The 56,959-nt window shown below is 70.7% G+C and carries 49 protein-coding genes; 30 read left to right on the plus strand and 19 right to left on the minus strand.

Annotation, left to right across the window (positions count from 1 at the left end):
• Positions 1 to 348: 348 nt before the first annotated feature.
• Entirely contained in the window at positions 349 to 1,296 is a 948-nt protein-coding gene (locus ACFYY8_RS30620; protein ID WP_390046895.1) for an AraC family transcriptional regulator, read from the plus strand.
• Positions 1,297 to 1,302: 6 nt separating this feature from the next.
• Here the strand turns inward: ACFYY8_RS30620 and ACFYY8_RS30625 are convergent, their stop codons facing one another.
• From ACFYY8_RS30625 to ACFYY8_RS30635, 3 genes are all read right to left on the minus strand, one after another.
• Positions 1,303 to 2,133, minus strand: coding sequence for an NAD(P)H-binding protein (locus ACFYY8_RS30625; RefSeq protein ID WP_390046897.1), 831 nt, complete (start codon positions 2,131 to 2,133; stop codon positions 1,303 to 1,305).
• A gap of 93 nt (positions 2,134 to 2,226) precedes the next feature.
• Positions 2,227 to 2,619, minus strand: a complete 393-nt coding sequence (locus ACFYY8_RS30630; protein WP_390046899.1) for a DUF3224 domain-containing protein — start codon at positions 2,617 to 2,619, stop codon at positions 2,227 to 2,229.
• 82 nt (positions 2,620 to 2,701) lie between these two features.
• A complete protein-coding gene (locus ACFYY8_RS30635; protein WP_390046901.1) occupies positions 2,702 to 4,429 on the minus strand; it encodes an ABC transporter family substrate-binding protein in 1,728 nt (575 codons plus the stop codon).
• A 202-nt stretch (positions 4,430 to 4,631) separates the two neighbouring features.
• Between ACFYY8_RS30635 and ACFYY8_RS30640 the strand changes: the two genes are divergently transcribed.
• Together ACFYY8_RS30640 and ACFYY8_RS30645 are read left to right on the plus strand one after the other, a co-directional pair.
• Positions 4,632 to 5,927, plus strand: a complete 1,296-nt coding sequence (locus tag ACFYY8_RS30640) for an MFS transporter (protein WP_390046903.1) — start codon at positions 4,632 to 4,634, stop codon at positions 5,925 to 5,927.
• A 25-nt stretch (positions 5,928 to 5,952) separates the two neighbouring features.
• On the plus strand, positions 5,953 to 6,666 hold the full coding sequence (locus tag ACFYY8_RS30645) for an aminoacyl-tRNA hydrolase (RefSeq protein WP_390046905.1): 714 nt from the start codon (positions 5,953 to 5,955) through the stop codon (positions 6,664 to 6,666).
• Here the strand turns inward: ACFYY8_RS30645 and ACFYY8_RS30650 are convergent.
• Entirely contained in the window at positions 6,653 to 7,660 is a 1,008-nt protein-coding gene (locus ACFYY8_RS30650) for a DUF3616 domain-containing protein (RefSeq protein ID WP_390046907.1), read from the minus strand. The two genes, ACFYY8_RS30645 and ACFYY8_RS30650, sit on opposite strands and share 14 nt — an antisense overlap.
• A gap of 151 nt (positions 7,661 to 7,811) precedes the next feature.
• Here ACFYY8_RS30650 and ACFYY8_RS30655 point away from each other — a divergent pair, with 151 nt between their 5' ends.
• The 4 genes from ACFYY8_RS30655 to ACFYY8_RS30670 all read left to right on the plus strand — a co-directional run bounded on the left by ACFYY8_RS30655 (position 7,812) and on the right by ACFYY8_RS30670 (position 11,599).
• Complete coding sequence (locus ACFYY8_RS30655) at positions 7,812 to 8,825, plus strand: hypothetical protein (protein ID WP_390046909.1); 1,014 nt, start codon at positions 7,812 to 7,814, stop codon at positions 8,823 to 8,825.
• Positions 8,826 to 8,858: 33 nt separating this feature from the next.
• Complete coding sequence (locus tag ACFYY8_RS30660) at positions 8,859 to 9,449, plus strand: Maf family protein (RefSeq protein ID WP_390046911.1); 591 nt, start codon at positions 8,859 to 8,861, stop codon at positions 9,447 to 9,449.
• 58 nt (positions 9,450 to 9,507) lie between these two features.
• On the plus strand, positions 9,508 to 10,296 hold the full coding sequence (locus tag ACFYY8_RS30665) for an EI24 domain-containing protein (RefSeq protein ID WP_390046913.1): 789 nt from the start codon (positions 9,508 to 9,510) through the stop codon (positions 10,294 to 10,296).
• Positions 10,297 to 10,459: 163 nt separating this feature from the next.
• Positions 10,460 to 11,599 (plus strand): DUF4192 domain-containing protein, encoded by a 1,140-nt coding sequence (locus tag ACFYY8_RS30670; protein ID WP_390046915.1) that lies wholly within the window; start codon positions 10,460 to 10,462, stop codon positions 11,597 to 11,599.
• A gap of 5 nt (positions 11,600 to 11,604) precedes the next feature.
• Here ACFYY8_RS30670 and ACFYY8_RS30675 read toward each other — a convergent pair whose 3' ends face one another.
• Positions 11,605 to 11,943 (minus strand): hypothetical protein, encoded by a 339-nt coding sequence (locus tag ACFYY8_RS30675; protein WP_352015928.1) that lies wholly within the window; start codon positions 11,941 to 11,943, stop codon positions 11,605 to 11,607.
• A gap of 146 nt (positions 11,944 to 12,089) precedes the next feature.
• Between ACFYY8_RS30675 and ACFYY8_RS30680 the strand changes: the two genes are divergently transcribed.
• Complete coding sequence (locus ACFYY8_RS30680) at positions 12,090 to 12,716, plus strand: DUF1707 and DUF4870 domain-containing protein (protein ID WP_390046917.1); 627 nt, start codon at positions 12,090 to 12,092, stop codon at positions 12,714 to 12,716.
• A 10-nt stretch (positions 12,717 to 12,726) separates the two neighbouring features.
• Here ACFYY8_RS30680 and ACFYY8_RS30685 read toward each other — a convergent pair whose 3' ends face one another.
• From ACFYY8_RS30685 to ACFYY8_RS30695, 3 genes are all read right to left on the minus strand, one after another.
• Positions 12,727 to 13,485, minus strand: coding sequence for a septal ring lytic transglycosylase RlpA family protein (locus ACFYY8_RS30685; protein WP_390046919.1), 759 nt, complete (start codon positions 13,483 to 13,485; stop codon positions 12,727 to 12,729).
• Positions 13,486 to 14,067: 582 nt separating this feature from the next.
• Positions 14,068 to 15,597: an ATP-dependent DNA ligase gene (locus ACFYY8_RS30690; RefSeq protein ID WP_390046921.1), complete on the minus strand. Its 1,530-nt coding sequence runs from the start codon at positions 15,595 to 15,597 to the stop codon at positions 14,068 to 14,070.
• Positions 15,598 to 15,749: 152 nt separating this feature from the next.
• A complete protein-coding gene (locus ACFYY8_RS30695; RefSeq protein ID WP_352015924.1) occupies positions 15,750 to 16,124 on the minus strand; it encodes an FKBP-type peptidyl-prolyl cis-trans isomerase in 375 nt (124 codons plus the stop codon).
• Positions 16,125 to 16,469: 345 nt separating this feature from the next.
• Between ACFYY8_RS30695 and ACFYY8_RS30700 the strand changes: the two genes are divergently transcribed.
• Positions 16,470 to 17,465 (plus strand): LacI family DNA-binding transcriptional regulator, encoded by a 996-nt coding sequence (locus tag ACFYY8_RS30700; RefSeq protein ID WP_390046924.1) that lies wholly within the window; start codon positions 16,470 to 16,472, stop codon positions 17,463 to 17,465.
• A gap of 5 nt (positions 17,466 to 17,470) precedes the next feature.
• Here the strand turns inward: ACFYY8_RS30700 and ACFYY8_RS30705 are convergent, their stop codons facing one another.
• Positions 17,471 to 18,049 (minus strand): general stress protein, encoded by a 579-nt coding sequence (locus tag ACFYY8_RS30705; protein ID WP_390046927.1) that lies wholly within the window; start codon positions 18,047 to 18,049, stop codon positions 17,471 to 17,473.
• Between the two features lie 252 nt (positions 18,050 to 18,301).
• Here ACFYY8_RS30705 and ACFYY8_RS30710 point away from each other — a divergent pair, with 252 nt between their 5' ends.
• The gene (locus ACFYY8_RS30710; RefSeq protein ID WP_390046930.1) at positions 18,302 to 18,445 is read left to right on the plus strand and encodes a hypothetical protein; all 144 of its coding nucleotides are present in this window, start codon (positions 18,302 to 18,304) and stop codon (positions 18,443 to 18,445) included.
• Between the two features lie 58 nt (positions 18,446 to 18,503).
• On the opposite strand, the gene ACFYY8_RS30715 is transcribed toward ACFYY8_RS30710, so the two are convergent.
• Complete coding sequence (locus ACFYY8_RS30715) at positions 18,504 to 19,943, minus strand: GuaB1 family IMP dehydrogenase-related protein (protein ID WP_390046932.1); 1,440 nt, start codon at positions 19,941 to 19,943, stop codon at positions 18,504 to 18,506.
• A 161-nt stretch (positions 19,944 to 20,104) separates the two neighbouring features.
• Here ACFYY8_RS30715 and ACFYY8_RS30720 point away from each other — a divergent pair, with 161 nt between their 5' ends.
• On the plus strand, positions 20,105 to 20,581 hold the full coding sequence (locus tag ACFYY8_RS30720) for a GyrI-like domain-containing protein (RefSeq protein ID WP_390046934.1): 477 nt from the start codon (positions 20,105 to 20,107) through the stop codon (positions 20,579 to 20,581).
• Here the strand turns inward: ACFYY8_RS30720 and ACFYY8_RS30725 are convergent.
• Entirely contained in the window at positions 20,578 to 21,711 is a 1,134-nt protein-coding gene (locus ACFYY8_RS30725; RefSeq protein ID WP_390046936.1) for a CaiB/BaiF CoA transferase family protein, read from the minus strand. The genes ACFYY8_RS30720 and ACFYY8_RS30725 overlap by 4 nt on opposite strands.
• A gap of 183 nt (positions 21,712 to 21,894) precedes the next feature.
• Between ACFYY8_RS30725 and ACFYY8_RS30730 the strand changes: the two genes are divergently transcribed.
• The 3 genes from ACFYY8_RS30730 to ACFYY8_RS30740 all read left to right on the plus strand — a co-directional run bounded on the left by ACFYY8_RS30730 (position 21,895) and on the right by ACFYY8_RS30740 (position 26,345).
• A complete protein-coding gene (locus ACFYY8_RS30730) occupies positions 21,895 to 23,553 on the plus strand; it encodes a protein kinase (protein ID WP_390046938.1) in 1,659 nt (552 codons plus the stop codon).
• Positions 23,554 to 23,714: 161 nt separating this feature from the next.
• Complete coding sequence (locus ACFYY8_RS30735) at positions 23,715 to 25,073, plus strand: FAD-dependent oxidoreductase (protein WP_390046940.1); 1,359 nt, start codon at positions 23,715 to 23,717, stop codon at positions 25,071 to 25,073.
• A 12-nt stretch (positions 25,074 to 25,085) separates the two neighbouring features.
• Positions 25,086 to 26,345, plus strand: a complete 1,260-nt coding sequence (locus ACFYY8_RS30740; protein WP_390046942.1) for a class I SAM-dependent methyltransferase — start codon at positions 25,086 to 25,088, stop codon at positions 26,343 to 26,345.
• Positions 26,346 to 26,476: 131 nt separating this feature from the next.
• On the opposite strand, the gene ACFYY8_RS30745 is transcribed toward ACFYY8_RS30740, so the two are convergent.
• On the minus strand, positions 26,477 to 28,012 hold the full coding sequence (locus ACFYY8_RS30745; protein ID WP_390046944.1) for a long-chain fatty acid--CoA ligase: 1,536 nt from the start codon (positions 28,010 to 28,012) through the stop codon (positions 26,477 to 26,479).
• A 177-nt stretch (positions 28,013 to 28,189) separates the two neighbouring features.
• Here ACFYY8_RS30745 and ACFYY8_RS30750 point away from each other — a divergent pair, with 177 nt between their 5' ends.
• Both ACFYY8_RS30750 and ACFYY8_RS30755 read left to right on the plus strand, forming a co-directional pair.
• Complete coding sequence (locus ACFYY8_RS30750) at positions 28,190 to 29,761, plus strand: GMC family oxidoreductase (RefSeq protein ID WP_390046946.1); 1,572 nt, start codon at positions 28,190 to 28,192, stop codon at positions 29,759 to 29,761.
• A gap of 222 nt (positions 29,762 to 29,983) precedes the next feature.
• The gene (locus ACFYY8_RS30755; RefSeq protein WP_390046948.1) at positions 29,984 to 31,216 is read left to right on the plus strand and encodes a cytochrome P450; all 1,233 of its coding nucleotides are present in this window, start codon (positions 29,984 to 29,986) and stop codon (positions 31,214 to 31,216) included.
• Positions 31,217 to 31,231: 15 nt separating this feature from the next.
• Here the strand turns inward: ACFYY8_RS30755 and ACFYY8_RS30760 are convergent, their stop codons facing one another.
• Positions 31,232 to 33,568, minus strand: coding sequence for a hypothetical protein (locus ACFYY8_RS30760; protein WP_390046950.1), 2,337 nt, complete (start codon positions 33,566 to 33,568; stop codon positions 31,232 to 31,234).
• Positions 33,569 to 34,107: 539 nt separating this feature from the next.
• On the opposite strand from ACFYY8_RS30760, the gene leuS reads away from it, so the two are divergent.
• A complete protein-coding gene (gene leuS / locus ACFYY8_RS30765; RefSeq protein ID WP_390046952.1) occupies positions 34,108 to 36,594 on the plus strand; it encodes a leucine--tRNA ligase in 2,487 nt (828 codons plus the stop codon).
• Positions 36,595 to 36,670: 76 nt separating this feature from the next.
• On the opposite strand, the gene lexA is transcribed toward leuS, so the two are convergent.
• Complete coding sequence (gene lexA / locus ACFYY8_RS30770) at positions 36,671 to 37,381, minus strand: transcriptional repressor LexA (RefSeq protein WP_390046954.1); 711 nt, start codon at positions 37,379 to 37,381, stop codon at positions 36,671 to 36,673.
• A 199-nt stretch (positions 37,382 to 37,580) separates the two neighbouring features.
• On the opposite strand from lexA, the gene ACFYY8_RS30775 reads away from it, so the two are divergent.
• The 5 genes from ACFYY8_RS30775 to ACFYY8_RS30795 all read left to right on the plus strand — a co-directional run bounded on the left by ACFYY8_RS30775 (position 37,581) and on the right by ACFYY8_RS30795 (position 43,355).
• Complete coding sequence (locus ACFYY8_RS30775; protein ID WP_390046956.1) at positions 37,581 to 38,000, plus strand: hypothetical protein; 420 nt, start codon at positions 37,581 to 37,583, stop codon at positions 37,998 to 38,000.
• Positions 38,001 to 38,414: 414 nt separating this feature from the next.
• Positions 38,415 to 38,876: a transcriptional regulator NrdR gene (gene nrdR, locus ACFYY8_RS30780; protein WP_184715543.1), complete on the plus strand. Its 462-nt coding sequence runs from the start codon at positions 38,415 to 38,417 to the stop codon at positions 38,874 to 38,876.
• An 84-nt stretch (positions 38,877 to 38,960) separates the two neighbouring features.
• Positions 38,961 to 41,801, plus strand: coding sequence for a vitamin B12-dependent ribonucleotide reductase (locus tag ACFYY8_RS30785; RefSeq protein WP_390046958.1), 2,841 nt, complete (start codon positions 38,961 to 38,963; stop codon positions 41,799 to 41,801).
• Between the two features lie 135 nt (positions 41,802 to 41,936).
• Complete coding sequence (locus ACFYY8_RS30790) at positions 41,937 to 42,854, plus strand: MerR family transcriptional regulator (RefSeq protein ID WP_390046960.1); 918 nt, start codon at positions 41,937 to 41,939, stop codon at positions 42,852 to 42,854.
• A gap of 108 nt (positions 42,855 to 42,962) precedes the next feature.
• Positions 42,963 to 43,355, plus strand: coding sequence for a VOC family protein (locus ACFYY8_RS30795; RefSeq protein WP_390046962.1), 393 nt, complete (start codon positions 42,963 to 42,965; stop codon positions 43,353 to 43,355).
• A 5-nt stretch (positions 43,356 to 43,360) separates the two neighbouring features.
• Here ACFYY8_RS30795 and ACFYY8_RS30800 read toward each other — a convergent pair whose 3' ends face one another.
• A complete protein-coding gene (locus ACFYY8_RS30800) occupies positions 43,361 to 43,831 on the minus strand; it encodes a rhodanese-like domain-containing protein (RefSeq protein ID WP_390046965.1) in 471 nt (156 codons plus the stop codon).
• A gap of 103 nt (positions 43,832 to 43,934) precedes the next feature.
• On the opposite strand from ACFYY8_RS30800, the gene ftrA reads away from it, so the two are divergent.
• The 4 genes from ftrA to ACFYY8_RS30820 all read left to right on the plus strand — a co-directional run bounded on the left by ftrA (position 43,935) and on the right by ACFYY8_RS30820 (position 48,181).
• Positions 43,935 to 44,915 (plus strand): transcriptional regulator FtrA, encoded by a 981-nt coding sequence (gene ftrA, locus ACFYY8_RS30805; protein ID WP_390046967.1) that lies wholly within the window; start codon positions 43,935 to 43,937, stop codon positions 44,913 to 44,915.
• Complete coding sequence (locus ACFYY8_RS30810) at positions 44,912 to 45,817, plus strand: RNA polymerase sigma-70 factor (RefSeq protein WP_390046969.1); 906 nt, start codon at positions 44,912 to 44,914, stop codon at positions 45,815 to 45,817. Before ftrA ends, ACFYY8_RS30810 begins: the two co-directional genes overlap by 4 nt.
• Before the next feature lie 24 nt (positions 45,818 to 45,841).
• Complete coding sequence (locus ACFYY8_RS30815; RefSeq protein ID WP_390046971.1) at positions 45,842 to 46,408, plus strand: TetR/AcrR family transcriptional regulator; 567 nt, start codon at positions 45,842 to 45,844, stop codon at positions 46,406 to 46,408.
• Positions 46,409 to 46,480: 72 nt separating this feature from the next.
• The gene (locus ACFYY8_RS30820) at positions 46,481 to 48,181 is read left to right on the plus strand and encodes an alpha/beta fold hydrolase (RefSeq protein ID WP_390046973.1); all 1,701 of its coding nucleotides are present in this window, start codon (positions 46,481 to 46,483) and stop codon (positions 48,179 to 48,181) included.
• Here ACFYY8_RS30820 and ACFYY8_RS30825 read toward each other — a convergent pair.
• Both ACFYY8_RS30825 and ACFYY8_RS30830 read right to left on the minus strand, forming a co-directional pair.
• Positions 48,111 to 48,689 (minus strand): TetR/AcrR family transcriptional regulator, encoded by a 579-nt coding sequence (locus ACFYY8_RS30825; protein WP_390046975.1) that lies wholly within the window; start codon positions 48,687 to 48,689, stop codon positions 48,111 to 48,113. The genes ACFYY8_RS30820 and ACFYY8_RS30825 overlap by 71 nt on opposite strands.
• Before the next feature lie 86 nt (positions 48,690 to 48,775).
• Positions 48,776 to 48,949, minus strand: coding sequence for a hypothetical protein (locus ACFYY8_RS30830; protein WP_390046977.1), 174 nt, complete (start codon positions 48,947 to 48,949; stop codon positions 48,776 to 48,778).
• Between the two features lie 408 nt (positions 48,950 to 49,357).
• Between ACFYY8_RS30830 and ACFYY8_RS30835 the strand changes: the two genes are divergently transcribed.
• Genes ACFYY8_RS30835 through ACFYY8_RS30850 form a run of 4 tightly spaced genes read left to right on the plus strand, consistent with a single transcriptional unit; the run spans position 49,358 to position 55,339 of the window.
• A complete protein-coding gene (locus ACFYY8_RS30835) occupies positions 49,358 to 52,921 on the plus strand; it encodes a WD40 repeat domain-containing serine/threonine protein kinase (protein ID WP_390046979.1) in 3,564 nt (1,187 codons plus the stop codon).
• A 38-nt stretch (positions 52,922 to 52,959) separates the two neighbouring features.
• On the plus strand, positions 52,960 to 54,402 hold the full coding sequence (locus ACFYY8_RS30840) for a serine/threonine-protein kinase (RefSeq protein WP_390046981.1): 1,443 nt from the start codon (positions 52,960 to 52,962) through the stop codon (positions 54,400 to 54,402).
• Positions 54,403 to 54,462: 60 nt separating this feature from the next.
• Positions 54,463 to 54,720, plus strand: coding sequence for a hypothetical protein (locus ACFYY8_RS30845; RefSeq protein WP_390046983.1), 258 nt, complete (start codon positions 54,463 to 54,465; stop codon positions 54,718 to 54,720).
• Positions 54,721 to 54,748: 28 nt separating this feature from the next.
• Positions 54,749 to 55,339 carry a phosphoribosylanthranilate isomerase gene (locus ACFYY8_RS30850; protein ID WP_390046985.1) on the plus strand — a complete coding sequence of 197 codons (591 nt, stop codon included), beginning with the start codon at positions 54,749 to 54,751 and terminating at the stop codon, positions 55,337 to 55,339.
• 8 nt (positions 55,340 to 55,347) lie between these two features.
• Here the strand turns inward: ACFYY8_RS30850 and ACFYY8_RS30855 are convergent, their stop codons facing one another.
• Both ACFYY8_RS30855 and ACFYY8_RS30860 read right to left on the minus strand, forming a co-directional pair.
• Positions 55,348 to 55,971, minus strand: a complete 624-nt coding sequence (locus ACFYY8_RS30855) for a VanZ family protein (protein WP_390046987.1) — start codon at positions 55,969 to 55,971, stop codon at positions 55,348 to 55,350.
• The gene (locus ACFYY8_RS30860) at positions 55,899 to 56,363 is read right to left on the minus strand and encodes a hypothetical protein (protein WP_390046989.1); all 465 of its coding nucleotides are present in this window, start codon (positions 56,361 to 56,363) and stop codon (positions 55,899 to 55,901) included. Before ACFYY8_RS30860 ends, ACFYY8_RS30855 begins: the two co-directional genes overlap by 73 nt.
• Positions 56,364 to 56,959: the final 596 nt, after the last annotated feature.

A 56,959-nucleotide genomic window follows, 5' to 3' on the forward strand; every position in this document is an offset into this window, starting at 1 on the left:
TTCGAGCGGCTCCTGAATACGTGCGAACGACACGCGACGGGGACCAGCGGGTACGGCGGAGGCGTTGCGCGAGGCTGCCAACAGATGTCCTTCCGGGAAGCACGGATGGAATCGACTGCGCGCATGCCAAACGCCCCGGAAGGATCCGGGGACGTGAGCGGACAGCGCGAGGGCAGCAGAATAGCGCAAATGACAAACGGGACGCCACATTTACTATGAGCGTCAACCTCTCTGCCGGGGTCAGTCTTTCACGGCGGAATCGGCCTCGTCAATTCACCGACGCGATGTCCATGGCGCTCTGGACGATTCGTGGTCATAGAACCGATCCGCATGTGAGATCGTCTCATCATGGACTTCCTTGACGACTATCTCGGGGGTGTGCGAGCGCGAGGGGCGGTGTTCTGCCGCTCGGTGGTCGAACCGCCGTGGAACGTCCGGTTCACCGGGCCGGTCCCGCTCGGCCTGGTCACCGTGCTCACCGGGGACGCCTGGATCCTCATGGACGGCTCGGCGCCGGAGCCGCTGCGCAGGGGAGACGTCGCGCTGATCCGGGGCGGCAGGCCGTTCTCCGTCGCCGACGACCCGGCCACCCCGCCCCGGATCGTCATCGAGGACGAGACCACCTGTTACACGGTCGGCGACGGGCCGGTGCTGGACGCCGACGACCTCGTCCTCGGTCCCCGGACCTGCGGGCTCAGCGGCGAGGCGGCCGGCACGTTCGTCGTCGCCGGATATCCGATCCGGGGCGACGTCGGCGACCGGCTGCTGCGCTCCCTGCCGGACCTGGCGATCGTCCAGGGCGGCCAGGACCTGGCGCCGCTGCTGGGCCTGCTGGCCGTCGAGATCCTCAGCGAGGAGCCGGGGCAGCAGATCGTCCTCGACCGGCTGCTCGACATGCTGCTGGTCAAGGCGTTGCGCTGCTGGTTCGCCCGCCCCGACGCCGAACCCCCCGCCGGATACCGCGCGCTGGCCGATCCGCGTGTCGGGCGTGTGCTGCGCGCCCTGCGCGACGATCCCGGCCGTCCCTGGACGGTCGCGAGCATGGCGGGGGAGGCCGGGTTGTCACGGGCCGCGTTCGCCCGGGTGTTCACCGAACTGGTCGGGGCGCCGCCCATGGCGTACGTGACCGAGTGGCGGATGACGCTGGCGGCGGACATGCTGCGCGAGAACGGCGCGAGCGTGGCGTCGGTCGCCCGTCGCGTCGGCTACTCCGACGGATTCGCGTTCAGCAACGCCTTCAAACGCGTCCGTGGCCGTTCGCCCGGCGCCCTCCTGGCCGAGGCGCGCCGTTCCTGACCTCGTTCAGGACTTCCACGCTCCGGCGGCGGCCGCCTCCTCGGCGAAGTCGCCGAAGGAACGCGGTGCCCGTCCCAGGGCGCGGTACACCCCGTCGGCGACGCGTTCGCCAACCCCGCGGGCCAGCTCCTCCATCAGGTCGGCGACGGCCTCGACGGTCCCCTCCGGGTATCCCTGCCCGGCCAGTGCGGCGGCGTAGGTCTCCCGGCTGACCGGGACATAGCGGACCCGGTGTCCCGACGCGCGGGAGACGGCGGCGGCGACGTCGCCGAAGGAGAGAGCCTCGGGGCCGGTCAGCTCGTAGATCTGACCGGCGTGCCCCTCACCGGTGAGTGCGGCGACGGCGACGTCGGCGATGTCGGCCACGTCGACGAACGCCTCACGGCCCTCACCGGCGGGCAGCGCGAGCTCGCCGGACATGACAGGTTCGAGCAGGAAGTCCTCGCTGAAGTTCTGCGCGAACCAGGCCGCCCGCAGGATCGTCCACTCCGGGACCGCGTCGCGCACCGATTTCTCGAACGCCTCCTGCTCCGGGTGCGCCCGGCCGTCCTCCCCGCGCGCCGACAGCAGGACGATCCGCCGGACGCCCGCCTCGGCCGCGCGGCGGGCGAAGGCGGTGACGGCGGCCGGGTCGACGAACTCGGCCATCGGGACGAGGTAGACGGCCCGCACGCCGTCCAGCGCGGGACCCCAGGTCTCCGGGGCGCCGTAGTCGAACAGGGTGCCGGTCGTGCGGGAGGCCACGCGAACGGGAACCTCCAGGTCGCGCAGGCGGGCGACCACGCGGCGGCCGGTCTTGCCGCGGCCGCCCAGGACGAGAATCGGTGCTTGGCTCATGACACCATCACACCGCCTTCGGCGAGACGATCACATGGTCATGCGGCTCGTACGCATGTGAGTTCGTCTCACCGGAGAGCTCGTTCGGAGGGCTCAGCCGAGCTCGTAGTCGAGGTGGTAGGAGTGGACGCCGTCGCTGTTGACGATGCCTCCCGTGCCGCGGATGCCCGTCAGCTCGCCGGTGCCCGAGTCGGGCAGGACGTTCCAGGTCAGGGCGGACTCTCCCGCGTGCGCCGTGGCGTTGTGATGCAGGACGAAGGTGCCCTTGCGGCCGTGCAGGGTTCCGCTGAAGCGTTCGAAGCCCGCGTAGGCCGCCGAGTCCTCGACCCGGGCCACCGCAGTGATGATGTCGGTGGTGCTGGTACCCACAAGGTCGCCGGAGAAGGTCTTGGTCACGTGGACGAGGGAGAGCGTCGCGCCCTCGGCCTCGTCGTAGGTCTCCGGCTCCCAGCTGTCCAGAGTGAATGTGCCGCCTGCGCGGGTCATGGGGATCTCCTTGCTCGTCCGAGGTGCGGTCCCCATCGTGCCGCCCGTACCTGTCATCTTCTGTCAGCTATGACGCCGTGGGTCAGGACAGGCTCCACCGGTCCATGTTCCAGGTGATGGTCGACTGGGCCGGGTTCGGCACGACGTTGCCGATCTTCTCGTCCCACGCGCTCAGGCTCGCGTGCTGGAAGAGCGGAATGGTGGCCACGTCCTCCCACAGCTGCTTCTCGATCTCTCCGATGATGGGGATCTGCGCGTTCAGGTCGACGGTGGCGTTCAGCTTCCTGATGAGCCGGTCGACCCTCCTGCTCGAATAACAGCCGTTGTTGTTGCCCTTGCTCTCCCCGTCGCACCTCACGGGCGTGGTGTAGGTGGAGGCCCAGCCGCTGACCAGGGCCGAAGCCGACCAGGCGAACAGCGCGACGTCGTAGCCGTTGGCCGGCATCACGGTGCCGAAGAAGTCGTCGGACCCCTTGTCGACGACCTTGAAGCCCGCCTTGGCGCAGGCGTTGATGATCAGCTGCACCTCGACCGTGCGCCGCGGGTTCGGGGTCTGGTAGCCGATCTTGACCTCCACCCCGGTCCTGCCCGCCTCGGCCACCAGGGCTCTGGCGCCTTCGATGTCCTGTTTCCCGTAGACGCCCGCACCGCCCGAGGCGGCGATGACCGCCGCGGCGTTGGCCTGGAACGGCGCCACGTTGCGGATCTCCAGGGGTTTGGCGTTCGGGATCACCGGCTTGATCAGGCTGTCGACGATGAGTTGCCTGGGCACGCACTTGGCGAAGGCCTGGCGCAGCCTCTTGTCCTTGAAGGGGCTGGAGTCGACGTTGAAGTCCAGGTGTTCGTAGGTGTACTGGTCGGCGACGTTGACCTTGACGCCCTTGATCTGTCTCAGCTCCTTGAGCACGCCGGGTCCCGGCTGCGGCTCGATGATCTGGACCTCCCGGTTGTGCAGGGCCTCGGCCTGCTCGTCGAGGGTGATGAAGCGCTCGATGACGGTCGGGGTCGCCGCCGGGGTGCCCCACCACCTGTCGTTGGCGACGAGGGTCAGGGACTGTCCCGTGTCCATCTTGGAGAGCTTGTAGGGGCCGGAGGACGGGATCAGCTCGGCGGGGGGAAGCGAGACCTCGGAGACCCAGCCGTCGTTGAAGAACTTGATGGCCTTTTCGAGCTTCTTCGCGTCACGCGCCTTGACGGCCGCGATGAACTCGTCCTCGGACAGGCCGCCCTGCCTCTCCACGACGTGGGCGGGCAGCAGTTCGGTCGCGCCGGGCCCGCCCGCGATCCAGTCGGCGAAGGGCTTGTCGTAGACGAGGGAGAAACTCCTGTCGCCCTTCTCGCACGCGGGCAGCCTGGTGTCCTCGACGCCGGTCGTGCCGGAGGTGGAGAAGCCCTTGATCCTCCCGGACTTGAACCCCCACCACAGCAGCACGTCGTCGCAGTCGATCGGGGTGCCGTCGGACCAGACGGCCTTGTCGTTGATCGTGTACTTGACCGTCAGTGGGTCGTCCGAGGTCTTGACGTAGCGGCCGAAGTCCCTGTCGGGGGTGATCTCGCCGTTCTCCCCGTAGAACCAGAAGCCGGTCAGGACACGTTGCAGCGGACCGGCGTTACGTGTGGCGTTCTCGGCGGCGGTGTTGTTGTTGTAGGAGTGGAACTCCTGCTCGTAGGCATAGGTGATGCTCCTGGCCCCCGACGAGACCGGCTCCGAGGTGGCCGGCCCGGAGCCGCCGACTCCGCAGGCGCTCAGCACGAGCACCCCCCCGACCAGCGCTGACAGGAACCTGCCAGACCTCCGCGCATGGAACACGCTAGAACTCCTTAGTAGCCCGGCGCGCCCGCTCGCCGACCCCGGTCGAGCAAAGCTGAACACCATCCCATATTTCCGACAAGTGGGACGAGCCGGGTGTTGTACATCTGAGACAGGCCATCTCCCTTATGGCCTGATTCTTGCGGATATTGGCTCTTGGGCCACTCGTGGGTCCGACAAACCACCCTCCATGATGGGCCACATGACAACCACCCCTCTTCGCACGCGCAGGCGTGGGGTGCATCGCGCCTGGATCGTGGCGGGAGTCGCGTTCGTGGCGATCCTCGGCGCCGCCGGGTTCCGAGCGACCCCCGGCGTGCTGATCACCCCCCTGCAGGAGGAGTTCGGCTGGTCACGCGGCACGATCTCGCTGGCCGTCTCGGTCAACCTCATGCTGTACGGCCTTACCGCCCCCTTCGCCGCCGCCCTCATGGACCGCTTCGGCATGCGCAGGGTCGTGTCGTGCGCGCTGCTGCTCGTCGCGGCGGGCAGCGGCCTGACCATCCTGATGAACGCCTCCTGGCAGCTCGTCCTGTGCTGGGGCGTGCTGGTCGGGCTGGGCACCGGCTCGATGGCCCTGGTCTTCGCCGCCACGCTCACCGACCGCTGGTTCGTCCGTCACCGCGGTCTCGTCACCGGCGTCCTCACCGCGGGCGGCGCGACCGGGCAGCTCGTCTTCCTGCCCGTCCTGGCCTCCCTGGCCCAGACCTCGGGATGGCGTACGGCCTCGGCCACGGTCGCCGGGGCGGCCCTGATCGTCGTCCCCCTCGTGTGGTTCCTGTTGCGCGACCACCCGGCGGAGGTGGGCACGACCGCCCTGGGCGCCGACCCGCGCGACCAGGCTCCGGTGCCCGGCCCCACCACCAGGGGCGGGGCCGCGGCACGGGCCCTCACCGTACTGGGACGAGCGGCCCGCACCCGGTCCTTCTGGCTGCTCGCCGGAGGGTTCGCCATCTGCGGGATGAGCACGAACGGCCTGGTCGGCACCCACTTCATCCCCGCCGCCCACGATCACGGCATGTCGGAACCGGTCGCGGCCGGGCTGCTCGCGGTCATCGGGATCTTCGACGTCGTCGGGACGATCGCCTCGGGCTGGCTGAGCGACCGGGTGGACTCCAGAATCCTGCTCGGCGTCTACTACGCGCTGCGCGGACTGTCGCTGATGGTGCTGCCCAGCCTGTTCTCGGCGACGGCCGAGCCCAGCATGCTCGTCTTCATCATCTTCTACGGCCTCGACTGGGTGGCGACCGTGCCGCCCACGGTCGCGCTGTGCCGCCAGGTCTACGGAGCCGACGCCCCGGTGGTCTTCGGCTGGGTCTTCGCCTCCCACCAGGTGGGAGCGGCCATCGCCGCGGTGGGCGCGGGACTCACCCGCGATCTGTCCGGCGCCTACGACCTCGCCTGGTACGTCGCGGGCGCCCTGTGCCTGGTCGCCGCCCTCATGTCGGTCTCCGTCACGGCCGCCAGGGCCGCAGAGCGGAACGCCGTCTCCGTCTAGGGAGCGGAGAGGGCATGCTTGGAGGGTGAGTGAGACGGAAGTGAGCGGTCAGAGGGTGCTCCCGCTGGTGGTGCGGATCGAGCGGGCGGCCCCGCCACGGCGCACCGACGCCCTTGAGGCGGCGGCGCTCGCCGTGCTCACGCTGCTCGACGACCCCCGCGCGGCGGACGGCGGCGAGTGGGCCGAAGAGGTCAAGGCGTGGGAGACCCTCGGGATCAGGAAGGTCGTACGGCGCGCCCGCGGCGCCGAGTGGCGCCGGGTGCTCGACCTGCCCGGCATCACTGTCACCTCGGGCACCGCGGAGGTCCGGGTCCACCCTCCGGTCCCGCTCGACGACTGGCCGAGAGACCTGTCCAGGCTCCAGGTCTCCGGCACCGACCTGACCGACCCCGAGGAACCGGGCCCCGCGCCGGACGGGGACGCGCTGCTCTGGGTCAATCCCACCCTGGAGATGTCGGCGGGCAAGACCATGGCCCAGGTGGGACACGCCGCCCAGCTCGCCTGGTGGGGGAGCGACGAGGCGGCCAGGCGGTCCTGGCGTGAGCGGGGCCTGGCCTGCGCGGTGCGCACCGCCGAGGCCGGGCGGTGGGCCGGGCTGACCGGTTCCGGCCTGCCCACGGTCAGGGACGCCGGGTTCACCGAGATCGCGCCCGGCTCGTGCACGGTCGTCGCGGACGCGCCGTGGCTGCGCGGGGGAGGCTTCCGCCCGGCCGCCTCCGGTCCCCTCAGGTCAGCCTGACGACGTCGGCGAGCACGCCTCCCTGGGGGGTCAGCCGCCAGGCCGTCGGGCTGTCGTAGACCACCAGCAGGTGCTCGTCGTCGAGCATGGTCATCCCCTCGGCGTGGTCGTCGCCGTCGCCGTAGGGCAGGTCCATCACCAGCCGGGGATCGTGCTCGACGGACGGCGTCTCCCCCGGGGTCCAGCGCAGCAGCCGTACCGGACCGTCGAGATCCATGGTCGGCCCCGCCAGGATCATCAGGTCCCCCTGGTACGGGCACAGGTCCCGGATGCCGAGACCGCCGAGGTTCAGGAAGTGCATCCGGTACGGTTCGCCGTCGATCGGGGCCGGCAGCAGCCGCTCGGGGCGGCGCGGGTCGCTCTCGGGACGGATCTCGACCAGTACGGCCCAGCCACGCAGCACGGGCCCGCGCAGGCCGACGAAGACGCGCTCGCCGAGCACCGCGATGCCCTCGATGTCCAGGCCGTTGTCCTTGCCGGGGATCTTCAGGAAGGGGGCGAGGTAAGGGTCGTCGGCCATCAGGTCGGCCAGGTTCCTGCCCCGTCCCGACAGGATCGCCGCGGTGCGGGCGCCGTCCGCGCGGACCGGCCGCGAACCGACGAGCGGCAGCCGCATGAGGACGTAGCGGTTCTCCTCGCGTACGAGGCTGCCGAGCCTGCGCAGGGACTTGTCGACGGGGTGGTCCCGCTTGACCCGCTTCCGCTTGAGGCTGTGCGAGCCGATCGCCCACAGCCAGCCGTCGGCCCTGGCCAGTCCCTCGATGTCGGCCTCGTCGTCGGGACCGGCGGGCAGGTCGACGAAGTCGGCCAGGGCGTAGGTGCGCTGGTCGTCGTAGCGGCCCTCACGGAGGGTCAGGTACTCCAGGGTCGCGGTCTCGTCGCCCGCGAGCCAGAGGCCCGTGCCGTCGGAGCGGACGGCGGACAGGTTCGTGTGGGTCCTCGCGTCACGGGAGGTGACATGGAAACGGAGCTCTACCCGGCGTTCTGCAAGCACGGTGGCATCATGACAGGAAGGTGCAGGAAGGGGCATACCGGACTGAAGAAGGGGAGGGTACTCGTTCCCTAAGTGTGATGGGGATCGCGCACGAGAAAACCGGATTTGTCGTACGCTCCCGATCGTGCTCGATGGGGTGGGTGGGACTCAGGTGACCCGGGAAACGGGTGCCGTACCGACGCGTGCGACCGACGGGACGGGCCCGTCCGAGCCGCAGAGGGCGTCCGTCCCCGGTCCGCCGAGGCCGCCGAAGCGCTCCCGCATCGGCGACCTGTCGATGCGCGTCGTCTACCGGATGCTGGCCGTGGTGGTGGTCGTCACCGTCGTGGCCGTCGTGGCGGCCCTGGTCCTCTCCGGCACCTCCGAACGACCGGGCGAGGAGCGGTCGGGGCAGGTCGCCGCGCCACCTGCCGCGACGCCCTCGCCCGGTTCCAGCTCCCCGCAGGCCTCCCCGGTCGCCTCCCCGGCGGTCCTGGCCGGTGAGGGGACCGTCGCCTCCGTCTCTCCTTCCGCCTCTCCTTCGGCTTCGGCGACCTCGACGGCGTCCTCCTCCCCTTCGCCCTCGTCCTCTCCGATGTCCTCGCCGACCGCGTTGGAGGAGGTCGCGCGTGACCGGAGCGCGGTCGTGGCGGCTCTCGCCGATCACCGCGTCCCCGGACTGCCGCGCAACAAGAAGCTCGCCCGGCTGCCCGGCAAGGCCCACAAGGGCAAGCGCCTGCTGAAGGACCGCAGGGCGGGCGTCTGGCTCGCCAGGCTGGGCAAGCCGTGGAAGATCTTCGGGGCCGCGCCGTTCTCGACCAAGCAGGTCCTGCCGAAGGCCAAGGGGGCGCCCGTCAGGGCGATGCTCGTCAGCTGCCCCGTGCCCATCCAGGCGCAGCGCCACGCCAAGGACACCGCGCTGCTGGCCGCCCGCTGGACGCTCAACCACCACCCCAAGGGCTCCAGGATCTCCTGGTTCGCCTCGCAGCCGATCAAGAAGGGGTGGCTGCTCGCCTACAAGGTGAAGTACAAGGTCAAGGGCAAGGCCCGCTTCTCGGTGGCCGCCGTCGCCGTGACGAGGGGCTCCGGCCCACGGCCCGCCATGGTCTTCGTGACCGTCCCCGACACCCAGCGCGCCTACTGGCGCGACATCAACACCGCGGTCTCCTCCATCAGGCCGAAGTAACGGACGTCCCGCGGGACGCTAGGCTCGGTCGGCGTGACCCGGATCGTTCTCGCCTCTGCCTCTCCCGCCCGCCTCGCCCTGCTCCGCAGCGCCGGGCTCGACCCCAAGGTGATCGTCAGCGGAGTGGACGAGGAGGCCGTGACCGCGGACAGCCCGGCCGAACTCTGCCTGGCCCTGGCCGTGGCCAAGGCGTCGGTCGTCGCGCGTGACCTCACCTCCGGCCTCGTCATCGGCTGCGACTCGGTGCTCGAACTGGACGGTCAGGCGTACGGCAAGCCGGCCTCGCCGCAGGAGGCCGTCGCCCGCTGGAAGTCCATGCGTGGCCGTCAGGGACGGCTGCTCACCGGCCACTGCGTGATCGACGCCTCCGGCGGCGGGCAGGCGGCGGAGGTGGGGGCGACCGTCGTGCGCTTCGGGAACCCCGGCGACGAGGAGATCGCCGCCTACGTGGCCACCGGCGAACCTTTGCGGGTGGCGGGCGCCTTCACGCTGGACGGCCCGGGAGGCTGGTTCGTCGAGGGCATCGACGGCGACCACGGCAACGTCCTGGGGATCTCCCTGCCTCTCCTGCGCCGCCTTCTCGGCGAGCTCGGCGTCTCCGTTCCCACCCTCTGGCAGCCCTGATCCTTCTCCGAGCCGGAAGCGTCGCGCGGCGATCCGCCGATGCCGCTAATCTTCCGGCATGGGTCATTTCCGCTCCTTCGTGGACGGTGCCGGGTTCTTCTTCCAGGGACTGCGCTGGGTCGCGAGGAACCCCCGCTGGTGGCTGTTCGGGCTGATCCCCGCTCTGATCGTCTTCATCCTCTACGCGGTGGGGCTCTACTGGCTCGGCACCCACGCCACCGACATCGCCGAATGGGCGACGCCGTTCGCCTCGGGATGGGCGCACGCGGCGCAGACGGCCCTGCGGACCCTGGTCGGGCTGGCGGTCTTCGGTGCCGGGCTGGTCCTGTTCGTGGTGACCTTCACCGCGGTGACGCTGATCGTCGGTGAGCCCTTCTACGAGAAGCTCTCCGAGCGGGTCGAACTGTCCTACGGCGACCTGCCCGCCGGGCCCGAGCTTCCGCTGTGGAAGACGATTCCCAGGTCGATCCGGGACAGCCTCATCACCCTGTGGTACGTGCTGCTGTTCACCGTTCCGCTGTTCTTCCTCGGCTTCGTCCCGGTGGTCGGGCAGACGGTCGTGCCGGTGCTCGGCGCCCTGGTCTCGGGCTTCTTCCTGACCGTCGAACTGACCGCGCTGGCCATGGAACGCAGGGGCATGGCGCGCAAGGAGCGCTTCGCGGTCCTGCGCCGGAACAAGATGCGCGCCCTCGGGTTCGGTGTGCTGATCTTCCTGATCTTCCTCGTCCCGCTGGCCTCCGTCGTGGCGATGCCCGCGGCGGTGGCGGGCGCGGCGGTCATGGTCAGGTCGCGGCTGGACGTGCCAGGGCCCGCCACGGGCGCGCCGGAGATCCGTGAGAGGACCTGAACCCGGGGTCTGAGCCCGCTCGGCAGGAGGACGCGGCGGCAAAACCCTGGCTTTCTTCTCAAACGGGATAGCAGTCTGTGGACAACCGGTGGTCGCCCTCTCGTTGTCCACAGAACCGCGTTCGGTCGCCTGGCGGGGCGGGAAGCGGACGATGCTTTCCGCCATGACAACCGACGTTCCCGCTCCGCCCACCCCCTCCTCCCCGACGCCCGGCCTCCTGCTCGCCTCCACGCAGGACGTTCTCGGCGCGGTGCCCTACCTCGTGGGCTTCCACCCCTCGGACAGCCTGGTCGTCATCGGGCTGAAGGGCAGGCCTCCCCGCTGCCGGCTGCATCTCACCGTCCGCTGGGACCTGCCCCTCGCCCCTCCCGGCCCCGGCAGGCTTCTGCCGCTGCTGGCGGAGGAGGGGATCACCCGGGTCATCGTCGTCGGGTACGGCCCCGGCACGCTGGTGACCCCGGCCGTGGACCTGACCGTCGGGCTGTTCCGCCGGTCGGGCGTCACGGTGGTCGACGCGCTGCGGGCCGAGGACGGCCGCTACTGGTCCTACACGTGCTCCCGCGCCGGCTGCTGCCCCGCCGACGGCACACCGTACGACCGCGAGACGGGTGTCGTCGCGACCAAGGCGATCGTGCACGGTCTGGTCGCGCTGCCCGACAGGCAGACCCTGGAGCGTTCCCTCGACCCCGTGGACGGGGCGGCGCGCCTGGCCGTGCGCCGCGCGACCTCGCGCGTCACGCGGGAGCTGAGGGCCGCGCTCACCGGGAGCGACGACCCCGGAGGGCTCGCCGCGGAGTTCGTCGCCGACGGGGTGGCGCGGGTGCGCTCGGCCATCGCCCTGCACGCCTCGGGCGGGCGGCTGTCCGACGAGGAGGCGGTCAGGCTGGGCTTCGCCCTCGCGGTGGTCCGGATCCGCGACGAGGCGTGGGCGCTGATCACCGACCATGCCGCGGCCGCCCCGATGAGCGTCCCCGACGCCTGTCTCGGGCTGTGGCGTGACCTCACCCGCAGGCTGGAGCCGAGGTTCGTGCCTCCGGTCGCGTCCCTGCTGGGCGCCGCGGCCTGGTGCCGGGGCGATTCCGCTCTGGCGGGCATCGCGCTCTCCCGCGCGTGTGAGATCGACCCGGGTTACTCGATGGCCAATCTGCTCATGTGCGCGTTACGGCACATGCTTCCACCACGGGTGCTCAGAGAGAGGATGCCCGGCCCACAGGAGCTCGACAGAGAGATGGGGGCTCCCCGCATGGCCTGGCTGCTGCCGATGATCGCGTTGCTGGGGGAGCCTGAGGCCTCCGCGGAGTGACCCGCTCAACCTTCGGCGCGCTTGCGCCGCTCGTTGTAGGCCCGCATCCGGGCGGGATAGCCGGTCAGCTGCACGTCGTAGACCGGGAGGGCGAGGTCGCGGGCCACCTTCTTGATCACCGCGGGCGAGCCGACCCGGCGGCGCGTCCACTCGCCGTCGTCCGCGATCGCCATCGCGGTGGTGTCGGTCGCGAATGTCTCGGGCTCGACATAGAACTCGACACCCTGGCGTGACTTCGCGAAGGCGATGAGCGCCTCGACGTCGGAGTCGGTTGCCTCTCGGTCGAACTTGGCGATCTTCGGCCCGCGCAGACGCCTTAAACCATAGCGATCACGCCATCTCATGCCTCCTTGTATACATCCCCTGGACCTTTCATGGTGAAAGCCCAGGGTGGACTCTAAGGGACATCCAAGGGTTCACCCGGATGGACCGGCCAAAAGTTGTCGCTGAATATTGGATCGACGGCTGAAACGAAAGGTATGTCGGTTCTATGACAGGCACAGCGACACCGGCGGCAGGCCCATGGCACGGCGGCGCACCCCTTTCCAGCCCCGGATTCGAGCACGCCGGGCTCCGGGTGAGCAACCAGGACCGGGAACAGGTGGTCGAGCACCTCAAGGCCGCCTACTCCGAGGGACGTCTTGACAAGATCGAGTTCGACGACAGGCTCGGGCGGGCGATGACGGCCCGCGTCCACGCCGACCTCATGCCGATCATGCACGAGCTGTACGGCTCACGCCCGCCCATGCCCGCGCCGTATCCGTTCGCGCAGGCGGCGCCCGTCCACCACCGGGCAGGGGAGCTCACGGGAGGAGACCGGTTGGGGGCGGCGGCCGCGCACCTGCTCCCGTTGACCGGCCTGCTCGCGATCGGCCCGTTGATCATGATGCTGACCGCGGGCAAGACCTCGCCCTATGTCCGCAGGCACGCGGTCGAGGCGCTCAACTTCCAGCTCACCCTGCTCGGCGCGACCGTGCTGCTGGCCATCACGGTCGTGGGCACGGTCCTGCTGCCGGTGGTCTGGCTCGGAGGCATGGCGCTCTCGGTGATCGGGGGCATGGCGGCGCTGGGTGAGGGCGGTTTCCACTATCCGTTCACGATGCGGCCGGTGAAGTAGACGGCCGGGCTCACCTGGCCAGCACCTCGTATCTGACGCGCATGACTCCGGCGTTGACGCTGCCGATCGCGGAGAAGGCGGCCCTTGACAGGTCGAGGCAGCGCCCGCCGATGTAGGGACCCCGATCGTTGATCCTGACCGTGACCGACTCGCCGTTGGCGGGGTTGGTCACCCGGACCCTGCTGCCCATGGGGAGGGTTTTGTGCGCGGCGGTCATCGCGTTCGGGTTGAACCGCTCACCGCTGGCGGTCATCTGCCCCTCCGCGTAGTAGGACGCGCCACAGGATCCGCTTGAGATCACACGAGCCCTGGGTTTCGCGGCCTTCTTGGTTCTTTTCGGGGCGCTGTCGGTCACCCGGGCGGCGGTGGGGGAGGGGGAGGGTGACGTGCTCGTCCCCTCGGCGGGGGAGCCGGGGGAGGGCGAGCCCTGAGGGGCGGTCGCTGTGCCGGAGGGGGATGCAGCGGGGCCCGAGGGGGACGCGCCGGGGCCGGGAGGGGAGACGGCGGGGACGCCGGAGGAGGGGACGGCGCCGGCGGGGGCGGCCCCAGGAGGCCGGGGGGTGTCCTGGGGTTGAGGGGCGCCCTGCCGGGCACCGGTGAGGGCGACGGTCGTCGCCAGGCGGGCGTCGTCTCCGCTGGAGACCGCCCATGCGGTCGCGGAGATCACGGCGACCACGGTGACGCCCGCCGCCAGGGCGGCGATCCGTCGTCTGTTGTGAGGAGGGCTCTTCGGGGGAGTGGGGGAGGGGGTGTGTGAGTGCAGGCCCAAGGGAAACCACGGTCCAAAGTAGGGGGCAGGGCAGGGGACCGTACGGGGGCGGAGGGGGCGGGGGAGCGCACCGGCCGGTCCCATCGGCGGGGCGCAGGGGTGCTTCCCGCCGTGACGTGGGCCGACCATATGCGACAAAGAGGAAGTAAAGCCACGTTAATGTGATATAAAGTGATTTATGTCACTTTCTATGCTAAACGATAATGAAAGCCCTGATGATCGCCGTTTCTGGCCGTGCGGGGGCGGGCCGGGGCGAAGTCGTGATCCACGACGGCCTCCGGGCCCGGTGATCTGTCAAATGACCTTCCCGGGCCGGGAAAAGAGAAATGATCATCGCGTCGGCCCTGGTGGGAGCCCATGCCGGGCGGTAGGAGAAGTGCGGGCGGAAAACCACGGGAAACGCGGCCGTTTCATCGGCCTCTCGCGCAACAAAGGTTTTCCGGTGTCACAGAGATCTCCACCGCACCGAACGGGCCCCGGATCGGATGACCCACGGGCCGTGGGCCGGAAACGGCACACGGCGACGACCCGTGAACACAACGATGGAAAGGCGCTGAAGACCGGAACGCGCCGGGTGTCGTCTCAGAACATGAGGGTGCGCACGGTCTCCACCGTGTCGGCCTGGGCGGCGCCCTTGTCCGGGCGGTAACGCAGGACACGGGCGAAACGCAGCGCCATCCCCCCGGGGTAGCGGCTGGACCGCTGGACGCCGTCGAAGGCGATCTCGACGACCAGTTCGGGACGGACCGGGACCACCCAGCCGTCCGCCGGGCCGTCGGCGAGGGAGAGGAGACGTTCGGTCTGCCAGGCGAGCAGCTCGTCGGTCAGCCCCTTGAAGGTCTTGCCGAGCATGACGAACCCGCCCGTCAGGGGATCACGGGCCCCCAGGTGCAGGTTGGACAGCCGCCCCTCACGCCGGCCGTGTCCCCACTCGGCGGCCAGGACGACCAGGTCGAGCGTGTGCCGGGGCTTCACCTTGACCCAGCCCGCCCCACGCCTGCCCGCCGCGTACGGCGCCAGCAGGGACTTGACCACCACCCCCTCGTGACCGCCCCTGACCACGTCCCGGTAGAACTCCTCGGCGCTTTCGACGTCCTCGGTGACCAGCCGGGGGGTCACCAGCTCCGGTGGGAGGGCCCCGGCCAGGGCCGCGTGCCTGACCTGGCCGGGCTGGTCGAGCAGGTCGGCGCCGTCGACCCGCAGCGCGTCGAAGAAGAACACGCTCAGCGGGGTCCTGCCGCGCACCGTGGCGACGTCGGTGCGGCTGGAGACGCGGCCCGAGGTGATCTGGAAGGGCTCGGGACGGCCGTCGGGGCGCAGCGCGATGACCTCGCCGTCCAGCACCAGGTCCTGGGAGGGCAGGGCGCCGACCGCCTCGGCCACCTCGGGAACCTGGGCGGTGATGTCGTCGAGCGTCCGGGTGAAGACGGACACCGTGTCGCCGGAACGGTGGGCCTGAATCCGTACGCCGTCCAGCTTCCACTCGACGGCGGCGGCGGGGGCGCCGACCCTGCCGAGGGCGGCGGCGACGGAGGTGGCGCTCTGCGCCAGCATCGGTGCGACCGGACGGCCGACCTCCAGACGGAAGGCGCGCAGCGCCTCGACCCCACCGCCGAGGGCGGCGGCCCCGACGGCGGGCAGCCAGCCGCGCAGCGTCAACGCCCGCCTGACCTCCGTGGCCGGGACCTCGGCCGCCTTGGCGATCGCCTCGACCATCACCCCGTCGAGTGCGCCCTGCCGCAGCTCGCCGCGGAGCAGCCGGGACAGGAACGCCTGCTCCTGGCGGGTGGCGGCGCCGAACAGCTCGGTGACCAGGGCCCTGCGCGCGGACTGGGAGCCGGGGCCCGCCTGGGCCTTGATGCGGTCGAGGAGGCCGTCCACCTGCCGCAGGGTCGCGGTCGCCGCCAGGCGTGGGTCGGGCGGGTCCTGCAGGCTCGCCCAGCCGACGCCGACGTTGCGCTGGGGCAGCTCTCCCGAGAGGTAGGCGATGGCGATCTCCGCCTCGCCGGGACCGGTCCTGCCGAGAAGCTCCGCCAGATGGCGGATCTTCACCAGCCTGGCCGGGTCGGCGGACACCGCCGCGGAGGTGCGGACAAGGTCGATCAGCAGCACGGGTTCAGCCTATGAGCCATCGGTGACATTTCACCGACGCGGGTCCGGCCTTTTCGGCGCGCCGCGGCCTCTCGGCACGCGACCGGGGTCCGGGCCGACATGGGAACGGGCCGTCCCGGGAGGGGACGGCCCGTTCGCGGGTTCGTGTGGGGTCAGCTGACGCCGAGCAGGTCCACGACGAAGATGAGCGTCTCGCCCGGCTTGATGCGGGCGCCCGCGCCGCGGTTGCCGTAGCCGAGGTGCGGCGGGATGGTGAGACGGCGGCGGCCGCCGACCTTCATGCCCGCGACGCCCTGGTCCCAGCCGGCGATGACCCGGCCGCCACCGAGCGGGAACTGGAAGGCTTCGCCACGGTTCCAGGAGGCGTCGAACTCCTCGCCGGTGGAGAAGGCGACGCCGACATAGTGCACGCTGACCTGGTGGCCCGACTTGGCCTCAGGACCGTCTCCTTCGATGAGATCGACGATCTGCAGTTCCGCGGGCGGCGCGCCCTCCGGGAAGTCGATCTCAGGCTTCTCCAGTGCCACGTTGGTCTCCTTGGTTGGGTGCGCGTCGGTTGATGCACGCCGGCCGCTTTCCGGTCGGCCGAACGACTCTACGGGGTTCGGCCGACATATGAGATGCGGGGGGACGGACACCTCGCGATCATCGCCGTGACCTCGGCGGGAGGTGCCGCGACGGCCAACGGTGTGCCGTGCGCGCCGCGATCGGCGTGGGGGCGGGCGCTCCGGGTCGTCCGTTCAGGCGGCTGACGCATAATGCCGGATAATGCCGAGCAGGCCGGGAGACCGGCGCGGACCCGCGCGACCTCGCGCGCCCGACTCGCCACCCGAGGGCATTACGCCGTGGTGTCGACAAGCGGGGGAAAACAGATGAGAAGACCCACCCTGGAGGCGGTCGCCGCCCGTGCCGGGGTGTCCCGTTCGACCGTCTCCCGCGTGGTCAACGGCCAGCCGACCGTCACCCCCGACATCCGTGACGTGGTGATGCGGGCGGTCGACGAACTGGGGTACGTCCCCAACGGCGCGGCCAGGAACCTCGTGACCCAGCGGACCAACTCCGTCGCGCTGGTCGTCTCGGAGCACCCGGACCGGGCCTTCTCCGACGACCCGATGTTCTCCACCGTCATCCGCGCGGCGAGCCTGGAACTGGAGACCGCGGGCAAACAGGTCGTGCTGCTGCCCGCCGGATCGCCGGAGAGCCACGCGAGGGTGGAGAAGTACGTCGCGGGCGGCCACGTCGACGGGGTCATGCTCGTGTCCGGCCGCGGGGCCGACCCGCTGCCCGGCGCGCTCACCCGGCTGCGCGTCCCGGTCGTCTCGTACGGCAGGCCCGCCGCGCCGGTCGCCGTGCCGTACGTGGACGGTGACAACGTGGGCGGTGCGAAGCAGGCGGTCGGGCACCTGCTGGAACGGGGCAGGCGGCGGATCGCGACCATCGCCGGGCCGCTGGACATGACCGCGGGGCAGGACCGGCTCACCGGCTACCGCGAGGTGCTGCGTGACTCCGACCGTCGTTCGATCATCGCGGTCGGCGACTTCACCAGGGAGTCGGGCGCGGTCGCCATGCGCCAGCTGCTGGCCGACGACCCGCTCCTGGACGCGGTGTTCGCCGCCAACGACCTGATGGCCATCGGCGCGATGCGGGCCCTGCGCGAGGCGGGCAGGGGCGTTCCCGACGACGTCGCGGTGGTCGGCTACGACGACGTGGAGGCGGCGCGCTACACCGACCCACCGCTGACGAGCGTCCACAGCCCGCACGCCGAGCAGGCGGCCGCCATGGTCCGGCTGCTGCTCGGCCTGATCCAGGGGGATCCGGCCGAGCCGCTGGTCATGCCGACGAGGCTCGTCGTGAGGTCGTCCTCGTAACGGGCTCAGGTCCGCTGCCGGGAGGAGGGGCCCTCCTGCCGGGGCAGGCCGGGCTCGTACGGCCCGGCCGACGGAGCGGGTTCGACGACGACCGTGTCCGCGGGCCGCGGGCCGCCGTCGAGGACGGCGCGGGCGTGGTCGAGATGGGAGGCGGCGACCAGCACGTCGTAGCGGCCCGCCACGATCGCGCTGCGTGAGGCGAAGTCCCTCCTGCCGCCGGTGAAGAAGTGGTTGACGAAGCCGAAGGCCGCCCCCGTCACCGTGCCCCAGAGCGCCGCCCAGAGCACCAGGACCACGAACGACATCGTCGTCGAGGTGAAGACGCCGAGGAACATCCCCACGACGGCGCCGAAGACCGCGCCGCCGCCGGCCCCGGTGAGGGCGGCCTTGCCGTTCGTCACCCTGCCGGTGACGGTCTCCTCAAGACGGAGGTCGCTGCCGAAGATCGTCACGTACTCGACGGGGAACCCGGCGTCGGAGAGCCCGTCCACGGCTCGCTGGGCCGCTGGATAGTTGTCGTAGCCGACGAGAACCCTGCGGTCGACGACGACGGGGGTGTCCGGGGTGGTCGATAACCGTGCCATGTCCGTTCGCCTTCCCTTGTGTGGTCGGGGATTCGGGCCGTCGGCTACCCCGTGGGGAGGGGGACATGCGTTCGCCCTGGTCGTGGCTTGTCAGCCCCTGGTAGTCTGCGAGAAAGCTTCCAAGTGAAAACTTTTCCCACGAAAGTGGACATCGAGGGACAAATCACCCGATCCACTGTTAAGGTTCTTGCGAGTGGCGCAGACGGCGGGTGGGCAGGGATCGTCGGCGCCAGGTCCGCGAAGGAACCCGAAATGATCGCATTCATCATGATGATCGAAGCAGTGCTGGCCCTGGCGGGGCTGATGGCGCTGTGCAGGCTCACTCGTTATCCGGCCAGGCGGATTCAGCTGGAGGACCGGGCGGAGCGCGTTTTGCAGCCGCGTTACCGCAGGTGACGTTCTTTCGCGCCGGGGCGAGCGCGCCCCGGCGCGAAAGCGGCACGCGGTGGCCGGATCACCAGCTCTGGTGCAGGGGCATGCCCTCGGTGTAGCCCGAAGAACTCTGGACTCCGATCACCGCGCGCTCGTGGAACTCCTCCAAGGTCGAGGCGCCCGCGTAGGTGCACGAAGACCGCAACCCCGCCACGATGGCGTCGATCTGGTCCTCGACGCTGGGTCTGGCCGGATCGAGATACATCCGCGAAGTGGAGATCCCCTCCTCGAAGAGCGCCTTGCGGGCCCGCTCGAACGGGGAGTCCTCCGCGGTTCGCAGTTTCACGGCGCGGGCGGAGGCCATGCCGAAGTTCTCCTTGTACCTGCGTCCCTCGGCGTCGGTCCTCGCGTCGCCGGGAGACTCGTAGGTGCCGGCGAACCAGGAGCCGATCATCACGTTCGCCGCCCCCGCGGCCAGGGCCAGGGCGACGTCCCTGGGGTGCCGGACACCGCCGTCGGCCCAGACGTGCCGGCCGAGACGGCGGGCCTCGGCGGCGCATTCGAGCACGGCGGAGAACTGCGGGCGCCCGACCCCGGTCATCATCCGGGTCGTGCACATGGCCCCCGGCCCGACCCCGACCTTGAGGATGTCCGCCCCGGCCTCGACGAGGTCGCGCACCCCCTCCGCGGTGACGACGTTGCCCGCCGCGACCGGCACGCCGGGGCCGAGTGAGCGGACCGCCCGCAGGGCGCCGATCATCTTCTCCTGATGCCCGTGGGCGGTGTCCACGACCAGGCAGTCGATCCCGGCTTCGAGCAGCTCCTTGGCCTTGGCCGCGACGTCCCCGTTGACGCCGACCGCCGCGGCGACGCGCAACCTGCCCGCGGCGTCGGTCGCCGGTCGGTACAGCGTGGCCCGCAGCGCGCCGGTCCTGGTCAGGATGCCGACCAGGCGGCCCTCCTCGTCCACGATCGGGGCGAGCCTGTGCCGTCCGTCGTGGAGGCGGTCGAAGGCCTCGCGCGGGTCGAGACCGGCGGGCAGGGTGAGCAGGTGGTCCGACATCACCTGGGACAGCTGGGTGTACATGTCCACGCCCGCGCAATCGCCCTCGGTGACCACGCCGACGGGGCGGTTGTCCCAGTTGACGATGATGATCGCGCCGTGCGCCCGCTTGGGCAGCAGGCCCAGGGCCTTGCCGACGGTGTCGTGCGGGGTGAGGGTGAGCGGGGTGTCGTGCACCAGATCGCGCTTCTTGACCCAGTCGACCACATCGGCGACGACCTCGCCGGGGATGTCCTGGGGGATCACCGCGATCCCGCCGCGCCGGGCGACGGTCTCGGCCATCCTGCGTCCCGCGACGGCCGTCATGTTGGCCACCACGACCGGAATCGTCGTTCCCGTGCCGTCGTGGGTCGAGAGGTCGACGGCCAGCCGGGAGCCGACGGAGGAGCGTGACGGCACCATGAACACATCGCTGTAGGTCAGCTCATGAGCAGGCACCATCTCGTTGAGAAATTTCACGTTCTTCCATCCTGTTCCGGTGAATGATCCGGTAAATACTCCGATGAATGGTTACGAATAGGCCTTCCCGCTTTTGAAGATCTCAAAGAGGAGCCGGCACTCCGAGGGGGCACTAAGATCCGGTTTGAGTGGAGTTCACTGGATGGCCGTAAGGAGGCGCTGTGATCGTTGTCGATCGGTCCGAAATGCTTGTCGTCGGCCATGCCGTACGGACCTCCAACGCGGAGGAGCTGGAGCAGGGGCGGGGACGGCTTGGCGCGTTGTGGGCGCGGGCGAGTGCTCCCGGGGCCTTCGCGCACGTGCCGGGACGGATCGACGAGAACCTCTACGCCGTGCTGACCGACTACGAGAGCGACCACCACGGCTCCTACACGCAGGTCGTCGGGGTGGCCGTGCGCAGCGCCGCCGCGCTGCCCGAGGGCATGGTCGCGGTACGGGTGCCCGGCGTCCAGGCGCTGAAGGTCGAGGCGCGCGGTCCCATGCCGGGGGCGCTCCTTGAGGCCTGGCAGCAGGTGTGGAAGCACACCGAGTCCGGTGGCTCGCCCACCCGCGCCTTCACCACCGACCTGGAGATCCACCACGCCGAGGGCGCCGACCTCTACGTCGCGGTCTTCCCCTCGATGCGCCCCGGGGGTTAGGAGAGCACCCCGGCCTCGCGCAGCCTGGCCTGCTCGGCCGGGGACAGGCCCCAGGACGACAGGTCGGTGAGCCGGGTCGCGGGCGAGAGATCCTGCTCGGGGACGCCGAGCAGGCGCGGCGCAGGAGCGGGCTGGAGGACGCCTCCGGCCTCGACGAAGGTGCCGCGGGCCCTGTTGTGCGGGTGCCGGGCCGCCTCGGCCGTGTCGAGCACCGGGAAGACACACGCGTCCGAGCCCTCGAACACCTCCTGCCACTGCGCGCGCGTCCTGGACAGGAACGCCTCGGTCAGCCTGCGCCGCAGCTCGGGCCAGTTCGCCCTGTCGTTCCGGTCGGGCAGGCCGGTCAGGCCCATCAGGGAGACCAGCTCCGCCCAGAACCGCGGTTCGAGCGCGCCGACCGCGACGAACCCGCCGTCGGCGGTCTCGTAGGTGTCGTACATGGGGGCGCCGGTGTCGAGCAGATTGGTGCCGCGCGGCCCCCACGAGCCGTCCTGGACCCGGTCGTAGAACATCGCGAACAGCGCCGCCGCCCCGTCGACCATGGCGGCGTCGACCACCCGCCCCCGCCCCGTGCGCTCGCGTTCGAGGAGCGCGAGCAGTACGCCGTAGGCGAGCATGAGGCCCCCGCCCGCGAAGTCGCCGAGCAGGTTGACCGGTGGCAGGGGGCGTTCTCCCTCGCGGCCGAGCGCCGAGAGCACGCCGGAGGCCGCGAGATAGTCGATGTCGTGCCCGGCGGTCCGCGCCAGCGGCCCCTCCTGGCCCCAGCCGGTCATCCGCCCGTAGACGAGGCGCGGGTTGACCGCGTGCAGGTCGGCCGGGCCGATGCCGAGCCGCTCGGCGACCCCCGGCCGGTAGACCTCGATGACCACGTCCGCCTCCCGGGCCAGGCGCCTGAAGGCGGCCACGCCCTCGGGGGACTTCAGGTCGAGGCCGATCGTCCGCTTGCCCCGGTCCATGACCTGGCGCCGGGGGGAGTCCGCCTCGGCGGCGACCACGGCGACGCGCTCGATCCGCAGCACCCGCGCGCCGTGGTCGGCCAGCATCATCCCCGCGAACGGCCCAGGGGCCAGCCCGGCCAGCTCCAGCACGCGCACTCCGGCCAACGGCCCGGTCCTGGTGACGTGCTCCACCGGGGCGTCCTCCTCATGATCGGTCCGTCACGACCGGTGGTCCCTTGGTAAGGTCCCAGAGTCTCCTTCCGGCAAGTAGAACAACGTTCGGCTTTCTCTGGCAAGACATCTCTCGGTGACCCACGCGGTGTCCGAGTGATATGGGAAACTTGCGCCCTATCTGGATGGGACAGGGGTCGTGCGATGACATATCCGCACAGTGAACGGGTGGTCGCTGGGCGTTATCGGCTGCTTCGAGAGCTCGGCCGCGGGGGCATGGGGGTGGTGTGGGAGGGGCACGACATCCTCCTGGACCGCCCGGTCGCGGTCAAGGAGGTTCTCCTGCCGCCCAATCTCGCCCCCGCGGAACACCAACGCCAGCTCGCCCGCACCTCTCGCGAGGCCAGGACCGCCGCCAGGCTCAACCACCGCAACATCGTGGCGGTCTACGACGTCGCCGAGCAGGACGGGCGTCCCTGGATCGTCATGGAACTCGTCAGGGCGCGGGGGCTCGACGAGGCGGGCATCCTGCCGGTCCGGCAGGTCGCCGAGGTCGGTCGTCAGGTGCTGTCCGCCCTCAGGGCGGCCCACGAGGCGGGCATCCTGCACCGTGACGTCAAGCCGAGCAACATCCTGCTGGACGCCGAAGGCCGGGCCGTGCTCACCGACTTCGGGATCGCCACCGTCGAGGGTGACACCTCCCTCACCCAGACCGGCATGGTGACCGGCTCGCCGAGCTTCCTGCCCCCGGAACGCGCCGCGAACCGTGACGTCGGACCCTGGTCGGACCTGTGGGCACTGGGCGCCACCCTGTACGCCGCGCTGATCGGCCACGGCCCCTTCGAACGCCGTGACGCCATCGCCACCCTCGGTGCGCTCCTCACCGAGGAACCCGACTTCGACCGGGTGCCCCGGGCGATGCGCGAGGTGCTGACCGGGCTGCTCCAGCGTGACCCGGCGCGCAGGCTGAGCGCCGAGCAGGCCGACCTGCTGCTGACCGAGGCGATCAACGACCCCTCGGGGACCATGCCGCGCCGCGTCATGCGCGCGGAGCACACGACCTCGGCGACCACCGAGATCCCCGAGGCCCCTGAGGCCGCCGAGGCCTCCGGGTCCTCCGCGAGGCGGCGACGCAGGCGGCAGGCCGGCGTGGGCGGCGGTAAGACCGCGCTGATCACCGCCGCGGTGGTTCTCGTCGTCGGCGGCAGCGCCGTGGCGGTGGCGATGGCGAACTCGAACACCGTCACGGTCTCACCGGTGAGGGCGCAGTTCCCGGAGACGGCGGGCTCCGGCGACCCCTCGCCGGTCGCCGAGGTGAGCTCCGAGACGACCTCGCCCTCCGCAACCCCCGCCCCGGTCCCCGTCAAGACCAGGACCGCCGCCCCGGCCTCCCGGCTGCGCACCTGGCGGGCCAGGTCCCCGGAGAACTGGTCCATCGGCTACCCGGCGGGCTGGAAGGGGGACTACGCCCCGGAGACCGGCTACACCCAGTGGCTGCGCTCGGACGGCCGGGCCCACATGGCGGTCGAGGTGCTTCCCGGACAATTGGGAAGCCTGGAGACGCTCCAGCGGACCGTCAAGGAGAACACGGCGCAGTGGAGCGACATCGGCACCGACCGCACGGAGCGCATCCCCCTGAAGTACGGCGCGGGCCTGCAGTGGGAGTTCACCTGGACGGCCAGGGACGTCGGCGGTGTGCCGTGGGCGACCCCCGGGACCACCTACCACGAGATCAGCCGGTTCATCGGGGTCGGCGACACGGTCATGGTGGTGAGCTGGACCACCGTGGCCTCCGAGTGGAAGGCCGGAACCGGCCTGATGAACCAGGTCATGGACAGCTTCCACCCGCGCGGAGGCGAGTGACGGCGGAGCAGGTCGGTGGCCGGAGAGACGCAGGGGACGGGACCCCCGTAGAGTTTCCACGCGTTTAACGTGTCCCGCATGGCTCCCGGGACATCAGAGATATAACGTGCTAGAGGCGATCTTTACTGTGGGAGCCCTGGGGGTGAGGACCTGTGGAACAGATGACACAGATGTCGGCACATCGGCGTGCCGTTGAGCAGATCAGGGACTCCTACGCCGCGATTCCCGGCGGCTCCGCGCCACGGCTGGCGAAGGCGACCACGAACCTGTTCCGCTTCAGGGAGGGCTCGCAGGGGGCGCGCCTGTCCGCGCGTGACCTCGACCGGGTCATCGAGGTCGATCCGGTGGCGATGACCGCCGAGGTGCAGGGCATGACCACCTACGAGAACCTGGTGGACGCCACCCTCCCGCACGGGCTCATGCCGTACGTCGTGCCGCAGCTCAAGACGATCACGCTGGGCGGGGCGGTGACGGGGCTGGGCATCGAGTCGACCAGCTTCCGCGACGGGCTCCCGCACGAGTCGGTCGAGGAGCTGGAGATCCTCACGGGCGACGGCCGTGTCGTCGTCGCGCGTGCCGACAACGAGCACAGCGACCTGTTCCACGCCTTCCCCAACTCCTACGGCACGCTGGGCTACGCGCTGCGGATCCGGATCAAGCTCAAGCGTGTGCAGCCGTACGTCCGGCTGACCCACATCCCCTTCACCGACGCCGACAAGTGCATGATCGCCATGAAGGAGATCTGCGAGCGCGGCGAGCACGACGGCGAGCCGGTCGACTTCGTGGACGGCACGTTCTTCGGCCCCGGCGAGCTCTACGTCACCGTCGGGCGCTTCGCGGAGAAGGCGCCTTATCTGTCCGACTACACGGGCATGCGCATCTACTACCGGTCGATCCAGACCAGGACCCGTGACTGGCTGACCGTCCGCGACTACATCTGGCGCTGGGACACCGACTGGTTCTGGTGCTCGCGGGCCTTCGGCGTGCAGGAGCCGCTGGTGCGCTCGCTGATGCCGCGCAAGTGGATGCGCTCGGACGTCTATCGCAGGCTCGTGGGCCTCGACCGCAAGTACGGCCTGATCGCCAGGGTCGACCGCTGGCGTGGCCGTCCGCTGCAGGAGTCGGTCATCCAGGACATCGAGGTGCCCGTCGAGCGCGGCGCCGAGTTCCTTGAGTTCTTCCACGACAAGGTCGGCATGGAGCCGGTGTGGATGTGCCCCCTGAAGGCGACCGGGCAGTGGCCGCTCTACCCCCTTGAGCCGGGGCGGCTGTACGTCAACTTCGGCTTCTGGGGTACGGTGCCGTTGCCCAGAGGGCAGTTCGACGGCTACTACAACCGTCTCATCGAACGCAGGGTGCACGAGCTGGAGGGGCACAAGTCGCTGTACTCGACGTCGTTCTACGGGGAGGACGAGTTCTGGCAGTTCTATAACGGAACGGCCTACTGGCCAGTAAAGCGGGCATACGACGCGGGTGGCCGGTTGCTCGACCTCTACGACAAGTGTGTGCGGGGGCGTTAGGAGGTTGAATCTGTGAAACTCGCAGAAATCTTCGAGATGGTCGTCGGCTCGGAGGCGGGGATTCGTTTCAGAGCGTACGACGGCAGCAAGGCGGGTCCGGACAGCGCCGACATCGGTGTCGAGGTCAAGTCTCCGATCGCTGTGGCCTATCTAGCCCAGGCTCCGGGTGAGCTGGGTCTGGCCAGGGCGTATGTCTCGGGACACCTCGACGTCGACGGGGACATGTACTCCCTGCTGGCGCGCATGTGGTCACTCACCATCAACGACATCACCACGGCGCAGAAGATCGCCGCGATCCGCGCGCTCGGCGTCAAGCCCCTGATGATGCGGGTGCCGCCTCCCCCCCAGGAGGTACGGCGCAGCATGCTCGCGAAGATGGGCAGCAGGCACGCCAAGCAGCGGGACGCCGAGGCGATCCACCACCACTACGACGTCTCCAACAAGTTCTACTCCTGGGTGCTCGGCCCCTCCATGGCCTACACCTGCGCGGTCTACCCGACCGAGGAGTCCTCACTTGAGGAGGCGCAGTACGCCAAGTTCGACCTGGTGGCCAAGAAGCTCGGCCTGAAGCCGGGCATGCGGCTGCTGGACGTGGGCTGCGGCTGGGGCGGCATGGTCATGCACGCCGCCCGTGAGTACGGCGTGAAGGCGCTGGGGGTCACCCTCTCGCGTCAGCAGGCCGAATGGGCGCAGAAGGCCATCGCAGAGGCGGGGCTCAGCGAGCTGGCCGAGGTCCGGCACATGGACTACCGGGACGTCCAGGAGAGCGGCTTCGACGCCGTGAGCTCGATCGGCCTGACCGAGCACATCGGCAAGGACCAGCTGCCGTTCTACTTCAAGTTCCTGTACGGCAAGCTGGTGCCCGGCGGGCGCATCCTCAACCACTGCATCACCAGGCCCACCGGCGTGGAGAAGACCATCAACGCGGGCGGCTTCATCAACCGTTACGTCTTCCCCGACGGTGAGCTCGAGTCGGTCGGCCACCTCGTTCGGCAGATGGAGGACCTCGGCTTCGAGATCCGCCATGAGGAGAACCTGCGTGAGCACTACGCGCAGACCCTGCGTCACTGGTGCGCCAACCTCGACGACCACTGGGACGAGGCGGTCGAGGAGGTCGGACAGGGGACGGCCAGGGTGTGGCGGCTCTACATGGCCGGGTGCGTGGTCGGCTTCGAGCGCAACAAGGTCCAGCTCCACCAGGTCCTGGGTGTGAAGCTCGACGACAAGGGCGTGGCCGGTGTGCCGCTGCGTCCGGCTCTCGACTGGCCCTGACCCTAACCGGTCTCTTCGCGGGGGCTTCGTACCGGACTCCTCACCAGGGGCCACGGCCCGCATCCATCGGGGTGCGGGCCGCGGCCTTCCGGGTTCGGGCCGGCCCCGGAGGCGACGGGGGGCCGGGCTCCCTACCTCAGCTCACGCTTGAGGATCTTGCCGGTCGCGGTCATCGGGAGGGTCTCACGGAACTCGATGAAACGGGGATACTTGTAGGCCGCCATGTTCTCCCTGGCCCAGGCGGCCAGCTCGTCCTCGGTGAGCGTCGCCCCCTGGGCGCGGATGACATAGGCCTTGACCTCCTCGCCGTGCGAGTCGTGGGGGACTCCGACCACCGCGGCGAGGGAGACGCCGGGGTGGGTCATCAGGACCTCCTCGACCTCACGCGGGTAGACGTTGAAGCCACCCCGGATGATCATGTCCTTGGCCCGGTCGATGATCGAGTAGTAGCCGTCGGCGTCACGCACGGCGATGTCGCCGGTGCGGAACCAGCCGTCGTTCATGACCTCCGCGGTGGCCTCGGGGCGGTTGTAGTAGCCCTTCATCACGTTGTGGCCGCGGACGGCGATCTCCCCGGGACCCTCGCCCTCGACCGTCTTCCAGTCGCCGTCGATCAGCCTCATCTCCACGCCCCAGACCGGCGTGCCGATCGTGCCGGGCTTGGTCGGCCTGCCGAGCTGGTTGAAGCTGGCCACCGGGGAGGTCTCCGACAGGCCGTAGCCCTCCAGGATGCCGATCCCGAAGGTGGCCTCGAAGTCCCTGAGCACCTCACCGGGCAGGGAGGCGCCGCCGGAGACCGCGACCTTCAGCGAGGAGGGGACCGTGTCGCCGTCGCCGTGAACCCTGGTCAGCATGGCCCAGTACATCGTCGGCACGCCCGCGAACAGCGTGACGTTCTCCGCGCGCATCAGTTCGAGCGCGGGACCCGGCTCGAAACGCGGCATGAGCACGATGGTCGCCCGGCGCCGGAACCCCAGGTTGAGCACCGTGGTCTGGCCGAAGGAGTGGAACAGCGGCAGCGCGGCCAGGAAGGCGTCACCGCCCTCGGAGCGCGGGAACATCTCGTCCGAGACCATGGCGTTGAGCAGCATGTTCTGGTGGCTCAGCTCCGCGCCCTTCGGCTGCCCCGTGGTGCCGCTGGTGTAGAGGATCACCGCGGTGTCGTCCGGTGCGGTCTGCACGGTCTGGAACTGTCCGGGAACGCCGTCGAGCGCCGCCCACAGGGTCTCACCGTGCTCGGACTCGGTGGCGAAGGCGGTGGCGGGCAGGACGATGAAGTGCTCGGTCGGCTCGGACTCCTCGAAGCCCGCCCTGCCCCGCTCGCCCAGCGGCAGTTCGGGTGTGCCCTCGAAGCAGAAGAAGGCCTTGGCCTCGGCGTCCCGCAGGTGATAGGCGATCTCCCTGGGCTGCAGGAGCACGTTGAGCGGCACGACCGTGGCGCCCGTCTTGAGGATGCCGTAGTACACGAAGGGGAAGTAGGGCAGATTCGGACAGGCCAGCGCGACCCGGTCCCCTCTGCCGACGCCTCTGGAGACCAGCAGGTTGGCGACCTGGTTGGCGATGGTGTCGACCAGCGAGTACGGCAGCCGCAGGTCGCCGAAGACGATCGCGGTGCGGTCGGGCTGCTGGCGGGCACTGTCCTCCAGGACGATCGACAGATTGAGCATGGGCGTCCTCCTCCAGGGCGGGATCTGTCCCGTGCCATCTTTTCAGGGCGGAGATACCTACCGGTAGGTAACAATGGTTACGAATTGACGCGTAAAGCACCTCAGGGTAAGCAGATGTGAGCCCGCTTACCGACGGTAGGCGGGCCGTCCGTTCGTGCGACGAAGGGGCAGTGCGCAGTGGAGTACGACTATGTGATCGTGGGGGCGGGGTCGGCGGGTTGTGTGCTGGCGAACCGGCTGTCCGCCGACCCGGCGACGACGGTGGTGCTGATCGAGGCGGGCGGGCCGGCCGACAAGCTGGAGGTCAGGATGCCCGCCGGGTTCGCCCGGCTCTTCAAGACCGGTTGCGACTGGAACTTCACCACCGTCGAGCAGCCAGGCCTGTCGGGCAGGCGGCTCTACTGGCCACGCGGCCGGATGCTCGGCGGCTCCTCCTCGATGAACGCCCAGATGTGGGTGCGCGGGCATCAGGCGGACTACGACGGCTGGGACGTGCCCGGCTGGTCCTATGAGGAGGTCCTGCCGTACTTCCGCCGGGCTGAGGGTCGGGTGGGTTCCAACCGCGGTGACGTGTACGGCACCGCGGGCCCGGTCCGCATCTCTGAGCTGCGCAGTCCCAATCCGCTGACCCCGGTGTTCCTGAAGGCCTGCGAGGAGGCCGGGCTCGCCCGCCTCGACGAACTGAACGGCCCCTCGAACGAGGGCTGCTCCCCGACCCCCGTCACCCAGGACAGGGGCCGCCGTTGCAGCTCCGCCGACGCCTACCTGAGGCCGGCCGTCAGGAGGCCCAACCTCACCGTGCTGACCTCCCGCGAGGTGCGCAGGGTGCTGGTCGAGGGGGGCCGTGCGACGGGCGTCGAGTGCGCCCCCGCGAACGACGGAGGCGGCAGGGACGGCGGCACGGTCGTGCGGGCCCGCAGGGAGGTCGTCCTGTCGGCGGGGGCGATCGGCTCGCCGCACCTGCTGATGCTGTCGGGCGTCGGAGCCGCCGACGACCTGCTCGCCCAGGGCATCGAACCGCTTGTCGACCTTCCCCAGGTCGGCGCCAACCTCCAGGACCACCTCGCCTCCGGGGTCATCCTGCACTGCCCGGAACCGGTCACGCTCGCCAAGGCCGAGTCGGTCGGTAACCTGCTTCGCTTCCTGGTCGGCAGGAACGGCATGCTCACCTCGAACGTCGGTGAGGCGGTGGCCTTCATCAAGACCTCGCCGGACGAACCGGCCCCCGACATCGAGCTGATCTTCGCCCCCGTGCCCTTCATCGACCATGGGCTCACCCGGCCACTCGCGCACGGTCTGACCATCGCCTCCATCCTCCTGCGGCCGGAGAGCAGGGGGCGGATCTTCCTCCAGGGGCGTGACGTGGCCATCGACCCCGCCTATCTCACCGCGGAGGCCGACCTCAGGAGACAGGTCGCCGGACTGAGAAAGGCCAAGGAGCTGTTCGCGACCTCGGCGCTCCTGCCGTTCGCGGGGGCGCCCATGAACCCGTACCGGGGCGCCGACAGCGAGGAGGAGCTCATCGGCTGGATCCGTGAACGCAGCGAGACCCTCTACCACCCGGTCGGGACCTGCCGCATGGGCGAGGACGCGGACGCGGTGGTCGACCCGAGCCTGCGGGTCCGCGGGGTCGAGGGGCTGCGCGTGGCCGACGCGTCGGTCATGCCGGTGATCAACCGGGGCCACACCCACGCCCCCACCGTCATGATCGCGGAAAAGGCCGCCGAACTGATCGCCGGAGGTTCGTAGCCTCCCAAGGGTCCTTTTCGATTCACGGGGGATTCTGCGGGGAATCCCGGCCCGCGGCATGGGGCAGGTGTTAGGTTCCGCCATGGGATCGAGTCGTGACTCCCGGTGCGCGCGCGTGTGTTCTCCGTGATCGAAGCATCCGGCCTTCACGGTCCGTACGGTCCCGTTCAGCACTCTTCGAACGGAAAGTCACATGACAGGATCGGCAAATGGGGAGCTGGGGTGACCGTCTCACTGTCGGACATCGACCTCTCGAAAATCTCCTTCTGGGAGCGTCCGATGGCCGAGCGGGAGGAGGCCTTCGCATTGCTGCGCGCCCAGCCCGCCCCGATGAGGTTCACCGAACCCGACATCAGCTTCGCCCTGCCGGGGACGGGCTACTACGCGCTGGTGAGACACGCCGACATCGTCGAGGCCAGCCGCAACCCCGAGATCTTCTCCTCGGCGCGTGGGGCGACGGCCATCCACGACCTGAGCCCCGAGTTCGGCGAGTACTTCGGATCGATGATCAACATGGACGATCCCCGGCACGCCAGGCTCCGCCGGATCGTCTCACGGGCCTTCACCCCCAGGATGATCGGTGGCTTCGAGGCCGACGTGCGCGCCGAGGCCACCAGGATCGTGGACGACCTGATCGCCAAGGGGCCGGGCTGTGACTTCGTCACCGAGGTCGCGACGAGGCTTCCCCTGAAGATCATCTGCGACATGATGGGCATCGGCGCCGAGCACTACCAGACGGTGTTCGACGCCTCGAACGTCATCCTGTCCGGCGGCGACCCCGAGTTCATCGAGGACGTCAGCCGTGCCGCCGAGCTGCTCCTCAGCGCCGGACAGTGTCTGCAGGACCTCGTCGTCTCCCTGGCGGCCGAGGGCGGCGGCCCGCTGATCACCTCGCTGACCAGCGCCGACATCGACGGCGAGAAGCTCACCGTGCGTGAGCTCGGCTCGTTCTTCATCCTGCTGGTCGTGGCGGGCAACGAGACCACCCGCAACGCCATCTCCCACGGCCTGAAGCTGTTCACCGACAACCCCGAGCAGCGCGCGCTGCTCCTCGACGACCTCGAAGGCCGTCTGCCCGGCGCGGTCGAGGAGGTCCTCCGGCTGGCCTCGCCGGTGGCCTGGATGCGCCGCACCCTCACCCGCGACCACGAGATGAACGGCCACCTCTACCGCGAGGGCGACAAGGTGCTGCTCTACTACTGGGCGGCCAACCGTGACGAGGCCGTCTTCACCGACCCCCTGCGCTTCGACATCCGGCGCGCGGGCGGCCCCCACGTGGCCTTCGGCGGCCCGGGACCGCACTTCTGCCTGGGCGCGCACCTGGCCCGCAGGGAGATCTCCGTGATGTTCCGTGAGCTGTTCACCCGGCTTCCGCACATTCGCTCCGTCGGCGAACCGGTCCGGCTGCGCTCCAGCTTCATCAACGGCATCAAGCACCTTGAGTGCGACTTCTGAGACCGGACGCAGACCCTACGAGGAGAGCGCCTTGATCGAGGTGAAGACGGTGTTGATGTCCGGCAGCAGCTCCTTCTTGCTGTCGGGCACCGACATGTAGACGATCGACGGAAGGTCGGCACCGGTGCTCACGGCCGCCACGACCATGGTGGTCTTCGTGTCGCCCGTGGTGATCTCGTAGGCGGACAGCTGTCCGGGCAGGCCGTTGACGGTCAGGGACTGCTGGGCGGTCTTGCGGGCGGTGTTGTCCTCGGGGAAGAACTTCTTGCGCGCCGAGGCGGCGACCGCGTTGGTCACGGGGGAGAGATTCTCCGGCGAGGTGTACTTGTCCTTCAGCCGGGGCGGGAGAACCCCCGACATCAGCTGGGCGAACTGTGTCCTACCGGCCGAGTCGGTGCCCGCGGCGACGTACTGACGGGTGGTGAAACCGTAGACCGTGGGCACGGTCCTGCGCTGGTCCTCCCGCCACTCTCCGCCCAGCCGCGCCACACTGATCGCCGCAGCCTGGTCGGCCAGGGTGCCCGAGACCGGGGACGCCTTGCCGGGGAAACGCGGCAGGCGGCCGACCGTCTGGGACTTCGGCGGCTTCTTGGACGTGGCGGAGGGCTTGGCGCTGGGAGCGGGGTCCGCCTCGTTCGTCGCGGCGAGCGGACCGGCCATGAACGCCCACAGCAACGCGCCGACCAGCGCGATCACCACCGACCCGACCAGCGCGAAGACCCAGACCGGCCTGCCCTGCTCGTCGAAGTCGTCCTCGTTCCCCATGGCCTGGTAGTTGTCGCCGAAGACCGTGTCCCACAGCTCCTGCTGACGTTCGGGCGGAGGGGTCTTCGGGCCGCTGATCTGGCCCGCCGTGACGAAACGCCTGTTGGGGTCGGACGGGTCCTGGCTCAGGTGGTGGCCGGGCTGCCCGGGGTGGCCGAACTCATGCTGCCCGGGCTGTCCCGGGTGAGCCGGCTGCCCGGGCAGCCCCGGTTGTCCAGGATGCCCCGGGTGAGCCGGTTGTCCAGGCTGCCCGAAGGGCTGAGCCTGCGGCGGGAATGGAAGGTCGGCCGGATGCCGTGTCGCGGACGCGTCGTAGGCGGGAGCCGTCAGCGGGTCGTTCAGTGGGTCGTTCAGAGGGTTGTTCAGCGGGCCGCTCAACGGGTCGACCGGCGGGGCGTTGCGGGGGGAGCTGAGCGGGTCGGTCAGCGGGTCGGCACGCGGGGTGGGCTCGGGCGCGGTCGTCGCGGCGAGGGCCCAGACGGCGGGGTTGTTCGGCACACCGAAGCTGCCCCGGGCGGCGCCCTCGTCGAAGGGCGCGCCGTCACGGGCCGGCTCCTCCTGAGGAGGGGTCGACCACGTGTGCGACAGCGGGTCCCGCACGGTTCCCTCGGCCGCGGAGGGCGGCCACACGGGATTGTCCCCGGGTACGGCCGACGGCCACGCGGTGGCCCCGGGCGCCGGGTCTCCCGTGGGCACGGTGAGCCCCGCGGCCGGAGCGGAGGCCTGCGCGGCGGGCGGCCATCCGGTGTTCTCGGCCGAGGCGGACGGCCAGGCGGAACCGTTCGCCTGGGCCGTTGGCGGCCACACGGCGTTGTCCTGCGGCGCGGCGGACGGCCAGGAGGCGTTTCCAGCGGCGGGCGGCCGTACGGCGTCGTCCTGCGGGGTGGTGGACGGCCACCCGGTGTTCTCGGCGGTGGCGGGCGGCCACACCGGGTTGTCGGCGGGCGCCGTCTCCGCCGGGGGCTGCGGGTCCCATCGGGGCTCGGCACTCACGGGAACGGCCTCGGGGAGCTGACCTTCGTATCCGCCGGTCAGGTCGGGGTCCGGCCTGAGGGCGTCCTTCGGCTGCGGGGTGAACGCGTCGCTCCAGCTGGTCGTGGCACTGGAGGCGGGGCGGTCCCGGGGGTCGGCGGGCGCCGTACGGGCTGCCTGGTCCCAACCGGTCCCCACCGGGGAGTTCCAGCCGGACGCCGGATCGGTGACGGGAGGCTGGGCGGGGACGCCCTGCCGGGGAGTCTCCATGTCGTCGGGCGCGCCCCCCGAAGGGGAGGCCAGCGCCTGGTCCCAGCCGCCGCCGAGGGCCGCGGAGCCGTTGGAGGACCCGCTGGGAGTTCCGTTGGGGACCCCGTTGGGGACCTGGGACGGCGTCGACTGGCTCCAGCCGTATTCGGGCGTGCTCGCCCCCGCCTGCTCCCAGCCGGCGCCCGGTTGCCCCTGACCGTCGGCGGGGGAGGCCGGCTCCTCATGGGGGAGGGGAAGTCGTGGCGACGAGGTGCCGAAGGAGCCGTTCGCCCAGCCGGACGTCGTCTCCGCCGCCTCCGGCCATGCCGGAGGCAGGTGGGGCTGGCTGGGCTGCTCCGGGGCCATGGCTTCCTTACCTTCCGCACGGGTGCCCGAATTATGGGTATTCGGCATGGTCTCACGGGAGGCAGGGATGTTCGCAGGGAAACCGGAGAACGCCCCCCTGAACTGGAGTCCTGTGGGGTCGGTCGGTGGATCCTGCATCGGCAGGCCGGCCTCCAAGGGATCCGGGCCCTGCCCCGGCTCGACTGAGTGTGCCACGGTGAGAAGAGTAAACTGACGGGACATGCGAGGTCACAACGGATGTGTCCCCATCAGGTCTCGGCCCGCTCCAGGCACGTGATTGCTCTTATTGTGCTGGATCGCCGGACGGGCGTCCTCCGTTTACCGTGATCCAATTCGTTTCCCCAGGCCACGAATACGGCTTGCGGACTGCGATAGTCTTGCCGTATGCGTGCCGCGACCCTGCTGCTTACCGGGCCGCATCGGCCTTCTCGGCGTTAAACGCCCGCCGGTGCGGCTGCCCTTCGCATGAGCGGAGGGTTTTTCTATTGGGCCGGACGGGTCAGATCATCGCAGCAGACGTATACCGAGGGAAGATTGACGTGAGCGAGCGAGCCGACGTGAACAGCGACGAGCAGCACTACGATCCGCAGGCACTGCAGGTCAAGTGGCAGCGGCGGTGGGAGGAACTGGACCCGTTCCACGCCTCCGACGACCCCGCGGACCCGCGTGAGCGTCGCTACATGCTCGACATGTTCTCCTACCCCTCGGGCGACCTGCACATGGGGCACGCCGAGGCCTTCGCCATCGGCGACATCGTGTCGCGCTACTGGTTCCAGCGCGGCTACAACGTGCTGCACCCGATCGGCTGGGACTCCTTCGGCCTGCCCGCGGAGAACGCCGCCATCAAGCGTGACGCGCACCCGGCCGAGTGGACCTACGCCAACATCGAGACCCAGGCGGCCTCCTACAAGCGTTACGCGGTCTCCTTCGACTGGTCCCGCCGCCTGCACACCAGCGACGCCACCTACTACCGGTGGACGCAGTGGCTGTTCCTGCGCTTCTTCGAACGCGGCCTGGCCTACCGCAAGGGCGGCCTGGTCAACTGGTGCCCCAACGACCAGACCGTGCTGGCCAACGAGCAGGTCGTCGGAGGCAGGTGCGAGCGCTGCGGCGCCGAGGTCGTCCGCAGGGAGCTGACCCAGTGGTACTTCAAGATCACTGACTACGCCGACCGGCTGCTGGACGACATGGTCCAGCTGGAGGGCGGCTGGCCCGAGCGCGTGCTGACCATGCAGCGCAACTGGATCGGCAGGTCCGAGGGCGCGGACGTCAACTTCGTGATCGAGGGTCGTGACGAGCCGGTCACGGTCTACACCACCCGCCCCGACACGCTGTACGGCGCGACCTTCTTCGTCGTCGCCCCGGACGCCCCGCTGGCCGAGGAGATCGTCTCCGACGAGCAGCGGAAGGCCTTCGAGACCTACCGGGCCGAGGTCGCGAAGCTGTCCGACATCGACCGGCTGTCCACCGAGAAGGAGAAGACCGGCGTCTTCCTGGGCCGCTACGCGATCAACCCGGTCAACGGCGAGCGCATGCCGGTCTGGGCGGCCGACTACGTGCTGTCCGACTACGGCCACGGCGCCATCATGGCGGTTCCCGCCCACGACCAGCGCGACCTCGACTTCGCCCGCGCCTTCGACCTGCCGGTACGGGTCGTCGTCCACACCGGCATGGCCGACCCGGGGGAGACCGGGATCGCCACCGCGGGTGAGGGCACCCTGGTCAACTCGGGGCCGCTGGACGGCCTGTCCAAGGCCGAGGCCATCCACAGGATCACCGAGGTGCTGGCCGGGCGTGGGACCGGCAGGGCGGCGGTCAACTTCCGCCTGCGTGACTGGCTGCTGTCCCGCCAGCGTTTCTGGGGCTGCCCGATCCCGATCATCCACTGCGCGGACTGCGGCGAGGTCCCGGTCCCCGACGACCAGCTGCCCGTCACCCTGCCCGACATGCGTGGTGAGGCGCTGGCGCCCAAGGGCGTCTCCCCGCTGGCCTCGGCCGAGGACTGGGTCAACGTCTCCTGTCCCAAGTGCGGCGGAGCGGCCAAGCGTGACACCGACACGATGGACACCTTCGTCGACTCCTCGTGGTACTACCTGCGTTACGTGGACCCGACCTACCTGGACGGTCCCTTCGACGTGGAGAAGGTCCGCAAGTGGGGGCCGATCGACCAGTACGTCGGCGGCGTCGAGCACGCGGTGCTGCACCTGCTGTACTCACGTTTCTTCACCAAGGTCCTGCACGACATGGGCATGCTCGACTTCACCGAGCCCTTCCTGCGCCTGCTGAACCAGGGGCAGGTCATCAACCAGGGCAAGGCGATGTCGAAGTCGCTGGGCAACGGGGTCGACCTGGGCCAGCAGATCGACACCTACGGCGTCGACGCGGTCAGGCTGACCGTGCTGTTCGCCGGCCCGCCCGAGGACGACATCGACTGGGCCGACGTCTCCCCGGCCGCGTCGCAGAAGTTCCTGGCCAGGGCCTTCCGCGTCATGGCCGAGGCCGGTGCGGGCTCCGCGCCCGGCGCCGACTTCTCCACCGGTGACCTGGAGCTGCGCAAGGTCGTCCACCGGACCGTGGACGAGGTCACCAAGCTGCTCGACTCGCACCGCTTCAACGTCGCGATCGCCAGGATGATGGAGCTGACGACCGCCGCCAGGAGGGCCATCGACTCGGGCCCCGGTGCCGCAGACCCGGCGGTGCGCGAGGCCGCGGAGACCCTGGCGGTCATGCTGTCCCTGGTCGCGCCGTACGCGGCGGAGGAGGGCTGGGAGCGGCTGGGGCACTCCGCCTCCGTCGCCACCGCCGGCTGGCCGGTCGCGGAGGCGGCACTGCTGGTGCAGGAGACCGTCACCTGCGTCGTACAGGTCGCGGGCAAGGTCCGTGACCGCCTGGAGGTCTCCCCGGAGATCTCCGAGGCCGACCTGGAGGCCCTGGCGCTGGCGTCGGAGAAGGTGCAGACCTTCCTGTCCGGTGCGCCCCGCAAGGTCATCATCAGGGCCCCCAAGCTGGTCAACATCGTTCCCTGACCGTGAACGCAGAAAGGAGTGACCCTCGGTTTGAGGGTCACTCCTCGCGTTCCGGGAGAGATGCCGTCGAGGCGCCTCAGAGCTTGCGCAGCACCGCCACGACCTTGCCCAGGACGGTGGCCTCGTCGCCGGGGATCGGGTCGTAGTTCGCGTTGTGCGGAACCAGCCAGACGTGGCCGTCCTTGCGCTTGAAGGTCTTGACCGTGGCCTCGCCGTCGATCATCGCGGCGACCACGTCGCCGTTGTCGGCGACGGGCTGCTGGCGGACGACCACCCAGTCGCCGTTGGCGATCGCGGCGTCGATCATGGAGTCGCCCGTGACCTGGAGCAGGAAGAGGGTGCCCTCGCCGACGAGCTGCTTGGGCAGGGCGAAGACGTCCTCCACGCTCTCCTCGGCGAGGATCGGGCCACCGGCGGCGATCCGGCCGACGAGCGGCACGTAGGCCGCGGTCGGGCGGTTGACCGAGGTCTCATCGGCGTTCGCGTCGGGGTCGACCCACAGCACCGGCTCGCCGGGCAGGCGCACCTCCAGGGCACGCGGGCGGTGCGGGTCGCGGCGCAGGTAGCCCTTGCGCTGCAGGGCCGTCAGCTGGTGCGACACGCTGGAGGTGCTGGTCAGCTGCACCGCCTCGCCGATCTCGCGCATCGACGGCGGGTAGCCGCGCTGCTGCACCGAGTCGCGGATCACCTCAAGGATCTTGCGCTGTCTGGGGGTGAGGCCGAGGGAGTCACGCCTGCGCACCGCCAGGTCACTGACGGCCGCGCCGCTCTCGTCGCGCTCACTCATATGATCTCCTCGCTCCCGGTCTGTATTGGTTGCGTCGCACACAGCGACCGTACCTCCGCCGAAGATCATACTCAAACATTTGTTCGAATGGTCCTCGAAATCGGTGGCGGCGTGGTGTACAACATCGTACGGGAGTTCGATCGACATCGTGTTCGATTCGCCGATCTTTCTTCGACATGTGTTCGGCCAGGTCGAAGAGATGGGGGGCACCGTGAAGGCGGCCACGAGGACAACCAGGCCCACGTTGACGCTGGTCAGGGGCACCGGGGAGACGGCCGCCAGGGACGCGGGCCGTGGGGCGGCCGGGGGCGGGCGGCCCGTCGCGCGCCCCCGTGGGACGGCCGCGGGACGTGCGGGCCGTACGGTTCCGGCGGCTCCGCGGAGGCGGGCCGTCGCCGGGGGGAGGGCGGCGCGCGCGACCGTCCGGCGGGGGCGCGCCCCGGTCAGGCTGACCCGCAGGGGAAGGGTCGTGGCGGTCCTGGCGCTCACGCTCCTCGTGCTGGCGGCCTTCTGGGCGGGTGCCCTCCTGGACGCGGCCTTCGCCTCCCAGGGGGCTTTCCAGGGGGTCTCCACGGGCCTCTGTGAGTCTTGTGGCGAGTGGGGGTCCCGGGCGCTCTGAGGAGGGCCGGGCGGGGGTGCCGGCGACGGAGCGTGACGACGCGCCCCGGGCTCACCCGATAATGGATCCCGGTGATCGGCCCGTTCGCGTGCCCCGGGGAGGGGCGCCCGCACGTCGGGACGGCGCCCGCGGGCCGTACCGGAAGGGCGACACGCCCGGCTGACGCCCTTGAGCTGCGCTGATCGGCGACTTCGCTCGGGAGGGCCTTCCTAACTTGCGTTCATGGTCCGACACTCCTACGGTTGGACCACAACATCTAGTGGCTTCATCATTCCGCTCCACCATAGATTGTGTTTCTATTACCGCATCTCGACCATTCGAGGGCGTGCGTGAGCGTCTCCGCACGGAGATCGCAGAGCAGGCGGAGCAACGCGAGGAAGGTGAGCCGCTAGGCAAGTCAGGGAGGCGACACGCGTGCACTGTCCGTTCTGTCGTCATCCTGACACGCGGGTCATCGACAGCCGGTCGACCGAGGACGGCAGCGCCATCCGGCGCAGGCGCACCTGCCCGGAGTGCGGGCGCAGGTTCACCACGCAGGAGACGGTGTTGCTCATGGTGAGCAAACGCAGCGGGGTGACCGAGCCGTTCTTCAGGGACAAGGTGATCGCCGGTGTCCGGCGTGCGTGTCAGGGGCGCCCGGTGAGCGAGGACTCGCTGGCCCAGCTCGGCCAGCGGGTCGAGGAGAGCATCCGGGCGACCGGGGCCGCGGAGATCGCGGCCCACGAGGTGGGGCTGGCGATCCTGGGCCCGCTCCGCGAGCTCGACGAGGTGGCATACCTGCGTTTCGCCTCCGTCTACCGGGGCTTCGAGACCCTGGCCGACTTCGAGGCTGAGATCGAACAGCTGCGCGCCGAGCGTTCCGCACGGCGCGACTGAGTCAGTCCCCGGGCGCCGGGGGAGTACGCGGCGCGTTGAACTGGTCCGACTGGGGGCTCTGTGGAGCCCCGGAAGGGGGAAGTCATGACGGAGACGGTCAACGGCGCGGTCGCGCGCGGGGGTAAGCGGCCACGCAAGGGACTGAAGATGAAGCGCATCTTCACCACGCCCGGAGTGCACCCGTACGACCAGGTGACCTGGGAGCGCCGTGACGTCGTCATGACCAACTGGCGGGACGGCTCGGTCAACTTCGAGCAGCGGGGCGTCGAGTTCCCCGACTCCTGGTCGGTCAACGCCGCCAACATCGTGACCACCAAGTACTTCCGGGGCGCCGTCGGCACCCCGCAGCGCGAGTGGAGCCTGAAGCAGCTCGTCGACCGGGTGGTCGGCGTCTACACCAGGACCGCGGTCGAGGAGGGCTACTTCGCGACCGAGGAGGACGCCGAGATCTTCGACCACGAGCTCAAGCACGCCCTGGTCAACCAGGTCTTCAGCTTCAACTCGCCGGTCTGGTTCAACGTCGGAACCGCCTCGCCGCAGCAGGTCAGCGCCTGTTTCATCCTGGCCGTCGACGACCAGATGGAGTCCATCCTCGACTGGTACAAGGAAGAGGGTGTGATCTTCAAGGGCGGTTCGGGCTCGGGGGTGAACCTCTCCCGGATCCGTTCCTCCAAGGAACTGCTCTCCAGCGGCGGTACGGCCAGCGGCCCCGTCTCCTTCATGCGCGGCGCCGACGCCTCGGCGGGCACCATCAAGTCCGGCGGCGCCACCCGCCGCGCGGCCAAGATGGTCGTCCTGGACGTCGACCACCCCGACATCGAGGAGTTCATCGAGACCAAGGCGCGCGAGGAGGACAAGGTCCGCGCGCTGCGCGACGCCGGGTTCGACATGGACCTGGGCGGCAAGGACATCGTCTCCGTCCAGTACCAGAACGCCAACAACTCCGTGCGCGTCTCCGACGAGTTCATGCGTGCCGTCGAGAACGGCGGTGACTTCGGGCTGCGCGCCCGCCTCACCGGCGAGGTGATCGAGAAGGTCGACGCCAAGTCCCTGTTCAGGAAGATGGCCCAGGCCGCCTGGGAGTGCGCGGACCCCGGCGTCCAGTACGACGACACGATCAACGACTGGCACACCAGCCCGGAGACCGGCCGCATCACGGCGAGCAACCCCTGCTCCGAGTACCTCCACCTGGACAACTCCTCCTGCAACCTGGCCAGCATCAACCTGCTGAAGTTCCTCAGGGACGACGACACCTTCGACGTCGCGGCCTTCGTGAAGCTCACCGAGCTGATCATCACCGCGATGGACGTCTCCATCACCTTCGCCGACTTCCCGACCGAGAAGATCGACCGGACCACCCGGGCCTACCGTCAGCTCGGCATCGGCTACGCCAACCTGGGCGCGCTGCTCATGGCCACCGGCCACGCCTACGACTCCGAGGGCGGCCGGGCCATCGCCGGGGCCATCACCTCGCTGATGACCGGCGCCTCCTACCGCCGCAGCGCCGAGCTGGCCTCGGTCGTCGGGCCGTACGAGGGCTACGCCCGCAACGCCGAGGCGCACAAGCGCGTTATGCGCAAGCACGCCGCGGCCAACGACGACCTGCGCACGCTGGGCGGGATGGACCGGGTCATCCACACCGAGGCCTCCCGCCAGTGGGCCGACTGCCTCAAGCTCGGCGAGAAGAACGGCTACCGCAACGCCCAGGCCTCGCTGCTCGCGCCGACCGGCACCATCGGCCTGATGATGGACTGCGACACCACCGGCATCGAGCCCGACCTCGCCCTGGTCAAGTTCAAGAAGCTCGTCGGCGGCGGCTCCATGCAGATCGTCAACCAGACGATCCCGCGGGCGCTGCGCCAGCTCGGCTACCAGGAGGAGCAGGTCGAGGCGATCGTCGAGTACATCGCCGCGCACGGCCACGTCGTGGACGCCCCCGGCCTTCGGCCCGAGCACTACGAGGTGTTCGACTGCGCCATGGGCGAGCGGGCCATCGCTCCGATGGGCCACGTGCGGATGATGGCCGCGGCCCAGCCGTTCCTGTCCGGCGCCATCTCCAAGACCGTCAACCTGCCCGAGTCCGCGACGGTCGAGGACATCGAGCAGGTCTACATGGAGGGCTGGAAGCTCGGCCTGAAGGCCCTGGCCGTCTACCGCGACAACTGCAAGGTCGGCCAGCCGCTGTCCGCGGCGGGCAAGAAGGCCGAGGAGAAGGCCGAGCCGGCCGAGCCCGAGGTCCAGGTCGTCGAGGTCAGCCGTCCGACCAGGCGCCGGATGCCGAACCAGCGGCCCAGCACCACCACCCGCTTCACCGTGGGCGGCGCCAAGGGCTACATGACCGCCTCGTCCTACCCCGACGACGGTCTCGGCGAGGTCTTCCTGAAGATGTCCAAGCAGGGTTCCACCCTGGCGGGCGTCATGGACGCCTTCTCCGTGGCCATCTCCATCGGCCTGCAGTACGGAGTGCCGCTGGAGACCTACGTGGGCAAGTTCGTCAACATGCGCTTCGACCCGGCGGGCATGACCGACGACCCGGACATCCGGATGGCCGCCTCGGTGATGGACTACATCTTCCGTCGCCTGGCGCTCGACCACCTGCCCTACGACGAGCGGGCCGCCCTGGGGATCTTCTCGGCCTCCGAGCGCGCCGCCCAGCAGCGGGGCGAGGACCCGGCCCCGATCGCCGCGGACGAGGTCATCGCCGAGCTGGCCACCTCCGCGCCCATCGAGCGGCCCCAGCCCCGATCCGAGACCCGCACCCAGACCGTCGAGGTGGCCGCCCCCGAGCGCGCCGCGGGCTCCCTGGAGTCGCACCAGGGCCGCACCGCCGACGCGCCGCTGTGCATGACCTGCGGCACCAAGATGCGTCCCGCGGGCAGTTGCTACGTCTGCGAGGGCTGCGGCTCGACCAGCGGCTGCAGCTGACACGTCCGTGAACCGGGGAGCCGGTGAGCCACATGGCTCACCGGCTCCCCGTCGTCTCTCCCGGTCACGGGCAAAGGGAGTGGCGCGGGGAAAGGGAGTTGAGTCTCCAGTGAGTGGAGACGGCACAGTGGTGCCGTGAGCGAAGGCACGGAGCTTTTCACGATCGGGCAGCTCGCCCGCCGTACGGGACTACCGGTGCGGACGATCCGTTTCTGGTCGGACAGCGGCCTGGTGCCGCCGACCGAGCGGTCCGCGGGCGGTTACCGTCTCTACGACGCGCGAGCGGTCGCCCGGCTCGACCTCGTCAGGACCCTGCGCGAACTCGGGTTCGGTCTTGAGGCGGTCGAGGAGGTCCTGTGCCGGGCCACGACGGTCGCCCAGGTCGCCGAGGCGCATGTCGCGGCGCTTGAGGCGGAGATCCGTACCCTGCGGCTGCGCCGCGCCGTGCTGAGCACGGTCGCCAAGCGCGGCAGCACGATCGAGGAGGCGTCACTGATGCACAGACTGGCCAGGCTGTCCGCGCGGGAGCGGCAGCAGATCATCGATGACTTCGTGGACCGCGTCCTCGCCGGGCTCGACCTCGGCGAGGGCCCGTCACTGGGCATCGCGAACGGCATGCGGCAGGTGAACACCGAACTGCCGGACGAGCCGAGCCCGGAGCAGGTGGACGCCTGGATGGAGCTGGCGGAGCTCGTCGAGGACGAGGACTTCCAGCGCCGGGTCAGGGAGATGGTGGTGGCGGGCCAGAACGCGGACGGTCCCGCGGGCTCGCCGGACCACCAGGCCGTCATGGAGCACGCGGTCCCGGCCCAGGCGGCGGGGGTCGCGCCGGACTCGGCCGAGGGACGGGCCGTGCTCGACCTGATCGTCGCGCCGGAGACCCCGGCGCGGGAGCGGGTACGGCTGGCGGAGCAGGTGGAGCTGTTCAGCGACCTGCGGGTCGAGCGGTACTGGCAGCTGGTGTCGGCCATCAACGGGCGCCCGCCGTTCCCTCCGGCCGTGGCGGCCTTTCTCTGGCTGGCCGCCGCGCTCAGGGCGTCCGCCGAGGCGTGAGTCGTCCGATTCCTGCAAGACCGTGGCTGTGACCTCCGGTTAGGTTGGGCCGTGCGCGGCCCGGGACGCGCGCACCGAGCACGGCACCTCAACCGGAAAGACACGGATATGCGGACACGTCTGAGTTTCGTGGGAATCGTCGTCAAGGACATGGCCAGGTCGCTGGCGTTCTACCGCCGGCTGGGTCTGGACCTGCCGCCGGAGGCGGACGGGGAGCCGCACGTCGAGGCGGATCTGCCCGGGGGGCTGAAGCTCGTCTGGGACACGGTCGAGACGCTCCACGGTTTCGACCCGGGCTGGCGGCCGCCCACCGGAGATTCCCGGACGGCGTTCGCCTTCGAGTTCGACACCCCCGCCGAGGTGGACGCCGCCTACGAAGAGCTCGTCTCCCTGGGCTACGAGGGCCACAAGGAGCCCTGGGACGCGTTCTGGGGGCAGCGGTACGCCATCGTCCACGACCCCGACGGCAACGGCGTCGATCTGTTCGCCGCGAACGGCTGAGGGCGTCAGCAGGCGCAGGAGACGCCGAGGACGGGGGCGGTCAGCGGGTCGGGCGCACGCCGGGAGACTCCCTCCGAGGTCTCGACGGGCAGGCCCTCCCTGGCCCAGTACTCGAAGCCGCCGATCATCTCCTTGACGGGGTGACCGAGCCTGGCGAACTCCAGGGCCGCCCTGGTGGCGCCGTTGCAGCCCGGTCCCCAGCAGTAGGTCACCACGGTCGCCCCCGTGGGGACCACCTCGGCCGCGCGGGTGGCGATGTCGCCGGTCGGCAGGTGTACGGCTCCCGCGACGTGGCCCTGGAGCCAGGCCTGGACGCCGCGTGTGTCGACCACGACGACGTCCGGGACTCCGGCCGCCAGGTCGGCTGCCACGTCGGAGACGTCGGTCTCGAAGGCGAGCCGGGCGGCGAAGTGGGCGATCGCCGTGGCGCTCTCCGCGGCGGGGACCGCGGTGACGGCGGATGAGGGGGCGGACATCACATGCCTTTCTCGAAGAACGGTGCCGTGCGGGAGACATGGTTTCGCGCACGGCGCCTCTCCGACCAGTGGCGTGAACGCCGCTTATCGCTAATATCCCGCCATGTCGCTTCTCTTCCCGCGACGGCGGGCGCACACCGTGTCCGCCGTCGCCTTCGACGGCATGGCCCCCTTCGAGCTCGGCTGCGTGGTGGAGATCTTCGGTATCCCCAGGCCCGAACTCGACGTCCCCTGGTACGAGCTGACGGTCTGCGCCGAGACCCCGGCCGACCTGCGGGTCGTCGGAGGGTTCACCATGCGGGCCGGGCACGGGCTCGACGTGGCGGCGGCGGCGGACACGGTGATCGTGCCCGCGGTCGCGGACGTGCGGGGGGAGGTCTCCGCGGGGCTGGTCACGGCGCTGCGGACGGCGCACGAGCGTGGGGCAAGGATCGTGTCGATCTGTTCGGGGGCCTTCGCGCTGGCGGCCGCGGGGCTGCTCGACGGGCGTGAGGCGACCACCCACTGGAGGTACGCCGACCTGCTGAGGGAGAGGTTCCCCCTGGTCAGGGTCAACCCCGACGTCCTGTACGTGGACGGCGGGGACGTGCTGACCAGCGCGGGCAGCGCCGCGGGCCTCGACCTGCTGCTGCACCTGGTCCGCACGGACCACGGTCCCGGAGTGGCCAACTCGGTCGCGCGCAGGCTGGTCGTCCCGCCGCACCGGGAGGGCGGGCAGGCCCAGTTCGTCCAGGCCCCGGTGGCGCCCGCGGAGGAGGACGACGCGGTGGCCGCCGCGATGGCCTGGGCGCTCGGGCACCTGGCCGAGCCGATCACGGTCGCCGGGATGGCCGGGGCCGCCCGCATGTCGCAGCGCACCTTCCTGCGGCACTTCGCCCGCCAGACCGGGACCAGCCCGCTGCGCTGGGTGATCTCCCAGCGGATCGCGGCCAGCCTGGAGCCGCTGGAGTCGGGCTCCGCCTCGATCGAGGAGGTCGCGGCGGCGGTGGGGTTCGACAGCGCCGTGACCTTCAGGCACCACTTCGCCAGGACGATGCGCACCTCGCCCTCGGCCTACCGCAGGGCCTTCAGGGAGTCCCCGTGAGCCGGGCGCCCGGTGAGCTCTGGGACCCTGGACGGATGGTCGATGAGTTCGAGGAACTGCGGCGGCGGATGTTCGGCCTGGCCTACCGGATGCTCGGTTCGGCCGCGGAGGCGGAGGACGTCGTCCAGGACGCCTACCTGCGCTGGCACACCGCCGACAGGCGGAACGTGGAGACGCCGGGGGCGTGGTTGGCCAAGGTGGTCACCAACCTCTGTCTCAACCGGCTGACCGCCGCCCGTGCCACCCGCGAGAGCTACGTCGGCCCCTGGCTTCCCGAGCCCGTCGAGTCGGCGGCGCTCGGCCCGCTGGAGACCGCCGAGCGACGTGACGCGGTCTCCATGGCGTTCCTGACGCTGCTGGAGCGCCTCACCCCTCCGGAGCGCGCCGTCTTCGTGCTCCGCGAGGCCTTCTCGTACGGCTACCGCGAGATCGCCGAGGTGCTCGACCTCTCGGAGACCCACTGCCGCCAACTCCTGATCAGGGCGAGGAAGCGGATGGGCGAGCCACGGAGGTTCGACGTGCCCGGGGAGCAGCGGCACAGGATCGTCGAGCGGTTCCTCGACGCCGCGCGCGGCGGCGACCTCGCCGAGCTTGAGCGGCTGCTCGCCGTCGACGTGGTCGTCTGGTCCGACGGCGGTGGCCGGGTCAGCGCCGCCCTGCGCCCCGTGGAGGGCCGGGACAAGGTCGTCCGCTTCCTGGCCGGGATCGCCGCCAAGTTCGGCCCCGGAGGCGGGTTCGCCCACACCGAGGTCAACGGCGAGGAGGGAATCGTGGTGTGGGTCGAGGACGTGGTCGTCGCGGTCTTCGCGATCGAGGTGACGGACGGGCGGATCACGGGGGTGCGGGCCGTACTGAATCCGGACAAGCTCTCGCGCTTCACGGCCCCGGGTTGCCAAGAATAAGCAGACCGGTCTATTTTTTGAACCATGGGACGCAAGGGTGAGGAGACCAGGACGCGGCTGCTCGACGCGACGCGGGAGCTGATCGAGAGCGGCGGCTACTTCGGGGCCGGGCTGAACCAGGTGGTCGCGGCCAGCGGAGCGCCGCGCGGCTCGCTCTACTTCCACTTCCCCGGCGGCAAGGACCAGCTCGTCGGTGAGTCCGTACGGCGGGCGGGCCACGAGGTCGGCCGGATCGTGCGGGAGCTGGCCGAGTCCGCGCCCGACGCCGCGAGCCTGGTCACCGGGGTGCTCGCACTGCTGGGCGACCGGCTTGAGGCCTCCGGGTGGCGCAAGGGCTGCCCGGTGGCCACGGTGGCGCTGGAGATGGCGGCCGTCAGCGACCCGCTTCAGGAGGTCTGCGCCGAGGTCTACGGCTCGTGGGAGGAGGCGCTGCGTCACCGGCTGGCCGTGGACGGGCACCCGGAGCCCGCCGACACGGCCGTCACCGTCCTGGCCCTGATCGAGGGCGCACTGCTGCTGGCCAGGGCGCACCGCAGCCGGGAGCCGCTCGACCGGGTGGCGCGCGGGATCGCCACGCTGCTGAGGCCGTAACGCCGGAACCTCTGCCCGTCTCCTTTCGCATGCCCATGGAATATGTAGACCGATCTATTATGAGGTGATCGTGTGACCCCCGACTCCATCGTCTTCGGCGCGGCGGGATTCATCGGCCGCTCCCTGGTCGCCGAACTCCTGCGCAGGGAGCGCGCGGTGGCCGCCGCCCTGCGCGGGCCGGCGGACCGGCTGACCTCCTGGCTCGCCGGGCAGGGCGTGGACACCGCGCGGCTGACCGTCGTGACCGCCGACATCGCCGCCCCCGGGCTCGGGCTCGGCGCCGCGCCGGACCTCGGGCGGGTGCGCGACGTCTACAACACCGCGGCGCGTTTCGCCTTCGGACTGGGTGTCGCCGAGGCGCGGGCGGCCAACGTGACCGGGGCGGTCAACGTGGCCGACTGGGCCGCCACCCGCCAGGGGCTGCGGCGCCTGGTGCACGTCAGCGGCTACCGCGTCAGCGGCGGTCCCCCCGACTACCGGCGTGACGGGGCCTACGAGGCCTCGAAACGGGAGGGTGACGCGGCGGTGCGCGCCCGCGCCGGGGAACTCGGCGTCCCGCTGACCGTCGTCAACCCCAGTTCGGTCACCGGGGAGGGCCAGTTCATCGGCCTCGCCTCGGTGGTGCGCGACCTGTGGCGTGGCCGGCTGCCCCTGCTGCCCGGGGACGGGAGGACCTTCCTGCCGGTCGTGGACATCGGCTACCTGGCCCGCTTCATGGCGGAGGTGCCCTGCCACGAGGAGACGGCGGGCGAGGCCTACTGGGTGCTCGACGACCGGACGCCGAACCTGCCGGAGCTGGCCGGATTCCTGGCCGCTCACCTGGGCGTCCGTCCCCCGCGTGCGACGATCCCGGTCTCCCTGGTACGGCGGCTGCCCCGTGTCCTGACCGGCGCCGACCCGGAGACGCTGTCGTTCATGTCCGGCGACCGCTACGAGACGGCCCCCGCCCTGGCCTTCGCCGAGCGGGCCGGTCTGCGCATGCCGCCGGTGGAGGAGATGCTCAGGACCTGGGCGGACGGGCTGGTCGGTGCCGGGTTCGGGGAAGGGGAGGCGCCACGCGGGCCGTACGGATTCCAGGACGTGGCGGGCAGCCGTACCTGGGTGGCCGGGGAGCGGGAGAGCCCGCGGTACGTGCTGCTGCACGGGCTGCCGCTCGACGCCCGCTCCTGGGCGGAGGTGGACGAGTCGCTCGACGGTCCCGTCCTGGCCGCCGACCTGCCGGGACTCGGCCGCTCCTCGCCCGCCCGCTCACTGGGGGAGTGGACCGAGGCGCTGCTCGAACCGGCGGGGACGCGCCCCGTGTTGGTCGGTCACTCCTTCGCCTGCGGGCCCGTCCTGCGCTACGCGCTCGCGCGTCCTGAGCGGGTCTCCGCGGTCGTGCTTTTGGCCCCGGCCTTCCTGCAGGCCCCGGCGGGGTGGCTGACCCGCTCGGTCTTCGGCGCCGCCGTACTGCGCCGGACGTCCCCGGCGCGGCTGGCGGACAGGCTCGGCGTGCCCGAGGACGCGCTCGCCGACCTGCGCCGCCCCGGTGCCGCCCGGCGGGTGATCGGGGCGATGCGCGCGGGCCACGCGGCCAGGGAGGAACTGCGGCGGGCACTCGGCCGGGTCGAGGTCCCGGTGACGGTCGTCACGGGGGCGGCCGACCCGCTCGTGGCGGGTGAGGCCGACGTCGTGATCGAGGGCGCGGGGCACTATCCCCAGCTCACCCATCCCCGGCGGGTGGCGCGTGTCCTGCGAGAAGCCGCCGGGCGAGTTCTTCCAGCGCGGCTGTGATCCGCTCGGGTCCGAGCCCGCGACCCTCACGCTGGAAGGTGTAGACCTCGGGGGCGAGCGGGGCGAGCGCGATCTCGACGAGCGCGTCCGGGTCGGGCACGTCGGCGGCGACCAGCAGCGAGCGCACGTGCGCCCGCCAGAAACCGTAGGCGCCGGTGGCGAAGCGTGAGCGGCCCGTCTCCGCGCCGAGCACCAGATGGGCGTGGGATTCGAGCAGGCCGACCATCGCGGCGTAGAAGGCGGCCAGCCGCCGCGCGGGCGTGGCACCGGGGCCGAGGGGCGGCTCGCCTCCGATCAGTTCGCGCTGCAGGGCCTTCTCGTGCTCGTCGAGCATCGCGGTCGCGATCGCGGCCCGGTCGGGATAGCGGCGGTACAGGGTGCCCCGGCCGACTCCCGCCGCCCTGGCGATGTCCTCCATGGTGACGTTGGGCGCCCCATTGGCGGCGAACAGCCGCTCTGCGGCCTCCAGGATGCGCGCCCGGTTACGCGCGGCGTCTGCTCTCTCCATACCCCCAGGGTATATGTGGACGCTGTGTCCGGATAGCGCGAGAGGGCCCGCGGGTCGCGGGTCCTCTCGTCTGGCCGGGCGGTCGGTCAGGCCGCGGGAGTGGGGCCGCTCGTGGCCGGGAACCGCAGGACGTTGCGTCCTGTGTAGGCGCGCAGATCGACAACCTTGGTGTCGGGCGCGCCGCCACGGCGCCGCACCGACCGGATGTCCCTGATCTTGAGCCGTGCGACGGACGGCGGCACAAGCACAAGTCTCTTCATTGAGCCCCCCGCGTGACGCTTTCGTTACACGAAATGTCTACAGATCGTCCCGTAAAACCGTCGTAAAGAACTGATCGTCAGTAGGGAAGCCTGCGACCTGACGGAGTGCGAAGGTCCAGGTCGAAGGCGCGGGTACGGCGACGCCGGTGCTGCGAACGGGTGACTTTCGCGTGACGCATGGCTCGTCCCTCCTCTTGCTCGGGCTCGCCGGCCGGGGGTCGGCGGGAGCCCGCCCACGCTTGCCAACCTAGTTCTCCCCGGTGAGCCCTATCAACCGGTTTGATCGCGGGTGGGCCGATGCCCGGCCGGACGGCGCCGCTGACGACCCGAGGAACGCCTGAGTACGTGACATCGGCCGAACTATGGTGTCCAGCGGCGCGTCCAACAAGCCGGTGAACGGAGGCGGGAATGAGCACCGGACTGGTCGACGGAGATCCGCAACGGCTCGGCGGCTACTGGCTGGCGGGCCGGTTGGGCGCGGGCGGACAGGGAGTCGTCTACGAGGCCTACGACGCACGGGGTGAACGGGTCGCGGTCAAGGTGCTGCACGGTGACGCGGCGGCCGACCCCGAGTTGCGCGAGCGGTTCGGCCGTGAGGCGGCCTCCGCCAGGCGGATCGCCTCCTTCTGCACGGCCGCCGTGGTGGACGCCGACCTCGAAGGGCCCAGGCCGTACATCGTCTCCGAGTACGTCGAGGGACCGAGCCTGCGCAGGGCCGTCATCGACGGGCGCCGCTTCACCGGCGGTGACCTGCACCGCCTGGCCACCGCCGTCGCCACCGCGCTGACCGCGATCCACGAGGCCGGGGTCATCCACCGAGACCTCAAACCCGACAACGTGCTGCTCGGCCCCGACGGCCCCCGGGTGATCGACTTCGGTATCGCCCGTATGGCCGACATGTCGCTGACCGCGACCGGGATGGTCGCGGGAACCCCCACCTACATGGCCCCCGAGATCTTCATGGGGGAGCGCGCGACCGAGGCCGTCGACGTCTTCGCCTGGGGCGGGATCATGGTCTTCGCAGCCACCGGACTCGACCCGTTCAGGGCGGAGAGCCTGGGCGGCGTCATGCACCGGGTGCTCTCCGTGCAGCCGCAGCTGGACGTACTGCCCGAACAGCTCCGCCCACTGGTGGCCGCATCCCTGGCCAAGGACCCCACGGCCAGGCCGGCCGCCAGGGAACTGCTGCTCGCCCTGATCAGCGGGGGCGGCTCGCTCGACACCCGGCGGCTGCTCGCGGCGGGCAGCGAGACGGGCGGCCGGATGCACACCGGCTCGAACGACCCCGCGCTCGGCGAACTCGCCGAGGAGGCCTTCGCCGCGCTCGGGCAGGCCGAGCGGGAGCTCGCCCCCGAGGTGTTCCTCCGGCTCGTCACTGTGACCGACGACGGAGAACTCACCGTACGGCGCGCCCAACTGGCCGAACTCCTCCAGGGAAGGGGCGAGGAGGAGATCGCCGCCGTCCACCGGGTGCTCGCGGCCTTCACCTATCTGGTCGGCCACGACGAGCAGGCTCTGTGGCTCTCTCGGCCCGCCCTGACCCAGGCCTGGCCCCGGCTGCGCCAGTGGGTCGGGGCCAACCGCGACGGCCTGGTCGTGCATCGGCACATCCTCACCGCGGCCTGGCGCTGGCAGAGCCAGGGCCGCAGGGACGGCGACCTGTTCCAGGGCAGCAACCTGGAGAACGCCATGAACTGGGCGGCGACGGGACGGCGCAACATCACGCTGAGCCCGGTCGAACGCGACTTCCTCGAGGCGGGGGCCGCCCTGGCCAGGCGCCGTGCCCGCAGGGGCAGGCTGCTGTCCGTGACGCTGGCCGGGTTGCTGGCGGTCGCGCTGGCCGCCGGGGTGCTGGCCGTACAGCAGGGCAGGGTCGCCGAGGCGCGCAGCGTCACCATCGCGCACCAGCGCGACCAGGCACAGGCCCGCCAGCTCGCCGCGACCGCCGAATCGCTGCGCGTCTCGGAGCCGGTCAGGGCCATGCTGCTCAGCGTGGCCGCCTGGCGGCTGAACCCGGTGGTCGAGGCGAGAGCCGCCCTGACCGGCTCCCTGGCCCAGCGTGAGACGGCCGCCTTCCACGACCCGGCGGCCGGGGTGCGCACGCTGCGGGCGCTGAGCCGTGACGGGCGCGTCCTCGTCAGCGCCGGCGACGGACAGGCGCGCGTCTGGGACGTGCGGACCGGCGGACGCACCGGCGGGTTCGACGGGATAGGCGACGAGCTGACCGGGATCGCGCTGAGCCCGAGCGGCAGGCTGCTCGCCGTGGTCAGCGGGACGAAACTCACGATCTGGGACATGGCGACCGGCAAGCCGACCGGTGCGACCCTCACCGTCCGGGACAGGGGCGTCGACGGCATATCCGAGGTGGCCTTCGGCCGCTCGGAGGACCTGGTCCTGGTCAGCAGGGGCGAGGGGCTGACGGTCTGGAACCGGCGGACGGGCGGTGACGCGGCCCCGTTCACCGCGGGCATGGGCTTCGACACCTCGCCGGACGGCACCGGGCTCGCCGTCGCCGACCTCGGAGGGAACGCGACGGCCACGACCCTCGCGGACGGTCGCAAGGTGTCGCTCGGGCAGCCGTGCACCTGCGTGCGGCGCGTCGCCTACAGTCCGGACGGCAAGATCATCGCGGTCCGCACCGGAGCGCTCATACGGCTCCACGACGCCTCGACCGGCGCCGATCTGCAACGTTCCTTCACCGACGCCAACGTGCAGCGCTCCTTCGACGAGGGCGACGCGGACACGCTGGTCTTCAGCCCCGACGGGCGATTCCTGGCGTCGGTGAGCGAACGCAACATCAGGCTCTGGCGCGTCGCGGACGGCGCCCTGCTGTTCACCCACGCCGTCGCCGCGTTCAGGCCGGTCGCCGCCTTCGACCCCGACGGGCGCACCCTGCGCTACCTGTCGGAGGACTCGGTGATCAGCCTCGACATCGCCTTCGCGACCGCCCCCGCGCCGCTTGGGAAGGCGGGCTTCGCCAGGGCGGCGCTCAGTCCCGACGGCCGCCTGCTCGCCTCGAAGGGGGAGGGGCCGGGGAAGGTCAGCCTGTGGGACGTGCGCGGCCGTAGATCCCCGGTGGCCCTGGACGTCGGTTCACAGGACCCCGGCGGCTACTTCGAGATGGCCTTCAGCGGCGACGGGAGACGGCTGGCGGTCGTCACGGGCGACATGGCGGGGGAGGTGCAGATCTGGGACACCAGGACGTTCGAGAAGGTCATGACCGTCGCCGCCCCGAGACAGGGCAACGTGACCGCCATCGCGGTGAACGCCGACGGCACCGCCCTCGCCGGATACGTCGCCTACCCCGACTCCCCGACCGGGGACGGCGGGGAGATCCACCTGTGGGACGTGCCCGGCGGCCGGCACCGCTGGGCCAGGAAGCAGGGCTACCCCGACGGCCTCCGCTTCGCCCCGGACGGCAGGGCGCTGGCGGTCGCGGGCGGTGAACAGCGCCTGCTCGACACCCGCACGGGCGAACCCTTCGGCCCCTCGTACGGCTCGCCGACCGTCGGCGTCCCCGTCCTCTCGCTCGCCTTCGGCGGGGACGGCTCCCGCTTCGCCATCGCCGACCAGGCGGGACGGCTGTCGGTCTGGGAGACCTCGTCGAGGAAGCAGGTCGGTGAGACCGTCAGGACGGGGGCGGGCGAGACCCCCCTGCTGACCTACTCGCCGCGCGGCGACGTGATCGCGGGCCGGGTGGGCGGCGGCTCCGTGGCGCTGTGGGACGTCGAGACCGGGCGCCGCCTCGGGGAGCCGATCACGACAGGGCCCGGAGAGCCGAGGGCGCTGGCCTTCACCGGAGACGGGGCGCGCCTGGTCGTCGCCGACTCCTCGGGAGTCCTGGCCGAGCGCCCGGTGGAGCCGGAGGCCGTGGCGAACGCGGTCTGCGCGAGGGCGGGCCGTACGCTCTCGGCGCAGGAGTGGCGGACCTACCTGGGGGAGACGCCGTACCGCGATGTATGCCCCCGATGACCCAGAACTTTCCGGTCTGAGATCGCATCCAACACCGTATGAGAGTCGCGGCGAGGCTGATCGAGGGGGACCCGCACCGTCTGGGGGACTACCGGCTGGCGGGCCGTCTTGGGGCGGGCCGCCGGGGCGTGGTCTACGAGGCCTACGACTCCGGGGGACGGCGGGTGGCGGTGAAGGTGCCGCACGGAGACCCCGAACTGTGGCGGCCCCTGGCCGGGGAGGTGGCCGCGGTCCGCGCCGCCGCGCCGTCCTGCACGGCCAAGGTGATCGATGCGGACTGCGTGGGGGCGCGGCCGTACGTCGTCAGTGAGTACGTGGCCGGGCCGAGCCTGCGCGGGGCGGGGCGGACCCTGACCGGGCCCGACCTGCTCCACCTGGCCGCGGCCCTGGCCACCGCGCTGACCGCCCTCCACGAGGCCGGGGTCGTCCACCGTGACCTCACCCCGGACAACGTGCTGCTGGGCCCCGACGGTCCCAGGGTCGTCGGGTTCGGGCCGCTCTCCCCGACGGAGACGACGCTGACCTGGCCCAGGCTGGCCATGAACGCCCCGGCCTACACCGCGCCGGAGGCGTTCACCGGACGGGAGCCCGGCGCCGCCGCGGACGTGTTCGCCTGGGGCGCGGTCGTGTTCTACGCCGCGACGGGGAGGGACGCGTTCGAGGGCACCAGCCTGGGGGCGGTCATGCACCGTGTGCTGTCGGTCGATCCCGGCCTGGACCCGATCCCGCAGCCGTTGCGCGCCCTGGTCGCCGACTCCCTGGCCAAGGACCCCGAGCGCAGGCCCGCGGCCCGAGACCTGCTGCGGGCCCTGGTCTCGGCGGACGCGACCGTCCGGCTCAAGGCCCCCTGCCTCGCCCCCGACTGCCTCACGCACGCCTCTCCCGCCGCGGCCTGCCTGCCGGCGGCCTGTCTCGTGCCCTCGGGAGGCGACACTCCCGGGTGGACGGCGGAGATGCTCACCGCGGAGGCGCCGCTCACCGCGGAGGCGGTCCTCGGCGGGCGGGTCTGTCTCGCCGACGCCCTGCTGGCCGCCCGCGTGCCGCTCACCCTGGACTTCCTGCTGGCGGCGGGCGACGCCATGGCGGCGAGGCTGCGGACCCCGTATGACGACCCGGGACTGGGCGCGGTCGCGGAGGACGCCTACGTCACGCTCGACCCGGCCGACCGGCCGTTCGCCTCGGCGATGTTCCTCAGGCTGGCGGACGGGCGCGGCGGGCCGCGTGACGCGGGGGAGACCGAGAAACGGATCGCCGAGGCGTTCGGGCCGCTGGTCGTCCGCGCGGGGGACCTGGCCCGCCTGGCCGATCCGGCGCTGCCGTACGCCTGGCCGAGGCTGGCCGGGTGGATCGAGGCGGACCGCGACGCGCGGGCCCGCACGGCCCGCGACCGCCTGTACTGGCTGGGGCTGACGGTACTTCTGACCCTCGCCCTGGTCGCGGCCCTGGTGGCAGCCCTCGGAACCGGCGGCGGACCTGTCTGAGCCCTCCCCCGACGGGTAGGCATAGCCGGGAGTACGCCGTGAGTTTTTCGGGGGGAAGACATGGCGCGATGTGAGGTCTGCGGCAACGACTACGACATGAGCTTCGAGGTGCACGCGCAGGGAGCCGTGCACGTCTTCGACAGCTTCGAGTGCGCGATCCACCGGATGGCCCCGGTGTGCGAGCACTGCGGGGTGAAGGTCGTCGGCCACGGGGTCCAGGTGGGCAGGAACTGGTTCTGCTGCGCGCACTGCGCCCGTCAGGAGGGGGAGGAGGCGATCGTCGACCGGGTCGGCATCCCGATGCAGCAGGGAGCCTGAACCGTTCGGGCACCGCTAGGGTGCAGGGGTGTATGTGAAGATCTGCGGGCTGCGAGAGCCCGGCCACGTCACGGCCGCCGTCGAGGCGGGAGCCGACGCGATCGGCTTCGTCCTGACCCGGAGCCCTCGGCGGATCACCCCGGAGCTCGCCCGTGAGCTGGCCGCCGAGGTGCCTCCCCACGTGCTGACCGTCGCGGTCTTCGCCGGTGAGACCCCGCAGGAGGTACGGCGGGCCGCGGCCGAGTCGGGGGTACGGGCCGTGCAACTACACGGCGCCCATCCGCACGAGGACTTCACCGCGCTCAAGGACCTCGGCCTGACACTGGTCCGGGCCGGCGCGGCGGCGGGCGCCGACCTGCGCTGCGGGGCCTTCGACGAGGACATGCTCATCGTCGACGCCCCCCGTCCAGGCTCGGGGGAGCCGTGGGACTGGGCGGCGGTGCGCGGCCTCCCGCAGGGTCGCTGGATGCTGGCCGGAGGACTCGGCCCGGCGAACGTCGCCGAGGCCGTGGCCGCCGCCCAGCCGTGGGGGGTCGACGTCTCAAGCGGTGTCGAGACCGCTCCCGGGGTGAAGGACGCGGGGCTCATCAGGGAGTTCGTGGCCGCCGCGCGCGGCTGAGGCCCCGGCTACCCGGTGCCCCCGGGCGTCCGGGACCGCCGCTTGGCCGGGGTCGCGGGCGTTTCGCGTGGGGAGCGGGGAGCCGTCCGCAGGACGGGCAACGCCGTCCCCGCGCCCGCCAGGGCGCCCAGGACGTTGAAGAGCACGTCCGCCGGGTCGCAGCTACGCCCCTCCGAGAACGCCTGAGTGATCTCCAGGGAGAGGGAGGCCGCCGCCAGCCCCGTCACGACCGCCAACGGGCGGCGGGTCACGAGGGCCCCCAGCAGGGCGGGCGCGGCGTAGAGCAGGAGGTTGAGGAGGTTCTGGGCCTCCGTGAAGGAGACCGGGCCGCCGGTCGCGCAGAAGGCCAGGCCGTGCGTGGCCAGACGCGTCGGCATCGTGAGGGCCGGGATCACGGCCAGGGAGAACAGCCAGAGGAACGCCGTCGGCCGCCGCACGCGGAACACCGCCGAGGCTCTTCGGCTCAGCGGGACGCACGACCCGGTGAGGACCGTCAGCAGGCAGGCGACCGGCAGCCAGAGGTCACGGTTGGCGAGGAAGACCTCGACGGGCAGGGGGATCAGCAGTCGCCCCAGACCTTCGTGACGTACTGGAAACGGGTCGCGGTGTTCAGCATGATCCCGTGGTAACACCCGGAGGGAAGGGCGAGGGAGAAGCTCCTGAAGGTGGTGCCGCCCGCCCTGGCCGTCACGGCCGGGCCGTAGACGGGCTTCTTGATCCCGACGCCCGAGCCGTCCGTCCGCTGGTAGCCGAGCCGGACGTTCGTCGCCCCTCCCCGCGCCTTGTCGTAGGCGACGTTGATCCGGCGCAGGGACCTCCCCTTGACGCAGAACCCGGCGCTGAGCGTGCCGTTGTCGAGGTAGCCGAACGCGGATCCGGAGAAGGTCAGGGAGGGACCGCAGTCGCCGACGGAACCCGTGCCCTCGGCCGCGGTGCCTCCCGCCGAGACGGCCGCGCAGGCGACCGTCGAGACGGTGAGAAGGGCGGCCGGCATGACGAGGGAGGACAGAAGGCGATCCAGCAAGGCGAGTCCTTCCGCTGGTGGGTTCGCGGTGGCAGACGGCGCAAGAAAAAGGGCATAAATGACAAACTATGATTTGTGGGCAATGTTCTAATTGCCAGATATCTCCGTTTTCCTCTCGCGCTTCGCGGTCAGGGGGAACCTATCCGCAAACCGGCACATGATCAACGAAGCTCGACCGGGGTCGCGCCGTGGTATCGGGTCCTACGCAGGTCAGGGCATGTGAGGGCTGCCTGCTATATGGGATTTGTGAAATATATTCGCGCCGTCGACAAGGAATCCTTCGCGGTCCTACATAAACCTGTGTGCGTCCTACAGAAACCAAAACTCAATGTGCGAACAGATCGTCGCAATCATGTGGCTGCCGAAAGGGTCCTTCTCAGGCACCCTTGAGGAGAAACGACCGCGCACCCCTCCCGCGCCGAAAGGAGAAAACAGCAATGAATGCTTCTAATCCGACCATCCGACCGTCTGCCATACACATCGCTGGACGGCTCGGGAGCGCCGTCACATGGTCACATGGCCGCCCAGGGGGTGGGGGAGGCCCGCGCCACGAGACGCCCGTACGGCGCCACGGCGGACGGAAACCGGCGGATCCC

The organism is Streptosporangium sp. NPDC001559 (assembly GCF_042893955.1).
GTDB lineage: Bacteria > Actinomycetota > Actinomycetes > Streptosporangiales > Streptosporangiaceae > Streptosporangium.

Excerpts from the sequence above, each read along its gene's own strand:
- ACFYY8_RS30815 (WP_390046971.1), top strand. The coding sequence starts at position 45,842 with ATGGGACGCAAGGGTGAGGAGACCAGGACGCGGCTGCTCGACGCGACG.
- ACFYY8_RS30840 (WP_390046981.1), top strand. The coding sequence starts at position 52,960 with ATGAGAGTCGCGGCGAGGCTGATCGAGGGGGACCCGCACCGTCTGGGG.
- ACFYY8_RS30795 (WP_390046962.1), top strand. The coding sequence starts at position 42,963 with ATGCGGACACGTCTGAGTTTCGTGGGAATCGTCGTCAAGGACATGGCC.
- ACFYY8_RS30680 (WP_390046917.1), top strand. The coding sequence starts at position 12,090 with ATGACAGGCACAGCGACACCGGCGGCAGGCCCATGGCACGGCGGCGCA.
- ACFYY8_RS30710 (WP_390046930.1), top strand. The coding sequence starts at position 18,302 with ATGATCGCATTCATCATGATGATCGAAGCAGTGCTGGCCCTGGCGGGG.
- ACFYY8_RS30760 (WP_390046950.1), bottom strand. The coding sequence starts at position 33,568 with ATGGCCCCGGAGCAGCCCAGCCAGCCCCACCTGCCTCCGGCATGGCCG.
- ACFYY8_RS30825 (WP_390046975.1), bottom strand. The coding sequence starts at position 48,689 with ATGGAGAGAGCAGACGCCGCGCGTAACCGGGCGCGCATCCTGGAGGCC.
- ACFYY8_RS30735 (WP_390046940.1), top strand. The coding sequence starts at position 23,715 with ATGACACAGATGTCGGCACATCGGCGTGCCGTTGAGCAGATCAGGGAC.
- ACFYY8_RS30670 (WP_390046915.1), top strand. The coding sequence starts at position 10,460 with ATGACAACCGACGTTCCCGCTCCGCCCACCCCCTCCTCCCCGACGCCC.
- ACFYY8_RS30625 (WP_390046897.1), bottom strand. The coding sequence starts at position 2,133 with ATGAGCCAAGCACCGATTCTCGTCCTGGGCGGCCGCGGCAAGACCGGC.
- ACFYY8_RS30785 (WP_390046958.1), top strand. The coding sequence starts at position 38,961 with ATGACGGAGACGGTCAACGGCGCGGTCGCGCGCGGGGGTAAGCGGCCA.
- ACFYY8_RS30800 (WP_390046965.1), bottom strand. The coding sequence starts at position 43,831 with ATGTCCGCCCCCTCATCCGCCGTCACCGCGGTCCCCGCCGCGGAGAGC.
- ACFYY8_RS30665 (WP_390046913.1), top strand. The coding sequence starts at position 9,508 with ATGGGTCATTTCCGCTCCTTCGTGGACGGTGCCGGGTTCTTCTTCCAG.
- ACFYY8_RS30700 (WP_390046924.1), top strand. The coding sequence starts at position 16,470 with ATGAGAAGACCCACCCTGGAGGCGGTCGCCGCCCGTGCCGGGGTGTCC.
- ACFYY8_RS30730 (WP_390046938.1), top strand. The coding sequence starts at position 21,895 with ATGACATATCCGCACAGTGAACGGGTGGTCGCTGGGCGTTATCGGCTG.
- ACFYY8_RS30745 (WP_390046944.1), bottom strand. The coding sequence starts at position 28,012 with ATGCTCAATCTGTCGATCGTCCTGGAGGACAGTGCCCGCCAGCAGCCC.
- ACFYY8_RS30830 (WP_390046977.1), bottom strand. The coding sequence starts at position 48,949 with ATGAAGAGACTTGTGCTTGTGCCGCCGTCCGTCGCACGGCTCAAGATC.
- ACFYY8_RS30640 (WP_390046903.1), top strand. The coding sequence starts at position 4,632 with ATGACAACCACCCCTCTTCGCACGCGCAGGCGTGGGGTGCATCGCGCC.
- ACFYY8_RS30620 (WP_390046895.1), top strand. The coding sequence starts at position 349 with ATGGACTTCCTTGACGACTATCTCGGGGGTGTGCGAGCGCGAGGGGCG.
- ACFYY8_RS30705 (WP_390046927.1), bottom strand. The coding sequence starts at position 18,049 with ATGGCACGGTTATCGACCACCCCGGACACCCCCGTCGTCGTCGACCGC.
- ACFYY8_RS30675 (WP_352015928.1), bottom strand. The coding sequence starts at position 11,943 with ATGAGATGGCGTGATCGCTATGGTTTAAGGCGTCTGCGCGGGCCGAAG.
- lexA (WP_390046954.1), bottom strand. The coding sequence starts at position 37,381 with ATGAGTGAGCGCGACGAGAGCGGCGCGGCCGTCAGTGACCTGGCGGTG.
- ACFYY8_RS30835 (WP_390046979.1), top strand. The coding sequence starts at position 49,358 with ATGAGCACCGGACTGGTCGACGGAGATCCGCAACGGCTCGGCGGCTAC.
- ACFYY8_RS30845 (WP_390046983.1), top strand. The coding sequence starts at position 54,463 with ATGGCGCGATGTGAGGTCTGCGGCAACGACTACGACATGAGCTTCGAG.
- ACFYY8_RS30630 (WP_390046899.1), bottom strand. The coding sequence starts at position 2,619 with ATGACCCGCGCAGGCGGCACATTCACTCTGGACAGCTGGGAGCCGGAG.
- ftrA (WP_390046967.1), top strand. The coding sequence starts at position 43,935 with ATGTCGCTTCTCTTCCCGCGACGGCGGGCGCACACCGTGTCCGCCGTC.
- ACFYY8_RS30775 (WP_390046956.1), top strand. The coding sequence starts at position 37,581 with ATGGGGGGCACCGTGAAGGCGGCCACGAGGACAACCAGGCCCACGTTG.